Source organism: Nostoc sp. CMAA1605 (assembly GCF_021596505.1).
In the GTDB taxonomy this organism is placed as follows: Bacteria; Cyanobacteriota; Cyanobacteriia; order Cyanobacteriales; family Nostocaceae; genus Trichormus.
The window spans coordinates 1-57,230 of sequence record NZ_PJIZ01000046.1 but is presented as its reverse complement, the minus strand read 5'-3'; the positions used below and the strand labels follow the sequence as shown (position 1 = coordinate 57,230).

48 protein-coding genes and 1 tRNA gene are annotated in these 57,230 nt (G+C 40.5%); 24 read left to right on the top strand and 25 right to left on the bottom strand.

The features are described 5' to 3' along the window. The first annotated feature begins 690 nt into the window (after nucleotides 1-690). From CV014_RS16625 to CV014_RS16615, 3 genes are all read left to right on the top strand, one after another. A complete protein-coding gene (locus CV014_RS16625; RefSeq protein WP_236143040.1) occupies nucleotides 691-1,512 on the top strand; it encodes a class I SAM-dependent methyltransferase in 822 nt (273 codons plus the stop codon). A 201-nt stretch (nucleotides 1,513-1,713) separates the two neighbouring features. Next, a complete protein-coding gene (locus CV014_RS16620) occupies nucleotides 1,714-2,754 on the top strand; it encodes an aliphatic sulfonate ABC transporter substrate-binding protein (RefSeq protein WP_236143039.1) in 1,041 nt (346 codons plus the stop codon). A gap of 163 nt (nucleotides 2,755-2,917) precedes the next feature. Continuing rightward, on the top strand, nucleotides 2,918-4,741 hold the full coding sequence (locus CV014_RS16615; RefSeq protein WP_236143038.1) for an ABC transporter ATP-binding protein: 1,824 nt from the start codon (nucleotides 2,918-2,920) through the stop codon (nucleotides 4,739-4,741). Between the two features lie 226 nt (nucleotides 4,742-4,967). On the opposite strand, the gene CV014_RS16610 is transcribed toward CV014_RS16615, so the two are convergent. Both CV014_RS16610 and CV014_RS16605 read right to left on the bottom strand, forming a co-directional pair. Then, nucleotides 4,968-5,306 carry a hypothetical protein gene (locus tag CV014_RS16610; RefSeq protein ID WP_236143037.1) on the bottom strand — a complete coding sequence of 113 codons (339 nt, stop codon included), beginning with the start codon at nucleotides 5,304-5,306 and terminating at the stop codon, nucleotides 4,968-4,970. A gap of 36 nt (nucleotides 5,307-5,342) precedes the next feature. Beyond that, entirely contained in the window at nucleotides 5,343-7,871 is a 2,529-nt protein-coding gene (locus CV014_RS16605; protein ID WP_236143036.1) for a sigma 54-interacting transcriptional regulator, read from the bottom strand. Between the two features lie 12 nt (nucleotides 7,872-7,883). Here CV014_RS16605 and CV014_RS30120 point away from each other — a divergent pair, with 12 nt between their 5' ends. The 3 genes from CV014_RS30120 (at nucleotide 7,884) to CV014_RS16595 (ending at nucleotide 8,683) form a co-directional block, all read left to right on the top strand. After that, nucleotides 7,884-8,018, top strand: coding sequence for a hypothetical protein (locus tag CV014_RS30120; protein ID WP_268964740.1), 135 nt, complete (start codon nucleotides 7,884-7,886; stop codon nucleotides 8,016-8,018). Nucleotides 8,019-8,067: 49 nt separating this feature from the next. Continuing rightward, nucleotides 8,068-8,280: an esterase-like activity of phytase family protein gene (locus tag CV014_RS16600; protein WP_236143035.1), complete on the top strand. Its 213-nt coding sequence runs from the start codon at nucleotides 8,068-8,070 to the stop codon at nucleotides 8,278-8,280. 172 nt (nucleotides 8,281-8,452) lie between these two features. Beyond that, nucleotides 8,453-8,683 (top strand): hypothetical protein, encoded by a 231-nt coding sequence (locus CV014_RS16595; RefSeq protein ID WP_236143034.1) that lies wholly within the window; start codon nucleotides 8,453-8,455, stop codon nucleotides 8,681-8,683. A gap of 176 nt (nucleotides 8,684-8,859) precedes the next feature. On the opposite strand, the gene CV014_RS16590 is transcribed toward CV014_RS16595, so the two are convergent. Further along, nucleotides 8,860-9,090 (bottom strand): hypothetical protein, encoded by a 231-nt coding sequence (locus tag CV014_RS16590; protein ID WP_236143033.1) that lies wholly within the window; start codon nucleotides 9,088-9,090, stop codon nucleotides 8,860-8,862. A 300-nt stretch (nucleotides 9,091-9,390) separates the two neighbouring features. After that, complete coding sequence (locus CV014_RS16585; protein WP_236143032.1) at nucleotides 9,391-9,540, bottom strand: hypothetical protein; 150 nt, start codon at nucleotides 9,538-9,540, stop codon at nucleotides 9,391-9,393. A gap of 30 nt (nucleotides 9,541-9,570) precedes the next feature. On the opposite strand from CV014_RS16585, the gene CV014_RS16580 reads away from it, so the two are divergent. Further along, a complete protein-coding gene (locus CV014_RS16580; RefSeq protein ID WP_236143031.1) occupies nucleotides 9,571-10,377 on the top strand; it encodes an alpha/beta fold hydrolase in 807 nt (268 codons plus the stop codon). Between the two features lie 339 nt (nucleotides 10,378-10,716). On the opposite strand, the gene CV014_RS16575 is transcribed toward CV014_RS16580, so the two are convergent. From CV014_RS16575 to CV014_RS16545, 7 genes are all read right to left on the bottom strand, one after another. Continuing rightward, nucleotides 10,717-12,018, bottom strand: a complete 1,302-nt coding sequence (locus CV014_RS16575) for a hybrid sensor histidine kinase/response regulator (RefSeq protein ID WP_442946918.1) — start codon at nucleotides 12,016-12,018, stop codon at nucleotides 10,717-10,719. Then, complete coding sequence (locus tag CV014_RS16570) at nucleotides 12,018-14,801, bottom strand: CHASE2 domain-containing protein (RefSeq protein ID WP_236143029.1); 2,784 nt, start codon at nucleotides 14,799-14,801, stop codon at nucleotides 12,018-12,020. The genes CV014_RS16575 and CV014_RS16570 overlap by 1 nt, the downstream gene beginning before the upstream one ends. A gap of 86 nt (nucleotides 14,802-14,887) precedes the next feature. Then, nucleotides 14,888-15,940, bottom strand: a complete 1,053-nt coding sequence (locus CV014_RS16565) for a DUF928 domain-containing protein (protein WP_236143028.1) — start codon at nucleotides 15,938-15,940, stop codon at nucleotides 14,888-14,890. A gap of 186 nt (nucleotides 15,941-16,126) precedes the next feature. Next, nucleotides 16,127-18,592: a CHAT domain-containing protein gene (locus CV014_RS16560; protein WP_442946917.1), complete on the bottom strand. Its 2,466-nt coding sequence runs from the start codon at nucleotides 18,590-18,592 to the stop codon at nucleotides 16,127-16,129. 496 nt (nucleotides 18,593-19,088) lie between these two features. Further along, entirely contained in the window at nucleotides 19,089-19,472 is a 384-nt protein-coding gene (locus CV014_RS16555) for a DUF423 domain-containing protein (RefSeq protein ID WP_236143044.1), read from the bottom strand. A gap of 104 nt (nucleotides 19,473-19,576) precedes the next feature. Then, complete coding sequence (locus CV014_RS16550) at nucleotides 19,577-20,065, bottom strand: hypothetical protein (protein WP_236143027.1); 489 nt, start codon at nucleotides 20,063-20,065, stop codon at nucleotides 19,577-19,579. 272 nt (nucleotides 20,066-20,337) lie between these two features. Further along, nucleotides 20,338-21,555, bottom strand: coding sequence for an FG-GAP repeat domain-containing protein (locus CV014_RS16545; protein ID WP_236143026.1), 1,218 nt, complete (start codon nucleotides 21,553-21,555; stop codon nucleotides 20,338-20,340). A gap of 640 nt (nucleotides 21,556-22,195) precedes the next feature. Here CV014_RS16545 and CV014_RS16540 point away from each other — a divergent pair. Continuing rightward, entirely contained in the window at nucleotides 22,196-23,512 is a 1,317-nt protein-coding gene (locus CV014_RS16540; RefSeq protein WP_236143025.1) for an aminopeptidase P N-terminal domain-containing protein, read from the top strand. 80 nt (nucleotides 23,513-23,592) lie between these two features. On the opposite strand, the gene CV014_RS16535 is transcribed toward CV014_RS16540, so the two are convergent. After that, complete coding sequence (locus CV014_RS16535) at nucleotides 23,593-25,788, bottom strand: tetratricopeptide repeat protein (RefSeq protein ID WP_236143024.1); 2,196 nt, start codon at nucleotides 25,786-25,788, stop codon at nucleotides 23,593-23,595. A gap of 199 nt (nucleotides 25,789-25,987) precedes the next feature. After that, the gene (locus CV014_RS16530) at nucleotides 25,988-26,737 is read right to left on the bottom strand and encodes an alpha/beta hydrolase (RefSeq protein ID WP_236143023.1); all 750 of its coding nucleotides are present in this window, start codon (nucleotides 26,735-26,737) and stop codon (nucleotides 25,988-25,990) included. Nucleotides 26,738-27,041: 304 nt separating this feature from the next. Here CV014_RS16530 and CV014_RS16525 point away from each other — a divergent pair, with 304 nt between their 5' ends. Further along, complete coding sequence (locus CV014_RS16525) at nucleotides 27,042-29,075, top strand: FAD-dependent oxidoreductase (protein WP_236143043.1); 2,034 nt, start codon at nucleotides 27,042-27,044, stop codon at nucleotides 29,073-29,075. A gap of 159 nt (nucleotides 29,076-29,234) precedes the next feature. On the opposite strand, the gene CV014_RS16520 is transcribed toward CV014_RS16525, so the two are convergent. Together CV014_RS16520 and CV014_RS16515 are read right to left on the bottom strand one after the other, a co-directional pair. Then, nucleotides 29,235-29,531 carry a hypothetical protein gene (locus CV014_RS16520; protein ID WP_236143022.1) on the bottom strand — a complete coding sequence of 99 codons (297 nt, stop codon included), beginning with the start codon at nucleotides 29,529-29,531 and terminating at the stop codon, nucleotides 29,235-29,237. A 75-nt stretch (nucleotides 29,532-29,606) separates the two neighbouring features. After that, nucleotides 29,607-30,158: a TetR/AcrR family transcriptional regulator gene (locus CV014_RS16515; RefSeq protein ID WP_236143021.1), complete on the bottom strand. Its 552-nt coding sequence runs from the start codon at nucleotides 30,156-30,158 to the stop codon at nucleotides 29,607-29,609. Nucleotides 30,159-30,255: 97 nt separating this feature from the next. Here CV014_RS16515 and CV014_RS16510 point away from each other — a divergent pair, with 97 nt between their 5' ends. The 4 genes from CV014_RS16510 to CV014_RS16495 all read left to right on the top strand — a co-directional run bounded on the left by CV014_RS16510 (nucleotide 30,256) and on the right by CV014_RS16495 (nucleotide 32,128). Then, nucleotides 30,256-30,864 carry a pyridoxamine 5'-phosphate oxidase family protein gene (locus CV014_RS16510; protein WP_236143020.1) on the top strand — a complete coding sequence of 203 codons (609 nt, stop codon included), beginning with the start codon at nucleotides 30,256-30,258 and terminating at the stop codon, nucleotides 30,862-30,864. A gap of 47 nt (nucleotides 30,865-30,911) precedes the next feature. Next, nucleotides 30,912-31,331 carry a nuclear transport factor 2 family protein gene (locus tag CV014_RS16505; protein ID WP_236143019.1) on the top strand — a complete coding sequence of 140 codons (420 nt, stop codon included), beginning with the start codon at nucleotides 30,912-30,914 and terminating at the stop codon, nucleotides 31,329-31,331. A gap of 141 nt (nucleotides 31,332-31,472) precedes the next feature. Next, a complete protein-coding gene (clpS, locus tag CV014_RS16500) occupies nucleotides 31,473-31,799 on the top strand; it encodes an ATP-dependent Clp protease adapter ClpS (RefSeq protein WP_103138015.1) in 327 nt (108 codons plus the stop codon). Nucleotides 31,800-31,804: 5 nt separating this feature from the next. Next, nucleotides 31,805-32,128, top strand: coding sequence for a DUF2103 domain-containing protein (locus CV014_RS16495; protein WP_236143018.1), 324 nt, complete (start codon nucleotides 31,805-31,807; stop codon nucleotides 32,126-32,128). A 23-nt stretch (nucleotides 32,129-32,151) separates the two neighbouring features. Here the strand turns inward: CV014_RS16495 and CV014_RS16490 are convergent, their stop codons facing one another. Together CV014_RS16490 and CV014_RS16485 are read right to left on the bottom strand one after the other, a co-directional pair. Beyond that, entirely contained in the window at nucleotides 32,152-32,475 is a 324-nt protein-coding gene (locus tag CV014_RS16490; RefSeq protein WP_236143017.1) for a hypothetical protein, read from the bottom strand. Nucleotides 32,476-32,712: 237 nt separating this feature from the next. Next, nucleotides 32,713-34,023 (bottom strand): PAS domain-containing sensor histidine kinase, encoded by a 1,311-nt coding sequence (locus tag CV014_RS16485; protein ID WP_236143016.1) that lies wholly within the window; start codon nucleotides 34,021-34,023, stop codon nucleotides 32,713-32,715. A 623-nt stretch (nucleotides 34,024-34,646) separates the two neighbouring features. Here CV014_RS16485 and cax point away from each other — a divergent pair. Then, nucleotides 34,647-35,735, top strand: coding sequence for a calcium/proton exchanger (gene cax, locus CV014_RS16480; RefSeq protein WP_236143015.1), 1,089 nt, complete (start codon nucleotides 34,647-34,649; stop codon nucleotides 35,733-35,735). Nucleotides 35,736-35,916: 181 nt separating this feature from the next. Here cax and CV014_RS16475 read toward each other — a convergent pair. Further along, a tRNA-His gene (locus CV014_RS16475) sits at nucleotides 35,917-35,989 on the bottom strand. A gap of 132 nt (nucleotides 35,990-36,121) precedes the next feature. On the opposite strand from CV014_RS16475, the gene CV014_RS16470 reads away from it, so the two are divergent. Both CV014_RS16470 and CV014_RS16465 read left to right on the top strand, forming a co-directional pair. After that, nucleotides 36,122-36,505 (top strand): DUF4359 domain-containing protein, encoded by a 384-nt coding sequence (locus CV014_RS16470; RefSeq protein WP_236143014.1) that lies wholly within the window; start codon nucleotides 36,122-36,124, stop codon nucleotides 36,503-36,505. A gap of 84 nt (nucleotides 36,506-36,589) precedes the next feature. Continuing rightward, nucleotides 36,590-37,966 (top strand): serine/threonine-protein kinase, encoded by a 1,377-nt coding sequence (locus tag CV014_RS16465; RefSeq protein ID WP_236143013.1) that lies wholly within the window; start codon nucleotides 36,590-36,592, stop codon nucleotides 37,964-37,966. Here CV014_RS16465 and CV014_RS16460 read toward each other — a convergent pair. Further along, a complete protein-coding gene (locus CV014_RS16460) occupies nucleotides 37,958-38,185 on the bottom strand; it encodes a hypothetical protein (RefSeq protein ID WP_236143012.1) in 228 nt (75 codons plus the stop codon). The genes CV014_RS16465 and CV014_RS16460 overlap by 9 nt on opposite strands. Before the next feature lie 460 nt (nucleotides 38,186-38,645). Here CV014_RS16460 and CV014_RS16455 point away from each other — a divergent pair, with 460 nt between their 5' ends. Next, nucleotides 38,646-38,918 (top strand): ferredoxin-thioredoxin reductase variable chain, encoded by a 273-nt coding sequence (locus CV014_RS16455; protein WP_236143011.1) that lies wholly within the window; start codon nucleotides 38,646-38,648, stop codon nucleotides 38,916-38,918. 5 nt (nucleotides 38,919-38,923) lie between these two features. Here the strand turns inward: CV014_RS16455 and CV014_RS16450 are convergent, their stop codons facing one another. Together CV014_RS16450 and devC are read right to left on the bottom strand one after the other, a co-directional pair. Continuing rightward, nucleotides 38,924-39,145 carry a hypothetical protein gene (locus tag CV014_RS16450; protein ID WP_236143010.1) on the bottom strand — a complete coding sequence of 74 codons (222 nt, stop codon included), beginning with the start codon at nucleotides 39,143-39,145 and terminating at the stop codon, nucleotides 38,924-38,926. A gap of 450 nt (nucleotides 39,146-39,595) precedes the next feature. Next, nucleotides 39,596-40,756, bottom strand: a complete 1,161-nt coding sequence (gene devC / locus CV014_RS16445) for an ABC transporter permease DevC (protein WP_236143009.1) — start codon at nucleotides 40,754-40,756, stop codon at nucleotides 39,596-39,598. Nucleotides 40,757-40,771: 15 nt separating this feature from the next. Here devC and CV014_RS16440 point away from each other — a divergent pair, with 15 nt between their 5' ends. Next, the gene (locus CV014_RS16440) at nucleotides 40,772-40,930 is read left to right on the top strand and encodes a hypothetical protein (protein WP_236143008.1); all 159 of its coding nucleotides are present in this window, start codon (nucleotides 40,772-40,774) and stop codon (nucleotides 40,928-40,930) included. Here CV014_RS16440 and CV014_RS16435 read toward each other — a convergent pair. Both CV014_RS16435 and CV014_RS16430 read right to left on the bottom strand, forming a co-directional pair. After that, nucleotides 40,896-42,188: an ABC exporter membrane fusion protein gene (locus tag CV014_RS16435; RefSeq protein WP_236143042.1), complete on the bottom strand. Its 1,293-nt coding sequence runs from the start codon at nucleotides 42,186-42,188 to the stop codon at nucleotides 40,896-40,898. The two genes, CV014_RS16440 and CV014_RS16435, sit on opposite strands and share 35 nt — an antisense overlap. 77 nt (nucleotides 42,189-42,265) lie before the next feature. Beyond that, the gene (locus tag CV014_RS16430) at nucleotides 42,266-42,838 is read right to left on the bottom strand and encodes a TetR/AcrR family transcriptional regulator (RefSeq protein ID WP_236143007.1); all 573 of its coding nucleotides are present in this window, start codon (nucleotides 42,836-42,838) and stop codon (nucleotides 42,266-42,268) included. Between the two features lie 1,288 nt (nucleotides 42,839-44,126). On the opposite strand from CV014_RS16430, the gene fabF reads away from it, so the two are divergent. Beyond that, nucleotides 44,127-45,383: a beta-ketoacyl-ACP synthase II gene (gene fabF, locus CV014_RS16425; RefSeq protein WP_236143006.1), complete on the top strand. Its 1,257-nt coding sequence runs from the start codon at nucleotides 44,127-44,129 to the stop codon at nucleotides 45,381-45,383. Nucleotides 45,384-45,594: 211 nt separating this feature from the next. Continuing rightward, nucleotides 45,595-46,275 (top strand): TMEM175 family protein, encoded by a 681-nt coding sequence (locus CV014_RS16420; RefSeq protein ID WP_236143005.1) that lies wholly within the window; start codon nucleotides 45,595-45,597, stop codon nucleotides 46,273-46,275. 63 nt (nucleotides 46,276-46,338) lie between these two features. Here CV014_RS16420 and CV014_RS16415 read toward each other — a convergent pair whose 3' ends face one another. Next, the gene (locus CV014_RS16415; protein ID WP_236143004.1) at nucleotides 46,339-46,971 is read right to left on the bottom strand and encodes a TetR/AcrR family transcriptional regulator; all 633 of its coding nucleotides are present in this window, start codon (nucleotides 46,969-46,971) and stop codon (nucleotides 46,339-46,341) included. A gap of 1,072 nt (nucleotides 46,972-48,043) precedes the next feature. Here CV014_RS16415 and CV014_RS16410 point away from each other — a divergent pair. The 4 genes from CV014_RS16410 (at nucleotide 48,044) to CV014_RS30115 (ending at nucleotide 55,879) form a co-directional block, all read left to right on the top strand. Beyond that, a complete protein-coding gene (locus tag CV014_RS16410) occupies nucleotides 48,044-51,358 on the top strand; it encodes an AMP-binding protein (protein ID WP_236143003.1) in 3,315 nt (1,104 codons plus the stop codon). A 187-nt stretch (nucleotides 51,359-51,545) separates the two neighbouring features. Beyond that, nucleotides 51,546-52,436, top strand: coding sequence for a fatty acid desaturase family protein (locus CV014_RS16405; RefSeq protein WP_236143002.1), 891 nt, complete (start codon nucleotides 51,546-51,548; stop codon nucleotides 52,434-52,436). 46 nt (nucleotides 52,437-52,482) lie between these two features. Next, nucleotides 52,483-53,610 (top strand): fatty acid desaturase family protein, encoded by a 1,128-nt coding sequence (locus CV014_RS16400; protein WP_236143001.1) that lies wholly within the window; start codon nucleotides 52,483-52,485, stop codon nucleotides 53,608-53,610. 334 nt (nucleotides 53,611-53,944) lie between these two features. Then, complete coding sequence (locus CV014_RS30115) at nucleotides 53,945-55,879, top strand: MFS transporter (protein ID WP_268964739.1); 1,935 nt, start codon at nucleotides 53,945-53,947, stop codon at nucleotides 55,877-55,879. Between the two features lie 174 nt (nucleotides 55,880-56,053). On the opposite strand, the gene CV014_RS16385 is transcribed toward CV014_RS30115, so the two are convergent. Next, nucleotides 56,054-57,136, bottom strand: coding sequence for a glycosyltransferase family 4 protein (locus tag CV014_RS16385; protein WP_236143000.1), 1,083 nt, complete (start codon nucleotides 57,134-57,136; stop codon nucleotides 56,054-56,056). Between the last annotated feature and the right edge of the window lie 94 nt (nucleotides 57,137-57,230).

Here is a 57,230-nt window from a genome sequence, read left to right as displayed (position 1 = left end):
GGAGACAAATCCAATGATTATATTTCCTCTGTCCAGAGAATTTATTTTCTGGAAGTTCCTAAATACCCACAACTTGTGAGCAATACTAATTTTGGATGAAAAGCCTAGATTCATAGCCTATTCTGGAAGCTCAAAACAATACCACCTAGCTAGTAAAGCTACGAAAGCAGCCACTAAATCCTACTTTTAGCTCGGTTGTGTTCTAGAGTGTTAAGGACTGCAAAATTTGTAAAAAATTATTAGCAAACTTATTTTTAGGCATACTTGCATTTTTCATAAAGATGTGGGATGCTCTGTTAAAGAATAAACTACGGTAAATCAATCGTTTTAAAGTAGATAATAAAAATACATCACAAGTATCCCATTGACTGACTATTTAGCCAAAGTCAAGAGAGATATGATTTGGGCTGATCAAAGACTTTTAAAGTCAAAAATATCGAATTAATTATCTTGTTAGCAAAGACATGAGATAAAGCACAGGAGTCAGAATTTGAGCTTTATCCTTGTTTTTCACGATGGGATGAATTAGTTTATGGAACTCCCCAGATGAAAAATTATGTAAACGTGTTTAGAAGATAAGAATATAGGACTTCAAAACATCACTCAACTGGGCTAAGGAAAATTTTGATCACGCCCAATAGTAAACAATCTTCAAGTCTAGATTGATGAACTGAACTCAACAATTAACTTATGACTCAACTGAAAACACTACCTAATTACGATCCAACATTATTTGAGGGTGCGGCTGAGGTCTACGCTCAATATAGAACTAAATACCCCCCTGCTGTATTTGATAAACTAACGGAAATATTTCATCTGAATGGTCAAGGAAGACTGTTAGATTTAGGGACTGGCCCTGGTTTAATTGCTATTCCCCTTAGTAGAAAATTTCAGGAAGTAGTAGCGATAGATCCTGATGGGGAAATGCTGCAAGAAGCGCAACAACAAGCAGCAAAAGCAGGAGCAAATAATATTACTTGGCTAGAACAAGGTGCAGAACTGATTAACTCTAGTTTAGGAGTATTTAATCTAGCTACCATTGGTAGAGCTTTTCACTGGATGGAACGGGAACTTGTACTAGAACGCCTGTATGAATTATTAACAGAAGATGGAGCGATCGCACTCCTCAATACTGGTGATAATCCTTGGGTAAGTTCTTTACCTTGGAAACAAGCTGCAATTGGAGTTGTGAAAAAATGGTTAGGCGAAGAAAGACGCACCGGACAGCGTGGACAAGGTATTCGTAAACCGGTTGATCCTCCCCACGAAGTTGTCATTGCTAATTCCCAATTTGCTCGCCAAGAAGTCTATGAAGTGCCATTTGAAAAGTCTTGGACAGTCTCTAGCTATATTGGCTATCTATACACTACAGCTTTCTCCTTGAAAATTTTCTATGGCGAGCAAACAGCAGCTTTTGAAGCAGATATCACAGAAGCATTACTAGCAGTTGAGCCTTCTGGAGAATTTAAAGAAGAATTGACAGCAACAATTCATGTTGTTTGGAAACATTAATTGCATATTTAGTAGCTTTTTAGAACTATCCAGGACTTACGCAAGTGTCACAATCAATGGTAGGTGCGTGACGCTATAAGTCTTATTACTACGTTCAAATCGTTTCGCAGCGTCACACACCCTACATAAAAAATATGCCAGTTGCGTAAGTCCTAATATCGTCAACCTCAACATTCAGTAGTTTTCATCAATCAATCGAATATGATTAACCGCCGTCGTTTTATCAATTTTGCCACATCTAGTGTAGGTGGTTTTTCCTTGGCTTATCTGTTGGGAAGTTGTAGCCAACAAAGCCAACAGAATGTGGCAAATAGTAGCAGTTCTCTGGAGATCAAAACTAAAGTTCTCCGTATGGGATATCAGAGTGCAGGGGATCTCGTCCGCAATCGGCAAGTTTTGGAGAAACGCCTAGATCCATTAGGAATCAAGGTGGAATGGTTACAATTTGCCCAAGGGCCTCAACTTATGGAAGGGATGGCTGCCCGTAGGGTTGATGTCGGCTCTGTGGGAGAAACACCGCCAATTTTTGCCCAAGTAGCTGGATCAGATATTGTTTACGTCGTTGGTACACGAAGAGATGCCACAACTGGCAGAAGTAGTGTGATTGCTGTCCCTCCAGAGTCACCACTACAAAAGCTTGAGGAGATTAAGGGACAAGAAGTATATTTTCAAAAAGGCTCGGCATCACATTATTTTATACTAAGAGCTTTGCAGTCAATTGGTTTGACCATCAAAGATATCAAAATCAAGAGTATTCCGAATGTTGAAGCTAGGGCTGCTTTTATCGAAGGGAAAATACCTGTTTGGGTGAGTGGAGATCCCCACTATGCGATCGCGGAAGAAATGGGTCGCATTCGTGTTCTTAGAGATGGTGTAGGGCTAGATACTCCTGGTGGTTACTATATCGCTGATAGGACATTTGCACAAGAAAATCCTGGAGTGCTAAAAATTGTGATTGAAGAACTTCATGCCCTTGATAAATGGGCGGAGGTAAATCGAGATGAAGTGAAGAAATTGATGATCACAGAACAAAAACTTAAACCAGATGTAGCTGACAAAGTCATGTCTCGTCGTACTTTTGCTGGACGCAGAGGATTAAGTCCGGCATTGATAGCAGAACAACAACGTGTAGCAGATTTATTCTTTGAAACAGGTGTTATCCCCAAAAAGATTGATATTAAGGAAGCTTTACTTCCATCTGATTTGTATGCTGCTATTACACCAGCAGAAATTATGGTTTAGATGAAAACTGTTGTATGTTCAGATGAAAGTATTGATCAGTAATTTTGCACAATTTCTCATCAGAATTATTTAACTAGATGGGGCGGCTAAATCAGCCGTCTATTTCCATTTTCTGTGAACAAGCTATTAATTGTGAATCGCTATAAATGCGAGATCAAATTGCATGACCAAGAAGGTAAGAATTTCTAAATCTTTTCAACGTGCTGCTAATGCACCGGATTTACCTGATACGCCATTTAGGTTTATTTGTTATTTTGTGAACCAGTTTCGCTGGTGGTATTTAGCAATGGTCATTTCGGAGATACTGCACGCCACCTGCGGAATTATGCTCCCCTATGCGATAGGTGAAATTATTCGTAGCGTGACGCGATCGCCAGGAAATAACCAGCAAATTTTTGCTGCTATTAACCAACCCCTGATGCTGTTCACAGCTTTAAGTGTGGGTGAAGTTGTCTTTGGACGCACAGCCGGACTATTGCAAACTATTCTCCATCCCATTCACCGACAACATATTGTCCGTTCTTTATATGCTTACTTGCAACATCATTCTCATCGTTACCTGAGCAGTAGTTTTGCTGGCGCATTAGCACATCGCATCGGTGAAACTTCTTTGGGTGTGACTCAGACAATGCAAATGCTGATTACGGAATTTATGTCTGTAATCATCGTGTATATTGTCTCAACGATTTTGTTGTATCGTGTATATCCTCCTCTGGCCGCATTCGTGGGTGTATGGGCAGTTTTGTTTATCAGTATTTCCTTTTGGCTGGCGACTCGTTGCCGAATTTACTCCCGCCGAGCCGCATCTGCTAGAAGTGAGACTACTGGTATAATCGTAGATGCGGTAACAAATCTCAGCAGTAGCCGATTATTTGCTCGTTTGGGTTTTGAAAGACTTTATTTAAATGAGCAATTAAGGCACGAACTCAAAGAGGTGAGAAAGTCTAATTGGTATTCGGAACGGATTCGTTGGTTTCAGTTCATCTCAGCCGCAATTTTGAAAATTGGGACTTTATATTACTCACTTTCGCTGTGGAGTCAAGGATTAATTGCGGCGGCTGACTTTGTTGTAGCGACTAGCTTATCATTACTCATTATTAGTGAAGCCCGAAATTTAAGCCGACGGTTTATTGAATTTTTTGAACACATCGGTAATGTTGCTAACGGTGTGCATACCATTGTTCAACCCCATGAGTTGATTGATCGCGAGCAAGCGATCGCTCACCCCATTACCCAAGGTAAAATCGAATTTCGCCAAGTCAATTTTAGCTACATAGATGGGAAGCAAGTATTTGAGAATCTTTCGATTACGATCAAACCAGGAGAAAGAGTTGGCTTAGTGGGTTTCTCCGGTTCTGGAAAATCCACCTTTGTGAATTTGATTTTACGTTTATTTGATCCACAATCGGGACAAATTCTGATTGATGGGGTCGATATTCTAGATATGACTCAGGATGCTCTCCACGCCCAAATTAGCCTGATTCCGCAAGACCCCTCCCTATTTCATCGCACATTGATAGAAAATATTCGTTACGGACGCATAGATGCAACTGATGAGGAAGTGATTGCAGCCGCACGCAAGGCTTATGCTCACGATTTTATTTGCCAAATCAAAGACGGTTATCATTCCTTAGTGGGTGAACGTGGTGTCAAACTATCTGGAGGACAAAGACAGCGAATTGCGATCGCGCGGGTAATTCTCAAAGACGCGCCTATTCTCATCTTAGATGAAGCCACTTCCAGCCTAGATTCCATTACCGAAAAAGCCATTCAAGATACTTTAGACTTGGTAATGAATGGCAAAACTGTAATTGTGGTGGCTCATCGACTTTCCACTATTGCCCATCTCGATAGAATTTTAGTGTTTGACCACGGCAGCATTGTTGAAGATGATACTCATACTAACTTACTGGCAAATCGCGGTGCTTACTATAGGTTGTGGAAAATGCAGGCTGGTGGATTTTTACCTGTAGGAGCGAATAAATAATACCAATTCGCAGTTCGCAATTCGCAATTCGCAACGATTCTCCCGCTCTGCTTCTCTACGGGACGCTACGGGAACGCTAACGCGTAGCTTGCTTCCCCTCCAGGTACGTCCCGCGACGCTAACTTTAATTTGAATATTAGCAGGGGGCAAGGTGGAAGGGGCAAGGGTGAAAATATTTCCCCTCTGCTCCCTGCTCCTTATCCTCTCCAAGAGGTGTAATTGTCAACTAAACTTCAATTAACTTAAAACCCCAAGGTTTGAGTGCAGCTAAAGCAATTTCTTTATCTATTCCTTCGTAGACTTCCCATTCTAGGGGATGGTCTTTCGGGTGTCCATCGCCGACATTTCCCGCAACCTTAATGATAGGACAATTGACCAGGCGATCGCGCTCCAATCTTTTAGGGATGGCTAACTGGACTTTGCGTCCGATAAATTTTACTGTACTATCTTTGGCGATAGACTCACGAATTAAACAGATATCACCAGCCGTTCCCCAAGTGGTTTCGTAGATGTGGAGAAACGATATATAGGTTTCTGGTTTGATGGTTCTTTTGAAAACTTTCATGGTCTGTCATCCTAAGATTGAGGAGCGAAAAAGTTGTTAAAACACGATAATCATCCACATACTAGCAGCCAGTCCCAGAACTGTGAAATGTTGCCAAAGCATATTTTTCCAAGGTTGTTTCGCAATCTTCTGGGTTAATACCATCGTTAACAACACCGAGAATATTAAAACGCTACCTTGTAAGAAAGCAATGACTGCGGGATGTGCTACCAAAACGGGTAATTGTTCGCCGTGTAAGCCAAAGGTAGCAAAGGTGACTGGCAAAATTTTCCCCCCTTCGCCCAAACCCAAACGCAGGTAATGGGCTAGGTTTCCGCCTAAGACTAGGGGTAAATAACCATAGGTGAGTTCGATAAATTTGCGGGGTTTGCGGCGAGGATTGAATAATTTCATGCAACCATAGGCGATAAATACTACTACCGCCGGTGTTAACAAGGCGAGAATAGATATAGCTAAATGTAGCCAAAATTGAGTTAAATCTAACTGTAAACCCAAGCCAGTTTGCAATTCCGGTAAACGATGGAGATATATTGCCCCCAGTAGTAATAATAATAATGCCACTTCATGATTGTAGGGTACATGAGTTGTCCAGAGTTCAATTCCTGGGGGACGCAAGTTAAATTCAACGGAACGATGGGGACAGGCTTTTAAACAAGTCATGCACAAAACGCAATCTCGGTTATCTTCTAACTGGGCGGGATGGGAATATAAAGGACAACCATCGGTTTCCATCCCTTCCCCCTTTTCCGCACCGCCTTTGTAACATTGATAGGTAGTGCAGGTGGCAGAACATATCCCCTGCTGCGCCCGTAGTTCCGTCATGGAAAGTTTAGCAAATAAACCATTCATGCCACCGATGGGACAAAGATAACGACACCAAAACCGCCTTTCAAACAGGGCGGAAAAAATCATCGCCCCAGAGGTAATTAATAGGAGTAGACAAGCACAAAGATAAGCGGTGTTTTCTAAATCCCACAGTTCTTCCCAGAGGAAAATTAACGTAAATAACCCAAATAAAAACCAACCACCCCATTTTTCTGCTTTTTCTCTAGGCCAGCGTTGCAATTGACGGGGGAATAACCACAAGGATAATTTTTGAGTGATTTCGCCGTAAATCATGAACGGACAAACAGCACACCACACCCGTCCTAAAAAGGGGAAGATTAATAACACCAGAGGCCACCACCAAGCCCAAAATAAATTTAAAGCAAAATTGCGATCGCGTGTTTGTGGCCCAACAAACAACACACCGACAACTAACGCAAATGCTGCTACAGTAAAACCATAGTTAATTCTATCCGGCCACCAATCACTCCGTAAAAACCGCCGTAACCCAGGATAGAGATTTAACAAATTGACGCGAAATTGCTTTTTCTTAGTTTCCGCCGACCAGAAAATTTCTTCTGTTAACTCGCTACCCTTCCCGACTTGCACAATTGCCCGTTCTACAATATTTTTCAACTCCTTGAGGTTGCCAGGAAAATCATAAGATTGCAGCCGACGCAAAGCTTCGGGGGTAATGTGGGGTTTAGCCAGACCACGCGATCGCACATACAAACTGGTGTAATATTCTACCTGGGCTTGAATATCCGCTTTCCGCAACCGTAGCGGCGGAACTTTAATCACATGACCTACACAGCGTTCAATTTGAGACTGGGCTTTTTCCGCAACTATTAAAATTCTAACTTTACTGGTGCGGGGTGCTGCTGTTGGTTCTCCTGGTCGAGTTACGGGGGTGTAGGTGTTAGTTTTGAGTAACTGCGCTACAGGTTGTAATAACTCTGGTGGTAATTCCTGAAGATTGTTTAAAATTAAACTTCCTTCCCCTAACCATTCTAATAATCCTGGTTTTCCTCCAGCCCGACCAAATAAGTCTGCGCCGCTAGTTTGTAAAATTCCACAGTTAACTTTAATTATCGGTTCACGGCGTTTTGGGGAACCAAAGTGAATCAACGCCGCAATATTATCTTTTTCTAAGCCTGGTTCGCCGAAAATTTCTACAGATTCCCTATCAGCTGAGGCTTCGCGAATTTGTTCTCTGAGTCTGAGGGCGTAGCGACTCGTACCCACAATTCCCCGTTGGGCTTTCGTCACCAAATATGGCCGTAACGCCACGGAACGTTCTTGTTCATAAGTTAACGCAGATGTCACCTGGGCTAATTCTTGCGCTAATTGACGAGACAAAGCCTGAGTAATTTCGGGATACTGATTAACTACATCACGGAACTCAGCCGCCGAGACAAACCAGAGATGAGATTCAGTGACAGCTTTAATAGTGTATGGGGTAAATTCATCTAAAAGTAATTCTTTGAGGTTAATAACTGCACCTGGAAGAAAACCGCAAGGAAATACAGGATGATTTTTATCATTAATTTCACTTTCTAGCTGACCATCTACCAGAATATAAAGTGCATTTGGGGGAGTATCTTCTAGGATGAGACTGCTTCCTTGGGATATGACTTGGGTTTGCATCAAGGGAGCGATCGCATTTAACACTGCGGATGAGAGAATCCCTAAAGTTGTGCGTTCCTGTAGCCAAATAACCGTCTCTGGAGATTGAAGCATGAGTTCCCCATTATGCGTGCTTGCTGTATAACAGGAATTATCCCTGAAAACTGTTGTGTGATGAGTGTATTGGATCTGCCTAATCTTTTGGTTCCTTTGGCGTTGTTGGGTTTAATTATACTAGCGGCGGTGTTTTTCAGTCGTTAATGGGGAATCCTCATATATATCGAGGCTACATTTACCCCTGCACTAAAATATGACAACGAATAATTCCACAATAGCTAAAACAGTTACGAATGTAACCTTAGAAGGAATTACCACATTTGTTTCTGGCTTTGTCCCTAGTGGCGCAGCTGGAACAGTCAATGCAGGTGACACCCAAATATCAGGTGTCCGTGATAACTTAGCATTTGAAAGCTTAACTATCTTCCCCAATCAACAAACTCTATACGCCCGCCGTAGACGATAGCATAATTGTCTTCAATTATGCAGTCACTATTCAACACACAGTTACTAGTTCCGACACTAACTATAATGGCATTAGCATTGATAGCATTACAGGTATATATATTTTCGATTTAAAGGGAAGTTTAACTGATTTTGATACTATTCGGGATTTTCAATTAGGTGAGACTGTACGCTTGTCTGGTGCTGAGTTTGGGTTAAGTCAAGCTGGTACTTTAGATGCAGGTTTATTCCGTTTGGGAACTGCGGCGCAAGCTCAAGGCGATCGCTTCATCTACAATCAAACTACAGGCACGCTTTTCTTTGACGCTGATGGTATTGGAGCTACTCCACAGGTGCAAATTGCTGTATTCTCCAATCGTGTGGCCTTAACTGCTGCTAGTTTTTTAGTCACTGATGTAATCTAGGTAGCAGACATTGAAGATAGGGGGTAGGGGTTGGTGAAAGTATGATGATCATTAGACTCAATAGTTATCATTGATAACTCGATTCCCAATCTTTCCCTGTACCCTACCCCACTACGAGGTAGAAAGTAGAAGATAAACCCCCTTTTGGCAACTAACTGTACTAATTTTTGTTGTTTCTAAACCATAGATAAGGCACTATCAACTAGTTTTTTGAGCTTCAGATAAGCTTCTGGTGCTGTCAAACAATCTGTAGAGGAATTATCATAGTTGGGAATACAAAATTCCCAACTGTCTGGATAGTAACGGATCACAAAAGCCGGAATCAGTTTTAACTTTACGGCTTGTTTACCCAGTTCTTGGGTTTTTTCGGCTAAAGTAACTTCGTCATGAAATAAATAGTGATTCATAAAAATAACACCAATATCTTGATTCAGTTTGATTAATATCAGGCGTTGATAGAGTTTTTACCTACTAATCATCACCCTCAAAGCTGTTATACACAGAAATTATGAGGAAGTTGTGAGGAATGAAAAGATAATTCAAGATTCTCTAGAATAATGCCTGTATTGACGCTGTAATAATCTTTTTTTGGGTTTGGTTAAAGAGACTAACGAGAAAAAATTATGCTTTATGTGGGTATTGTTGCTTAAACACAGACACTAACAGTTCTGTATCTATAGCCAGTAGTTTAGCAGTGTCTGTAGCAATTACCAAGAGAGTGCTGAGTAAAAAGTAAGATTAATTGCACCGACTAAACGCTGCGCTACCGCTAACAGCACTACTGAATGTAATTGGGTCTGTATGTAGAGACAAATTTCGTGTTTACTCAAGTATGGAGATAATTGACTTTTGACCATCGAATTTTGACTTTTCCCCAGGGATTGATTATGCCAAAAGTAAGTTTAAACGGGATCGAATTGTTTTACGACAGCAAAGGTACGGGCGAACCCTTGTTATTAATTTCTGGTTTTTTGTGTGATCATACTTACTGGTCAGTGACCATGCCTGATTTGACTGCTCGATATCAGATAATTCGTATAGATAATCGGGGTATAGGAAGGAGTTCTGCACCAGATAATCCTTATGGCTTACAACAATTAGCCCATGATGCAGCTGCGTTACTGGAACATTTAAACATTGATCAAGTACACGTTGCAGGTCATTCGATGGGGGGACAAATCGCCCAAGAACTAGCTTTACTATATCCACAAAAGGTTAAAAGTCTAATATTACTCTCATCTCTGGCTAAGGGAGATGAGCGATTTAATCAGATTATCAGCACCTGGGGGGAACTCTTGCAGCGCATAGATACGAAACTGTATCAACAAGTCGTATTACCCTGGATTTTCAGCGATAATTTTTACTCAGTGCCAGATATGATCGAACAGCTCATTGAATGGGCTGTTCATTACCCTTTCTCTCCGCCAGTTCACAGTATTTATCACCATAGTCGAGCTATTCTTGGTGCGGATACTATCAATCGTCTACAAAATATTCTTTGCCCCACTCTCATATTAGTGGGCAAACAAGATATTCTCACCCCCATAAAATTTTCTCAGCAATTAGCCACAGGGATTCCCCAGGCTAGGTTATCAGTTATTGAAGGTGGTGGGCATGGTTTTATTATTGAATCACCCAGAATTGTGGCCAAAGAAATGCTCGACTTTCTAGCACAACCTAATTCAAAGCGTTAATACATTTTACAGCAAAATATGCAATATTTTCATCAAGGTAATGCAGTTTATGCAACTAATAGGCTTCAGTAATACCTAATCAATGCGATGATAAATAAGTTCATAGTGTTGTTGTTTGTTTTTATCGGCGGATACTGCTGTCAATCCGCCTATTTATTTAAAAACTGGTAGAAACCCTGAAGTACCTAGTTGTATAATTATTAAAGTTTCACGATTTTACATATATATTTTGTTTTATAAAAACTTGCACCAATTTAAAAAGAGCATACAACAGATGGATTTATGAAAAGCTCACCATTCAACCAATCCAAAATCCAAAATCTAAAATTTAACGTGGTATTAGATTGGTAGAGTAATCATAAACTGCGTTCCCTTTCCAGGGGTGGACAAACAGTCGATTTTGCCGTTGTGTTTATCCACGATAATTTGGTAGCTGATAGCTAATCCTAAACCTGTTCCCTTACCTACAGGTTTAGTTGTAAAAGAAGGCTCAAAAATTCTCTCTTTCACCTCAACTGGCATACCCAAAGCATTATCACCAATGCAGACTGTCACTGTTTGTTCTTCATGCTCAAACGATGTGGTAATCGTAATTGTGTTAGTTGTCTCATGAGCTATATTCTGCTCTAAGCGATGTTGATGTAGTTCATCAAAGGCATCGATCGCATTGGCAATAATATTCATAAATACTTGGTTGAGTTGCCCAGGGTAACAACTGATGGGAGGTAAGTCACTATATGCTGTGACTACTTCAATTTTAGGGCGGCTTCCTTGGTCTTTGAGCCGATGTTTCAACAACATCAAAGTGCTATCTAGGCCTTCGTGGATTTGAAACTCGACTTTGGAGGATATATCAGAACGCGCAAAAGTTCTCAGAGAACAACTGATGTCTTTTAAGCGCATGATTCCTTGATCCATTGATGCTAGTAATTTCGGTAAATCCTCAACTATATACTCTAAATCTATTTCCTCAATTAACTCATCAATGTCGGCATCTGGATCAGGTAACTTTTGTTCATAGAGTTGTATTAGACGTAGCAAGTCTTGGACATACTGCTCAATATGAGTGCGATTACCCCCAAGAAAACCCACCGGATTATTAATCTCATGTCCAATACCCGCCACCAATTGTCCCAAAGTGGACATTTTCTCACTTTGAATCAGTTGTAATTGGGTTTGTTGTAACTGTTGTACAGATTGGCTTAACTCAGATGTACGCTCTTGTACTCGTTGTTCTAGGGTTTTAGTGAGATGAGAAATTTTCAGATGTAACTTTAAGCGTGCAATTACCTCTTCTTGTTGGAACGGTTTAGTAATATAGTCTACTGCTCCAATTTCCAGTCCTTTGACTTTATCTGTGGCATCAGATAAAGCAGTCATAAAAATAATGGGGATATTTTCAGTGATGGAATTAGCTTTGAGTCGTTGACAAGTTTCAAATCCATCAATACCAGGCATCATCACATCTAAGAGAATCAAGTCAGGATGAGCATATTCTGCTTGTGCGATCGCTGATTCCCCATCGGTGGCCATGAGTGCTTTCCAACCACATCCCTGAATCGCTTCTGACAGGACTTTGAGGTTATTAGGGTTGTCATCTACCAAAAGGATGTACATTGTCTGTGATAAATGATCAGTCATCATTGGCGTGACTCCGTAGTAACAAATGATTTAAGGAAATTACGTATTTTTGCGGTTTGGAAGTTGGCTGTCAGTTTTTTCAGCTCACTGACAAAAGTTTTCATCCGGCTATCTTGTTGGAGTAGTTCTTCTATGATTCCCTCAATTGCTGGTATATCTCCCATCATTGACAAATGATATAGTTGTTGCAACACATCCTCTGGTGGCAACACCATCTCAGTATCAGCTTGTTTTGGTGTGGGTGTAACTTGCACGAACTCTGCCTTCAATAGCGATCGCAAAGCGAGAAAGAGTTCATTCATTTGTAGAGGTTTGGGCAAAAATGCCGTTGCTCCGGCTTCTAAACTACGTTGGCGATGATCATCAAATACACTCGCACTAGCAACAATAATCGGAATCTTCTTAGTTTGGGGTTTCTCCTGTAAATGAACCATGAGTTCAAAGCCATCCATATTAGGCATAGCTAAATCCAGCAAAATTACATCTGGACAATGCTCATTCGCTAGGTGTAGTCCACGTTTACCGTCACTGGCTTCTAAGACACGACAACCAATATCTTGCAACAAGCTACCTAACATATAACGGTGATGTTCATCATCATCGACAATCAAAATTTGTGGTGCATTACCCTCAACACTGTTAAATTTCTGATTGCTGGGGGAAATGACCATAGGTTGCCAATCATGATCATCTGGTGCTGGTACGGTCAAATCCAACCAAAATAGGCTACCCTCACCCAAATTACTCTGCACTTGAATCTGACTGCCCATTAAGTTAGCAATTTTTTGACTAATTGCCAGTCCTAAACCAGTACCTTCAGACTTGCGCTTAATATCCCCCACTTGCTCAAAAGCCAAAAAGATTCTCTCTAATTGATCTGGTGCCATGCCGATTCCAGTATCTTCAATTTGGAAGCGGATTTTGATCGTGGGGGATTGGGGACGGGAAGTTGTATTTTGCTCTTTTGGCTCCGAGTCTCCAGTCTCTAGTAACTCTACCCTGAAGGTGACACTACCGTTATCTGTAAACTTGATGGCGTTGCCTAGTAAGTTGATTAATACTTGCCGTAGGCGTTTTTCGTCAGTTTGAATGGCAACGGGTAGGCGATCGCTAATCAAAACTTTAAAAGCAATTCCCTTTTGTTGGGCGCGGATGCTGCAAATTTCCGTAACACTATGTAAAAAGTTGGCTAAATGTACATTAGTCGCCTCTAAATCCAATCTCCGAGCTTCAATTTTAGACAGGTCGAGAATATCATTGATCAACATCAGTAAGTGTGTACCACATTGATAGATAATGTTGACACCTTCTCGGTTTTTCTCGGTCAAATTGGGCGATCGCTCTAGAACCTGGGCAAAACCCAAGATGCCATTGAGTGGTGTGCGTAACTCATGGCTCATATTCGACAAAAACTCACTTTTGGCCTGGTTAGCAGCATCAGCAGCTTGCTTGGCTTCTAAGAGTTCGCGAGTGCGTTCTTGCACTTTTAATTCTAGAGTTTTGGAATAATCTAAAAGTTGACTATTGGCAATTTCTAATTGCTGATTTGTCGCTTCCAATTGCTGCTGTTTATAGGCGTTGGTTGAGGCAATAACACTACTAATAAATACAAATAAAGTGGGTGTAATTGGTATTAACACACCATTTAAAAACATTCCATAGCTACCCCCTAAAACCGCCCCACTCATACATACAGTTGCCCAAAAGATTTTACCTCCAGGAATCCGTCGTTTAGTAGGCGCACTAGCTAACCACCAACTACCACCAGAACCAATTAAAGACCACAAAATAATCCAGGATGACGTAGCTATCCCAGAAATTCCCACTATATTGGCGTGTCCTGTTCTGGCACCGCGCACTAATTGCAGCGCAATATTGGCATGAATTACTACCCCAGGTGTAGGTTTTTGGGCTGAAATCAAAGAAGAACTAAAGGGAGTGCTAAAAAAGTCATTGGTACTGGAGGCCGATGAACCAATAAATACCATGCGATCGCGCATCAAATTGGGTGCAACTTTGCCCGCTAACACATCGCGCATGGTGACAGTGTGAAATGCCGCCTCTGAACCATGCCAGTTGAGGAGAATTTGATAGCCTCCTAAATCATCATCAGCATAACCTGCCACTTGATTTGCTAGTGGTTGATAAATTTGTTTACCGAGTCGGAATATCTGCCGTTTTGCGTCAACAGCTTCCAAGGAGATGTTTTCCTTTTCCAGATACTTAAGAGCCACTACAGTCGCTAGTCCTGGTTTAATTTTGTGATCGTCTTGGGCATCAACCGCCGTCAACAGGGCGCGACGCACAAAGCGATCGCCATCCAAAACTAAATCAGCTATTCCTACTTGGTTATTTTTTTTCAGTTCTGGCGGCGGATTGACACGTTCACCAGTAATTTTCTCTACACCAATCAAGTTGGGAGTTGTGCGGAAAACTTCCACAAGTTGTGCATGACCACTACCTTCTGGCAAATCCCGATATAAATCTAATCCGATGGCGCGGGGTTGTTGCGCTCGGATTTTGGAAATTAATTCTGCTAGAGAATGATCGGGAATCGGCCATTTACCAACTGATTGGATATCTTGTTCATCAATAGTGACAACTACAATTTCCTGGGCAATTTCACCAGATGATTGCTGACGCATCCACTGATCACGCATTTTCCATTCCAGGAAATTAAAAAATCCCCAGGATTGTCCAACAATCACAGCTAGAGCAACCGTGGGGGTAATAATCAAAACACTACGAGTCCGTCGAATGAAGTTATAGAATCTGTGCGACATATTTGCACTACACAGTTGTTATAGATATTGATAAATGTTGGTGGAGTCTGATTCCACCAACATTGAGGTCTAATTGCTGGAGCAATTTAGTTAGCAGCTACTAAAATAGGAGCTTTCACAATCTCTTGTAAGCTCACGGAAGAGAGCAGTTCTTCCCATTGCTTAGTCAGAGCCACATTGGTGTTTTGCTGGCTGTACAATCCGGCGAGTGTATTGACACAGTCATACCAAACACCATGTTTTCCAAATGCTGTTGCCCGTTTCAGAGGATCTTTTTCCTGCATCGCTGTAGCTAATTCAGCACTAGGTTGGATACGCTGTATCCAACCATCAACATAAGGTGTGCTGGGACTGAGTTGCCCATCAACTTTGACAGCCAAGAACCATTGGTAGTTTTTCCCAACAGCTAAAGTTGGTGCTTCTGCGGGTAATTTAATTCCCACTATTCCAGATTGTCCATCAATGGAAATAGTCGTTTGATACTGTGTATTACCTTGTTCATCTTTCAGGCTAAACACAGCTTCCTTAGCATCAGAAGCAGGGATATGAACCAGAATTGTGGGACGCTCTGATACTGTTGTACCGTAGAAGTTTTGGGGTAGGAGTGCAATTAAGGCGGCTGGGCCTGTTGAACTCACGGTTGAGGGATTTAAGTAGTAAGTACCAACGCGTGATGCTCCCCCACTTGCTTGTCTGGGTGTGCCTTTACCAGCTACAGGTGTAAATAGCTCACCTCTAGAAGCACCGCCTGTTGCTTGTCTGGGTGTGCCTTTACCAGCTACAGGTGTGAATAGATTGCCTCTGGAAGCACCGCCTGTTGTCTGTCTGGGTGTGCCTTTTCCGTCCACAGGTGTGAATAGATTACCTCTAGAAGCACCGCCTGTTGTTTGTCTGGGCGCACCTTTACTAGCTACAGGTGTGAATAGATTGCCTCTGGAAGCACCGCCTGTTGTTTGTTTGGGCGCGCCCTTCCCCGGTACAGGGTTAAAGAAGTTACCACGAGAAGCCCCCCCTGTAGATTGTCTGGGAGCATTATTAGTGCTAGGTGGTGTGAAGGTCACAGCATAGACACTGCTCCATGTACCACTAGCTAGCAAAGCGATGACGCTCAAGGCACTAGCTAAACCTCGAAATTTCATGATTATCAGCCTCTCTAGATGAAATGAGATATGGAAATTGATCTGATTGTGGGGAAGAAGCTTAAACAATCTATTGCGCCAACATTGAAAGCGATCAATGGCTACTAGCAATATAAACCACTTTGGCGGCAATGAAGTAAAATTTTCTGCAAGATATTCCCAATAGCCTAAGTGTAATTACACAAGTTAACTCCAATTACCGACTAGTACAAATGCTGACCAAAAGAAAGGCTCACGGAAGTCAGTTTGTCGAATCAAATTGATTTGAGCTTGTCGTAAGGCTTCGGCTTTGGTCAGTTGGGAATTATTCAGATAGTCATAAAAGCGTGTCATGAGCATTTCTGCGGCTTTGTCTTTGACTGGCCAAAGAGTGGCGATGGTTGAGCGCGCACCGGATTTGATGGCTAAACCTGCTAGTCCTAAAACGGCGCGCTCATCTCCAGTTGCAGTATCACAGGCACTCAATACCAGTAATTCGATCGCTTTTGATGAATTACCACTGCGATTTTTCAGGAGTTCAGATAATTCTTGCACACTCACTCTTCCATCCCAAGTGAGTAAGAAAGTATCTTCCAAACGAGAGCTAAATTGTCCGTGAGTCGCTAAGTGAACAACATTAGCCCCACTGGATTTGACACGATCAGCAAGGGCTTGATTGGTAAATTTTTGATTCAGTAAAGTTGCTGATGCCACAGTTTTGGAAATGTGTTTGACTTCTGATTCCACCGCAGGTAAAGCACTAAAACCATGACGTGATTGACTAATACCACCAACAATGGCATCAATATGAGATTGCTGGAGGGATTGGGCAGCCATAAGTTGCAATCCTGGTGATAGGGCGACAGCATATTTTTCGATCAGATATTGTTGACCGTCAAATAATGCAGCAATGGGGATGTTCCGCAACTTACCATCCAAAACAAACACTAATGTTTTAGTATCTTTCAGAGCCTGTGCTTGTTGTGCAGGGAGAATCAGCCAATCATATATTTGTTGGGATAAACGCTCTCTGTCTTGGGAGTTGGAAACTGGGTTGAGGGCGACTAAGAAATTGTCGAGTGTTTGCTCAATTTCCGCTTGAGATTTGCGAGTTGCATAGTAACGTAAAGGTTGCCCTGCCTGGGAGAGAATCACCGCTAGGCGATCCGGGAGGATAATGGGATAAACTACCGTGGCGGTGGGGTCAACTTGGTCAATTTGCTGGGCTTTATCTAAACAAGCTTCGCGGAAAAAGTTATCTAGTTCGGCGATTTGCAGTGATTCAATTAGTTCTCTGGCTTGTGTTAATTCTTTCTGGTTGGGTTGTTCATCTAGTAGTAAACCCACTAGTTCCCGATAGACTGGTTCGACACTTTCACGGAAAGAAAACTGCACATCGGGATTTACTGCTGCCATATCGCCGCGCAGTGCTTTTAATGACTTCACGGCTTCAGTATAAGCGGCAATTGCGGCTGGGCGATCGCCTTGTTGTTGATACAACTGTCCTACCTGCCATGCTGATTGAGCAATGATATCGTCGGCGGCGATTTGTCTGGCAATATGCAGGGATTGTTGAGCTAGGGTCTGAGCCTCTGACCATTGTTTGGTACGACTGTAGAGTTGTCCCCACTGATACAAGGCGTAAGCTTGTGCGGGAGCATCCTCTAGTTTTTGGGCAGATTTTACGGTCTCAGCCATGAGTTTAGCGGCATCTTGACGAGGTAAAACTTGGTCAGAGTTTTCTAGTCGATTTAAAGTGGCAACAAAATTAATTGCTGCATACAAGGAACTGTGACTAGGTGGTAATTCTGACAACTGTTGGTATAGTTGCGGAGCCACAGGGATGGCATAATCTAGTTTGTCGTAATCTACCAACAATTTGAACCGAGCTAAATTCGCTTGTAGAGCCTCATTCGGATTGGTAGCAGCAGCTTGTGCATCTTCAAAGTAATTGAGTGCAGATTCTGGGTCTTGGAAGTCTGAAGCGACTTTACCTAAACTGGAGAGGATGGAACTCAGTTCTGTTTTAGCCCCAGTTTTTTGAGCTGCGGCTAAACTCTGCTCTAAAACAATTTGACTTTTTTGATCACCAATGGCGTGTAGAGCTAAACCCAGCGATCGCAATCCACTGACTTTAATTTCTGAATCTGGCATGGCTGCTAGCTTTTGGGTTAAAGCCTCTAGTTGTTGTTGCGATCGGCGATAAAATCCCAAACTTTGTAAAGCTTGTGCCTGGTTGATTTGAGTACCTAAACTGCCTATTTGATCGCCAGCTTGTTCGTAATATTTTTGTGCTTGCTGCCAACTGGTTAAGGCTGTTTCTGCTTTGCCTGTGCGTAGTTGTAAATTGGCTTGAGTATTGAGAACTTGCGCCCAAACAATGGCATCAGCACGAATTGTCTGTAAAATTTTCAGGCTTTGCTGACTCGACTGTTGAGCCGCTTCCCACTGGTTGAGTTCTTGTTGGACTAATGAAAGGTAACTGAGACTCAAAGCTTCGTTGAGGCGATCGCCTTGACTATGATAATACTGTACAGATGCTTGCCAGGCTGTTGCTGCTTCTGTAAACCGTCCTGAACGGTAAAGGTTTCTTCCCTGTTCTAACCAATTACCATTCTCAGGTGTAATTGCTTTTGCGTTGTATGTAGAAGCATAAGTTGTGGCTGCTGGCATAGATGATCTAGCAGGTGCAACCACTAAAAATAGGCTCACAATACTCAAGCAAATATAAAAAAAAGCACGTTTTTTGAGGTAGAAAACCATAAAAGTTACTGATAAATTCAATATTTTTCTGACTTTCATAACGCCATAACTACAAGTATTAGCTTTGATGTTTGACATCGAGGCAATATAAAACTAAACCCCAAACCCTTGATTTTGTTGAGGTTGACACCCAACAACTAGGAATGGTATTGGATTTCTATATGTGCAGAAATCAATATATTTATATTGCCCAAGTATAGATTTGAAATAACGTCTGATATGAATTAAGTTTTGAAACTATTGTAAATTTGTGAATTAGTAGAAATGCGGAAGTATTTTTAGTTAAGAATACGGAAGAGAATTTGAGATTTGAGATGAAGCAATTAAATCCTCAAAAAAATTGAAAGGGTAATCATCAAAACCCTTTCAATAAAGTACGCTGCGCGCTAGCGTTGCTATATTTCATCTAGATAAAACGTAACTTCCAGGCGGCGATCGCTAAAGCACCCCAAGCTAAGATAAAAGCGACTCCGCCAAAGGGTGTAATTGCACCGAAGATTTTAATTCCAGTCAGGCTCAAAGCGTACAAGCTACCAGAAAAAATAACTGTACCAAGAATCAACAGCCAACCGCTAGCTATCAAAGTAGTTGGTGGTGATGATGTCCGACTGATTAGGACTGCTACTAGCAACAAAGCCAGAGCATGATACATTTGATAACGCGCACCCACATCAAAAATTTCTAGCGATCGCTCGCTAACTTTTTCTCTCAGCGCATGGGAAGCGAAAGCACCAGCCGCCACCGATAAACCCCCAAAAATGGCAGCTATACACACAAAAATCTGTGTCAAGTTGCTTTGAAAGGAATTAGTCATTAGTCAATATTCATTAGTCAATAGTCATTAGTCTCTATTACCTATTCCCTGTTCCCCATTCCCCATTCCCTATTTCTTATCTAGAGATCAAAATAATATGATACTGAGCCTTCTTCGCTGACTTTAAAATTCGCGTTGAATTCTTGAGCTTTTTCGTCTAAAAATTTTCTCGCTGTCGTTGCAGGGAGTTGTGACTGCATCGCGAAGCCTAAAACGGTGATGCGTCCATCATTTTGTTGAATCATGTTATAAAAAGTAGATTGTAGGCGATCGCTCACTTGTTGTTGAAGGACTTTTCTCTCGTTTCTACTTTCCTGATATAGTCCCCAAGCTAGCCATGAACCTAAAATCACGGTGGGTAAACCAAAAATTAAACCTTGTGTGGCAGTGGCGTTTAATAAAGATGCTCTTTCTCTATTGAAATATTCACGCACCAACTCCTCATTTTCGCCTGGGGAAATGGGTTTGAACATGGAATTCCTTTCCACTACCGCAGAGACAGAGGAGATTAAAAACGTGAATCCAAGTGTGATGAGCCAACCAGCAGCTAGCTTTTCAGCAGTCTTCATAATTCCACTGTAGATTTAAACCTTGTCTAGTGATTTTAACCTCACTGTCTGGAAAATGGGGAGAAGAAATAAGTTCACTAGGGGTGTAAGGGTGTAAGGGTTTAGGTGTTGGGCTGGGATTGAAAAAGATCCCAGCATGGTTGGGTTGTCCCAGGGAGTGGGGCTTTTAACTCAAGGGTTAGGTTGGCGGCTTTTTCTTCCCCCTACACCCTCCCAATGGGGATTAGTAAAAGGCAAAAGAATCTTTTACCTTTTACCCTTTGCCTTGTTTATCAGCCGGTGTACCATTCTGGTGTCAAGGGATTAGCGACGGGGGTTTCAGTGGCTCTAGTACCGTCCATAATCCAAATTGTGTCTGTACCGGTTGTTTGATCACGCCAGTAGAGGTCTGTCTTACCATCACCGTTGTAATCACCAAGGTATGGAGAAACGGCTGCACTATTGCTGGGGAGGAAGGCTTCACTGCTAACGGCTGTACCATCCATTAACCAAGCTGTGTTTTCGCCTGTGGTCTGATTGTGCCAGAAGATGTCTGTCTTGCCATCACCGTTGAAGTCGCCAATGTTGGCTGTCCAGGATGAGTCGAGGGTGTTGACAGTTCCTTCAGTGACGAAGATACCGTTCATTGTCCAAATCTTGTTCTCGCCGGTGGCGGTGTTGCGCCAGAGGATATCAGTTCTAAAGTCACCGTTGAAGTCTCCCAAGGTGTAACCCCAAGATGAATCTTGGGCTTGGAGATCATATTTGGTGGATTGAGAACCATCCATGAACCAGACGCTATTTTCGCCTGTGGTATTGTTACGCCAGAAGAGATCACTCTTACCGTTACCGTCGAAGTCAACGATAGTAGGAGTTAAACCTACAGCTGTTGTGTCTAGAACATTAGCACTGGTAACTGTTGTGCCATCCATTGTCCAAATAGCGTTCTGGCCACTGGTGGCATTATGCCAGTAGATATCTGTTTTGCGATCGCCGTTGAAGTCGCCAATGCTAGCTGTCCAACCTGCATCAACTTTTTCTAGATAGACGAAGTTAGAGACTCTTGTCCCATCCATCAGTGCGATCGCATTTTCACCTGTGGAGTTATTACGCAACAAGAAGTCTGTTTTGTTATCGTTGTTGAAATCAGCAATCTCATAACTCCAGGTGGTCAAATCATATTGACCAAGAGACGCTTCTTGTAAGGTTGTCGCACCATCCATGAGACGGACTAAAATCTCACCTGTTTGAGTATTTACCCAAACTCTATCGGCTTTACCGTCACCGTTAAAGTCAGGAGTAATTGCAGCACTAGTTAGGTAAGGATTGGGATTTGGATTAGCACTGTTAGTGGGGGATATAATGCTTCCTAAATCTGACTCGATAGATGAAGAACTAGCATAGCTGCTGGGTAATGCAATATTAAAATCCGACTGAGTTTGAGAAGAAGACAGGAGGCTTTGTGACTTTGCCAAAGATATATCAAACGCGCTATCTTGTTCGCTCGGCATAGTATGTTTTTATGACTGTTTGCTATTCAAGTTTTAACTCCTAAGCCAGAGACAATTCTGTTGCCAAATAACATTTTCTGAGAAAATTTTTAATTGTAAATAACATTTGTATTTTATAAAAATCATCGTTTAAAGACATAGCTATTAATACATAACTTTTCTATTTGATGAATGGTTTTATTTGAACAGAAATGATGCTAAATCCCCTTTGATGTCATGCTTTGCCAATAAAATAAATGAATTATGTATATTCTTATAACAGAAAAGATATTGAAAATGTATCGGGTTACTAATTATCAAATAATGATGTTAGGAATGCTTGATAAAATCAACACAATATTGATAAATGTTTGTTCATTACTCTATCTTTTAAAATAAAATGTTTATGACAAACAGAAAATCTTTATTTGATAAATTGCTCAAAAAGTGATAGTTGATATTGTTAAAAATCCCAACTGCTTCAAGAATTCGAGAAATAAATTATTTTGAAAGTGGGAGTATGAGTAAAATGTCTACCTGAGTTTTGACAAAGGCACTGAAGGTAAAGTCAAGATTAGTTAGAATAACTTCAACTAGCAACTATTAACCGTAGTTGTTAAAAGTGTAATAATATACTATAAATCGCAAATAGATTTCACCTATGCAATTAGAATATCGGCAGCGTCGTGAGCAGTTAATGAGCAAAATTGGTAATGGTACAGCTATTTTCCGTAGTGCGCCAATGGCAGTTATGCACAACGATGTCGAATACAATTACCGTCAAGATAGTGATTTTTTTTACTTAACTGGGTTTAATGAACCAGAGGCGGTAGCAGTGTTAGCACCTCATCATCAAGAACATCGTTTTGTGTTGTTTGTGCAACCCAAGGAGAGAGAAAAAGAGGTTTGGACTGGTTATCGTTGTGGTGTGGAAGCAGCCAAAGAACTATATGGTGCGGATGAAGCTTACCCCATCACCGAACTAGATGAGAAATTAACCCAATATTTAGAAAAAGCCGATCGCATTTATTATCATTTGGGACGCGATCGCCACTTTAACGATAAAATCCTCAATCATTACCAAAATTTGCTGCGGACTTATCCGCGACGGGGAACAGGGCCAACTGCTATTGAAGACACTGGTACAATTCTGCATAGCATGAGATTAATCAAAAGCGAAGCAGAATTAGAGATGATGCGTCAAGCAGCAGCCATCGCTATTGAAGCACATAATCAAGCAATGGCGATCGCTAAACCTGGGCGTTATGAATATGAAATTCAAGCAGAGATAGAACGCATATTTCGCCTGCGGGGTGGGATGGGGCCTGCTTATCCTTCCATTGTGGCTTCTGGTGTTAATGCCTGTGTCTTACATTACATTGAAAATAATCGTCAGATGCAAGAAAATGACCTGTTACTGATTGATGCAGGTTGTGCTTATGGTTATTACAACTCTGATATCACCAGAACATTTCCAGTAGGTGGTAAATTTACACCAGAGCAGAAGGCATTATATGAGATAGTTTTAGCAGCCCAAAAACAAGCGATCGCCCAAGTCCAACCAGGTAATACTTTTAGCTCAGTTCATGATGCTGCCGTCCGTGTTTTAACGGAAGGATTGGTGGAACTAGGTATTCTCAAGGGTGAAGTGGATAAACTCATTGAGGAAGAGAAATACAAACCATACTATATGCACCGTACCAGCCACTGGCTTGGTTTAGATGTGCATGATGTGGGTGTTTACCAACATGGTGAAGACAAACCGCAGATTTTGCAACCTGGGCAAGTTTTGACAGTAGAACCAGGGATTTATATAGTACCAGACACAAAACTCGCCGAAGACCAACCACAAACAGATCCACGATGGGTAGGTATTGGAATTCGCATTGAAGATGATGTGTTAGTCACACCCACAGGACATGAAGTTTTAACAGAAGGTGTTCCTAAAGCAGTAGAAGACGTGGAAAGGATTAAATAATTCAAGGGAATTGGGCATGGGGCATGGGGCATAGGGCATTGAAGAAAAATCTCCCTTGTCTACCTTGTCTACCTTGTCTCTCATTCCCGATTCTCAGTTACTCTAATCAGTTTTTGAAACTCTTCATTATCTGCAATATCATCAAAATCGATATCATTGGCAGCGTCTTCTTGATATCTGGGATTGAGATTAATTGCTTGTTGTAGATTTTCTATAGCTAAATTTGCTTGTCTTTGTAGTGCATAACAGGCAGCTTTATTATAGAAAGCACTGGCATAATCTGGTTTAATTGCTAGTGCCTTATCAAAAGAATTGATTGCTTCTTCATCCTTACCTAATCTGACAAGAGTGTAACCGCGTTTATCCCAAATTTTGGGAGATTCTGGTTGAAGTTTTAAAGCTTCTTCAAAGGATTTGATTGCGTCTTCATATTGTTCTAACTCGATTAATGCTAAACCGCGATTTAGCCAAGCTGTAGCATCTTCTGGTTTAATTTGCGTGGCTTGATCAAATGATTTAAAGGCTTCTTGATGTCGCTGTAAATAACCAAAAGCTACACCACGATCGCACATTGCTTGATGGTAATCTGGTTGAATTTTAATGGCGCGGTTGTAGGAAGCGATCGCTTGTTTATAGCGTCGTAATCTAGCGAAGGTCAGCCCACATTTAAACCAGAGTATAGCATCATCAGGGTTGAGTTTTACCGCTTGCTCGTAAGCTGCGATCGCCTCTTCATATTGTTTTTGTGCAAATAAGTTATCTCCCTGCGCTATATGATCATCAAATGTCAATTTTGGTTTATTATTTTCCCGTGGCGGTTGAGGTTCTGGTGATGGTTCTTGTATGTTAATGACTGCGGGTTTAGCTTCAGCTAATTCTTGTAAAATTATATTCTTACGCTGTTGAGCATCTAATTGTAACTCAGATAATTGTGCTACAAATTCTGTCTCCAGTTTTTCTAGTTTTTCTAAAATTAATAATTTCTGTTGTTGAGCATTAAATTGCAACTCAGAAAACTGTGAAACAAATTCTGAACCTGATTTTTCTAAGTCTTCGATAATCTGTCCTTGGCGGTTTTGAGCATCTGTTTGCAGTTCAGCTAACTTAGATGCAAACTCTGATTGTAGCTTTCTTAATTCCTGATGAATTTGTGACTGTGATGCTGATATTTGTTCTTTTAATAAATTCTCTAACTCTTGAATATTTTGTAAAACTTTCTCTTTTCTACCATTAACTGCTGACTGAGAATTAGCTAACTGCTGTGTAAACTCTGCTTGTATATTATTTAAATTCTCCCAAAAACTATCTTTGTGTCTTTGGGTATCTGTTGTTAATCCTAATACTTGAGTTTGAAATTCACTAACTATTGTTTGGAGATTTTCTATTTTGATATCTTTGTGTTGCTGTACATCTGCTTGTAATGCAGATAGCTGCACACCAAATTCTGACTGTAAAGTATTTAAAATCGTAATGATATTAGTTTGCTGTGCCTGAGTATCAGTATATAAATTGCCTAGTTGAGCATTAAATTCTAACTTTGATGTTTCTAAATCTGTTAAAATCTGGTTTTGCTGACTAGCTGTATTTTGTTTTAACTCAGTCAGGTGATTAACAAACTCTGTTTCATTATTTTCTATATTTACTAGCGTTATATCTTTCTTTTGTTGGGCTTCTAATTCTAAGTGAGTTAATTGACTTACAGACTCAGACAATAAATGCTCAATTTTTTCTTGAAAAGTTGCGACTTCTGTGGCAATTTTAGCTAAGTTATCAACCTTAGCTTGTAAGATTTCTGATGTTACAAAAGATAAATTATCTTGCTCTGTTTTAATTTTTTGCTGTAGGTTCTCAGCTTCCCTTTCTAAAGCGCGGGTAATTCCTTTAGCTTCTTGGATGAGATTTTCTGCATCTTGCTTGACTAAAGTTAATTGTCCTTCCAGTTTTTCTACACCTTCTAAATGCGACATAGCTCTATCCACAATTTCACGGATAGCCACCCGTCGCAGTAGCCAAAATAAAGCAATAATTACTACTGGAAATAAACTCAAAATCACTAAACAAATATTCAGCAAGATAGTTGTCCGACTCAGTTCAGACTCTAACACCCGCTTTTGTGTTGGGACTTGGGCTAATGTTTGATTTTGGGTGAGACTCTGCTGAGAATAGATGGATGGTGTAGGTTGTCCATTGCTGATTTCAGCCGACAACAGCAAGGGAGAAAAGACTAGGACGCTTTTCACAAATAAGGATAATATCAATTGGTTCTGGCTCTTCATCACAACCATCCTGATGTGTTGTCAGTATTTTGCGGCGTGCTTATCTCCTAATCTATAACAGAAATGAGTTATTCACGTTGGTGGGGTGATGTTCTATAGTCGGGTGGACTGCTAGGATTGATAGCGATCGCAGTTTTAGTTTAAGACTATGCAACTTATGGGTGTAACAGCTTAACATTGTCTTTCTGTTTCCTGTTCCCTAGTTCCTTTCTCCAGTTAATATTGAAGCCAAAAGCTCAGGACAAGATAAATGTGGGCAATGTCCAGAATCTAGCTCAATAGCGTCAATCCCTAAACGCTGGCGTGCAGCGTAGCGCGACCATACCGGAGATAATATTCTATCTTTGGTACAAACAATATATTTACGCTCAACTAAAGGCAAAGCTTTGAGAGGATTCGTTTCATAAATATAAGCCATAGATTGTTGCGAACGACTTTTAGAGATAGCCCACTGTGCTACATCCGGTTGACAATCATGGAAGAACAAATCCATTAATACTGCTTCGTCAGTAAAATCTCTACCTAGCGACGCAGGTTCATACATATTCGGTTCAGAATGAAATTTTTCTAGTTGACTAGGGTTTTTTGGCTGGTAATTTAATGATTTGAGCGTATCAGCATCAAAATTATGAGCAAATTGGTCGAATGTACTGACACCAGGAGACGGAATCAGCGTAGCCACAAACACTAGTTGACGCACTTGCACCGCTTCTGCAACCAAAGGAATTATAGTCCCAGCCATTGAGTGACCAACTAGGACAATATCATCATCAGTTTTTGGCAGTGCTTGAATTACTGTATCTGCAAATTGGGACAAAGTAGCAGAGGCATTTTCAATTGGTAAATCCATTGCTACTGTTTTGTGACCCTGTGCTTCTAAGTGGGGAATTAGTAAATCCCAACACCAACTACCTTGGAATGCACCGTGAACTAAACAAAAAAGACTCATAACAAGGGAATGGGGAATGGGGAATAGGGCATGGGGAATAGGGAATGGGGTAGAATAAGCCGCTTATTTTCAGGTAAGTTTAAAAATATAATCTATCAAAAATAATTTAAGTCAATCTGTTCTCATCAATTTTTCTCGTCACAAACCTCAGAAAAGGCAAAAGCATCTTTTCCTATCTTTTTACTTTTACCTCTTACCTTTTACCTTTTGCCTTTACCAGTCCCCAATCCTTGCCATGAACATTCTCGGAATGGTAACGTCTACAAGTTGGCTGACTAGTAGAAATAGTAATAGTTCTCAAACCATGAAGCGTAGACAAAAAGTAGCCTCAATGATGAGTCTGACCTTAATCTCTGGCTACCTCTTACCGCATTCCGCTATCATCGCCGCCCCACCGAGAAACCCAGATAAGACTATTAATTGTGAGATTTTAGTAGTAGGTGGTGGACTTTCTGGTGTAGCTACAGCTTATGAGGGTTTGTTAGCCGGGAAAAGGGTTTGCTTAACGGAAATCACTGACTGGTTAGGAGGACAAATTTCTTCACAGGGAACATCTGCATTAGATGAACGACCTACTCAACGCAGTCGTCAGTTCTATTCTCGTGGTTATTTAGAATTACGCAACCGCATCCAAAAAAAATACGGTAAACTCAACCCTGGAGACTGTTGGGTGAGTGATTCCTGTTTTCTCCCCCGTGATGCACATACCATTCTGGTGCAAATGCTCAAGGATGCGGAAAAACGGGGTAAAGGGAAGTTGGAATGGTTTCCCAATACAGTAATTAAAGAACTGACAATCTCTAAGAATAATACTAATACAGGTGGACAGTTAATTACTGGCGCGATCGCTATTCAACATCAGCCAGCTACAGGCGCGCCACCCCTCAACACTTTTCCCCTATCACAAACCATAGAAGACGCGTATCGCTATAACAATTCGTCTCGCTTTACTAAAACTATTATTCGCTTCGTTCCTAAACAAAGTAAAAGCAAAATTCCCTGGTATGTGGTAGACACTAGCGAAACCGGAGAAATTATTGCTTTGGCGGATGTCCCCTACAGACTTGGTATAGATGGACGTTCCTTCCTAGAACCTTCATCTTCTAGCACCAGTAATGACCCCTACTGCACCCAAGGCTTTACCTACACCTTTGCAATGGAGGCGACAAAGGAACCTCAACCGCAAAAAATGCCGCCTTTTTATCTGCAATACTCTCCTTACTTTAGCTATGAGTTGGAACGGTTAGCTAGTTTTGACCTAGTATTTACCTATCGTCGCATCTGGAGTCCCAACCAAGGACAACCAACCAGTTTTAGAGGCGTTAACTTTACTGCTCCCACCCCAGGAGATATATCCATGCAAAACTGGACTTGGGGTAATGACTACCGCCCTGGAACGGCTAAGGATAACTTAGTCTACACTCGTCAACAGTTACAAGCCACAGGACAGTTAAAACCCGGCGGTTGGATGGGTGGACTCAGAACAGAGACTTTCCGCAAAGCCGAAGAACACGCTTTATCTTACTATTATTGGCTAGTCGCCGGCACAACCGATTCCCAATTAGGCAAGGGTGTGAAAAAGCAACAAACCAATAACCGCTTTTTATCTGGTTTAGATTCGCCGATGGGGACAGTACATGGTTTATCGAAATATCCTTATATGCGGGAAGGAAGACGCATTATCGGCCGTCCCAGTTGGGGACAACCAGGAGGTTTTACAATTTGGGAGATTGATATTTCTCGCCGCAACTACAACGATGAATATTACCGCAAAACCCTGCCAGCGAGTATGTATCGCCAACTCAAAGCCGCTTTGGCTGGTTTGGAGGCAACATCAGTAATTTCTGGTCAAATTAAGCCAGATCAAGTTGTGCGGCGGACTCGTTCTACTATTTTCCCTGATGCGGTGGGTATTGGTCACTACGCCATTGACTTTCATCCTTGCATGACAAAAAGCCCCCCAGAAGCCGCAGGTAACACAGAACGCGCTGGAGAAAGACGCGGTGGCGGACAGGCTTATCCCTTCCAAATTGCGCTGAGAGCGATGATTCCTCAAAAAGTGGACAATTTAATTGTCGGTGGTAAAAGTATTGCTACTAGTCACATTGCGGCGGCGGCTTATCGGGTGCATTCCTTTGAATGGTCTGCTGGTGCGGCGGCGGGAACTGTCACCGCTTTCGCCCTCAAAAATAACGTCGCACCTTACGAATTAGTAGATGATTTACCAAAACCAGAACCGCAACTGCAAGCCCTCAAACGTCTATTAGAAAAGAATGGCAACCCTACTGCTTTCCCTGATACTTCCATTTTTAATCAAAATTGGGAAGATTGGCGGTAGCTGTGACAATTTTGGATTTTGGATTTTGGATTTTGGATTAAAAGTCTAGATTTTTTGGCTGTTCCAGAATCTTGAAACAAGATTACAGGCACGAACAGGAAATATTCCGCAAAAAATCACCGAATTTTTCGATAATTCGGTGATTTCTATTTCACTGGTTCAAGAACATTCCGGTAAATCTCTTTGAGCGTAATTGCAATCAAAATAAATTAATGCGTCTCTACTTGAGGAAAATTGACTAGTAGTTGTGTATGATATACTACCTGATGACGCATCTTGTAACCAAATTTTTAAATAATAAGTATTATTATCACTCTGCCATAGTTCATAACGATATTTACCTCCCATCCCTTCACTACTTAAATAGTCTGCTAAGGCTGTATTGATTGTAGACACAAAGCTAAATGCTGTTAAAACAGTAATGGCTGCTAATCTGAATAAATGATTCAATTTCATAGGAACACACCATTCATAGACAATAAATTATCTATTTTCAGATTATTTTACTAGTATATATTTTTACATCAGCAATTATTGCGAATTGTGACAAATGCTCCTGGGTAGTTGTTGGATTACACGCTGAAAAGGTGATGGATTGTGCAATCCTTGGGAGAGAATTAGTGAACCTTGAATGGCGATCGCCACATCTTCCCCCCGATGTTTAGCCTGTTCTTCGTCCATCCCGTCTGCTATTAATACGCTAGCGATCGCATCTATCCAAGTGCGAAATAATCTTTCTACTTTGGTGTGAAAAACATCACGGGCTGAACCTAGCAGCAAAATCGCAAATAAGCAAGGTTGTTCTCCCTGTTGATAGAGTTCACTGAGGCGATCGCACATCCGCCGCAATCTTGTTTCCGCATCACCATCAGAACGCAACGCTGGCAAAATATTTTCCCCTAACCATTGTTCCAAATAATCCAACACCGTCTCGACCATCTCATCCTTACCACCAGGAAAGTGATGATACAGGCTAGCCTTACCTAACCCAGTCGCTTCGGAAATTTTAGACAACGTTGCACCGTCGTAGCCATACTGCCGAAACAGTTGCAAGAGATAGGGAATATAAGTCTGTTTGGGCATTTGTTGACAATTGAAACATTATTGCTTGTATCTGTTGACATTGTACCGAACGTTCGATACAGTATCAATATACCGAACGAACGGTACAAAAAAATCTATGCCACGCAAATTTGGAGAAATTGCCTTTACTCCTGAAGTTCAGGCTGCACAATCAGAACGGGGTTCACGGCAAACCTATGAACGCTATATTGCTAATGGCCCTGCCGGCGACACTATTACGCCACAAATTGCTGAATTTATCGCTCGTTTAGATGGATTTTATTTGGGAACAGTCAGTTCTAATGGCTATCCTTATATCCAGTTTCGCGGCGGTACACCAGGTTTTCTCAAGGTACTGGATGAAAAAACTCTAGGATTTGCTGACTTTTCGGGAAATGTGCAGTACATTACCGTCGGTAATCTTTCGGGAGAAGCCAAAGCATTTATGTTTTTGATGGATTATCGTCACCGCCAACGAATCAAAGTGTGGGGAAAAGCTGAATATATCGAAGGAGATTCAGCTTTAATTGAGCAGGTTCGTGTCCCTAATTACAAAGCAGAAATTGAACGTGTGATTCTCTTTCACATTGAAGCAGTGAGTGAGAACTGTCCACAGCATATTCCTATCCGCTACGGCGTTGCAGAAGTAGAAGCCATGATCGCACCTCTTCAGGCTCGGATTCAAGATTTGGAACAGCAATTAGGTAAAGCATTGAGCGATGGCTGAGAGCATTCTGCCCAGGATAACGGATCACACCGAAGGAAATACCAATCATGTCTAATATTCTCAGACCTCCTTTACCTCCCTTTACCAAAGAAACTGCTGTGGCTAAAGTCCAGGCGGCGGAAGACGCTTGGAACACACGCAACCCTGAACAAGTCGCCTTAGCATACACAGAAGATTCGGTTTGGCGAAATCGGTCAGAATTCTTCACCGGAAGAGACAAAATCCGAGAGTTCCTCACGCGCAAATGGAATACTGAATTAGACTACCGACTTAAAAAAGAACTTTGGAGTTTCACCGACAACCGAATTTCCGTCAAATTTGAGTACGAATATCATACCGATTCTGGTCAATGGTATCGTGCCTATGGTAATGAACAGTGGGAGTTTGCAGAAAACGGACTGATGCGACGACGGGAAGCTAGTATTAACGATGTTCCTATCCCAGAATCAGAACGTAAGTTTCATTAGAGGATACCTCAGCTAATCCTTGTTAATCCTCTTGTGACCGGAATTACAATTCTTTGGGCTGTTGACTATTGAGAGTGGACTATAGATTAAACTAGTTAGTTGTAGTGTAGTTTTGTAGAATTCTGTTGGTTAACTGCTCTTATGGTTACAACACGTTCAGCAGTTGTTTTTGCTATGGGTACAGCACCAACTGTCACTCCCGAAAAGACTAGTCAGACTGTCCGCAAGACTTACCCTAATTATAAGGTAATTGTCTTAAATGATGACTTTAATACTTTTCAACACGTAGCTGAGTGTTTGATAAAGTATATTCCAGGTATGACCAGCGATTTGGCTTGGGATTTAACCAATCAAGTGCATTATGAAGGACAAGCGATTGTTTGGGTAGGCCCTCAAGAGCCAGCAGAATTGTATCATCAACAGCTGCGTCGGGCTGGTTTAACAATGGCCCCACTAGAGGCGGCTTAGAGATCATGGCTAAATCCAGTGCAGACACATCAAAAGCTAATACTCGTAAAGATGCCAGATTAGTCTGGAATCATTCTACGCATCTTCCTGGTTTGATCCCGATTTTAGAAAGGCTTTGTCAAGAAGATGGGATTCAAACCATTACACCAGGGGTAATTGGTAGAGTCAAAGGTCATGCACCCAAAATGCAATTGCGTGTGTCTGTACCTATTCGGGGTGGTTACAAAATTATTGCTAGACATGGTAAGACCGTGCAGGAGGTGTTTATCCTGACGACGCTCGCACAGGATAAACTCGAAGCAATAATTGCGATCGCCATGAAACAATGAAAAAATCCAGATTGACTCTCTTCCTATTCTTCAACTCGATGTACTGCAAATTTATGTAGCGGCAAACTCAAAATACACGAAAAAGTTAAAAAATATGACAACGCTGTTGTTATTTTCAAAGTCATGATCAAAGGCTCATAATTGTGAAAAACCATTTTTTCTAGTCCAAATGCTACACAATAAACAAGCCAATATGTAAAGCTCATTCTAAATAGAATTATTTCGGTTTCTTGCTGGTCATCATTGTTCGTGTCTGGGCAGTTCCACAGTAAACCCAAGCCAATGATACAAGCCACAAAAGATACAGCAACTACGAACTCGTGACACAATAAATTGCTTGCGTGCATTGATGTTTATTCCCATCTTCGGTCATTGGAATTCAGTCTAAAGGAATATTCCGTGCGATGGTCAAAAACAGTTACAAACTGCAATAAATCCCTGCAAACTGTGTTAACAAATGCAACAAGAAATATATTAGTTTTAAGTGGTTAGTCATTAGGGAACGGGGAATAGGGAATAGAATCTTTAATTTTGAATTTTGTAGGCGTAAGCCTACCCGTAAGGGTATTTTGAATTGATTTGCCCTATTCCCTACTATCTAATAGGGAAGTTAAGGGAATTTCGATGACAAATTCTGCACCTTTACCTAGTTCAGAATTACACCCAATTTTTCCGTGATGCTGTTCGACAATAATTTGGTAACTAATTGATAAACCTAATCCTGTACCTTTACCAACTGGTTTAGTGGTAAAAAATGGATCAAATAATTGGTGTTGAATATGCTCTGGTATACCCAGTCCATTATCTGCAATGCGGATAGTAATCCAGTCTGGGGTAGTAGATGCGGTAGAGATGGTGATTATACCCTGATATTTGCAATCTGGATTCAAAGAGCGATCGCTATAGTATCTACTACATTCTTCTACCGCATCAATCGCATTGCCCAGAATATTCATAAATACTTGATTAATTAGCCCAGCATAGCAGCATACTAATGGTAAATCCCCATATTCCTTAATTACTTCAATATTTGCTGCATCGCCATCAGTTGTTAAACGGTGTCCCAAAATGACTAACGTGCTATCAATACCTTCATGAATATTGACTTTCTTTAATTCCGCTTCATCTAGGCGAGAAAATGTCCGTAAGGATAAAACAATTTGTCTAATGCGTTCTGCACCTATTTCTAATGAAGAGACAGTTTTAGGTAAATCTTCAATAATAAAGTCTAAATCCACTTCTTGCATTTGTTGCAAAATATTGTTTGGAGTTTCGACTACATAATTTTGGTAGAGTTTTAAAACGTGCAGAATATCTTGAGTATATCTTTGAATATAACTCAAGTTGGCATAAATGAAATTTACCGGATTATTAATTTCGTGGGCAATTCCCGCCACAAGTTGTCCCAAACTAGACATTTTTTCAGTTTGCACTAACTGCACTTGAGCTTTTTTGAGCTTTTCATTAGCCGCTACTAATTCCGCCGTTTGTTCTTCGACTAATTCCCGTAATTGTTCCCGATGTCGCTGAAGTTCTACTTCTGCTGTTTGTCTAGCAGTCACATCTCGTATAACTAAAATTGCACTAGAATCAGTATTTTTAATCTGTACATAAGCCCAAGAGACTTCTAAAATTAAGTTTTTTTCTAATCTTTTAAATTCATAAATATCCGTAGCATTTAACTGATGTTTTAAGGCACGAAAAACTGGGTGTAGATGTTCGGGGACAACTTCACCATTTTTACTAAGTGGCAGCAAATCAATTACATTGGCACCAAAAACTTGTAATCGATGTTTATTAACTAGATGGTCAAAAGTAGCATTTGACCAATTGACTTTGCCATTTTCATCAGTCCAGATAATGGCATCAATAATAGTACCAAGTGCTACTTCCATTCTGCCTAACACAGATCGTAGCTTCTCAACCAGTGGAACTGAATCAGCTTTCACAAATTCTCCTGTGCCATTCAGCCAAATAGCTTTGATATTGTTTCATTTATTTCTATTTGTAAACATGAGTCATAAATCCACTTAAAAAGTAACAAGTATTTACCTGTTACCTTACCCTTTAGTCAAAAATAAATTTTCTAGCAGGCCTGATTTAAGTAGGTTGCAGCCTGCATTTTTTGTGTGTTTTCATTATGTCTTGATGTATAGGAGAGTGTTCCAGTTCCTATATTTCCCAAGATAAGAGGCTAATTATCTATCTCAACATTAAGTTTCCAGATTTATTGTGTTGGCGTTAGCTAATAGGATGCTTCAGTATGAATAATTCCTTGGTAGAGCTAGATTTGCTGAGACTGATGCACCATAAGTTGCTGATATTGTTTTGTCTGGAAGTCCCTGAAGTTGACACTTCTGAATCTATTTACCATCCAGGTAAAGATAAATCAGCATCTAAAACAACCTATTTGGCAAAAAACATAGCATGATTGATTTTTGCAGTGCGTGAGTCTGAAGATACTTCAGGGTATCCTGAAGGCTGACAGTTACTTGTATAGCTCAACTAAACGGAAACAATGTCAGGTAAAAACATTCTTTTTTTGTGTCTCCTACTGTTTATCCCCATTTCCTTGGCGGCACATTTCCTGGAATGGGGAGAATTAACAGTGTTTGTCACCGCAGGTTTGGCAATTCTACCTCTAGCTGCTTGGATGGGTGAAGCTACAGAAGAAATCGCTGTGGTTGTCGGGCCAAACCTGGGAGGACTATTAAACGCTACCTTTGGTAACGCTACCGAATTAATTATTGCCCTAGTGGCTTTGAATGCTGGCTTTGTCAATGTTGTCAAAGCTAGTATTACTGGTTCAATTATCAGTAATTTGCTGCTGGTAATGGGTTTTTCTATGCTTCTAGGGGGACTACGCCATAAAGAACAGACATTTCAACCCATCGTGGCGCGAGTTAATGCTTCCTCTATGAATTTAGCAGTGATTGCGATGTTGTTACCCACAGCGATGAATTACACCGCTAAGGGTATTGGCGAACCAGTATTACAACACCTATCTTTGGCTGTGGCTGTGGTGTTGATTTTGGTTTATGGCTTGACGCTGCTATTTTCGATGAAAACCCACGCCTATTTATATGATGTAGGTGTGGCAGAAACGGAAGAAGCAGAAAACCATTCTCAACCAAATCTGTTGTTGTGGTCTGGGGTGCTGTTAGTTTGTACTCTATTGGTGGCGTTAGAGTCAGAGTTATTGGTTGATTCTTTAGAGGTAGCTACTTCCCAACTGGGTTTAACAGCGTTGTTTACAGGGGTAATATTAGTTCCCATTGTTGGTAACGCTGCGGAACACGCTACAGCAGTTACTGTGGCAATGAAAGATAAAATGGATCTTTCTGTATCGGTGGCGGTTGGTTCTAGTATGCAAATTGCCTTATTTGTCGCCCCTGTATTAGTAATTGCTGGATGGATACTAGGCAAGCCAATGGACTTAGATTTTCAACCATTTGAATTGGTGGCTGTAGTTGTATCTGTGCTAATTGCTAATAGTATTAGTTCTGATGGCAAATCTAATTGGTTGGAAGGGACATTACTATTAGCTGCTTATACTGTACTGGGATTTGCCTTTTACTTCCACCCACCGATTAACGGTATTGGGTAGTAATGCTCAAAGTTAGTTGCATATAGAAATCTTGAGATCCCCGATTTTGATAGAAATTGGGGATCTTTTTTCGTGAATCAATAAATCATCTCTAATTCACTAAGCCTTTATAGTCTTTAGAGTGAGACTTAGATATATTTATTCTTAGTCAGATTTACTAGTAGTGATGAATTCTTATGAGGGCGAACGATGGGACTCGAACCCACGAGTGGTGGAACCACAATCCACTGCCTTAACCACTTGGCTACGCTCGCCATTGACGTTTCTGATTGTAACACTATTTTTATGAATTGATCCACCTTTTTCTATTTTTTCTCAGGAACGGACTGAATCTCTTAGCAGTCAGGGGAACTTAATCAATTTCTAGGGAGTTAAGGCCAGCGAATATGAAGCTATGGAATATTTTGGTATCTTTTGGTTCTATTGGACTTGCAGCTGTGTTGGGGTTAGTGATGGCTAATACTAATCCAAGTCAGTCGGCTTATGAAGATTATGCCGTAAAACAACTCACATCATACTTAAAAAAAGATGTCTGCAATCACACATCAAAGCTCATAGAGAAGTTAATCAATACTAACTGTGACAAATTCATAGATTCTGCTAACCCCCAGATGCGTCAACTCCTTTCACTCACCACTGAAAAGGAGGACTTAATTTTGTTTAGTATCTATCGCACGGAATTGAAAGTGAATAATTGGCTACCTGCTTATAGATTGGAGACGGTAGGTGCATTTAATAACTTCTATACTTATACAGCCGAGCAGCAATAGAGACTGGGTAATGGGAAAGTAGTTAGGTAACAGGTGAGCAAGATTTGGGAATCATAGGGGTTAAGCCCTGGAAAATTGCTTGTGATGAAACTCTGTCCTCATATTGGTTGTTTATATTCCCACAATCCTACTACAGCCGAAGTTTGTCTCCAATGCGGTAAGCAGCTTTTACTCAATCATCGTTATCATTTAATCCGACGCATTGGTCAGGGTGGCTTTGGTATCACATTTTTAGCAGTGGATGAACAACTCCCCGCCAAACCCTGGTGTGTCATTAAACAATTTCATTTCCCCTCCCAGTATGGTCGTAATTATCAGCAAGCTGTGAAATTATTTCGCCAGGAGGCTGTGCGGTTAGATGGGTTACAACATCGCCAAATTCCAAAGCTGTTGGGATACTTTGAACAGGAAAATCAACTATATCTAGTGGAAGAATGGATTCCTGGACAAACTCTCAAAGAGGAGTTGCAGCAAAATGGCGTTTTTAGAGAGCCACAAATTCAGCAACTCTTGAAAGATTTATTACCAGTGCTGCAATTTATCCATGACAAGCAAATTATTCATCGGGATATCAAGCCAGCCAATATCATCCGCCATGCAACTACAGGGGAGTTATTTTTAATTGATTTTGGCATTGCTAAACACATTACCGCTACAGCTTTACTCCAAACAGGTACTACCATCGGTTCTCCTGAATATATGTCCCCTGAACAAACCAGGGGGAAAGCATTACCAGCTAGTGATTTGTACAGTTTAGGTGTCACCTGTATTCACTTATTAACCGACATTTCCCCCTTTGATTTATTTGATGTAAGTTGCGATCGCTGGGTCTGGCGTGATTATCTTTTATCACGGAACACTATCAGCAAGCAACTAGGCGAAATTCTTGACCAAATGCTACAAAATGCTGTTTCGCAACGCTACAAATCGGCGGCTGACGTTTTACAAGTCTTGAATACCTGTCCTAGCACCTTTCAGCCGCAACAATCAGTTAACACTCTCTACTCTGAGGTAGGAGTTGACTACCATAAATTACGCGATTTATTAGCTTTCAAACAATGGTCGCTTGCAGACCAAGAAACTTGGGTGGTAATGTGTCAGGCCTTATCTAAGCCCACGGGTAGTTATTTTTTTATGAGTGATATCGCCAAATTACCCTGCGAAGACTTACAAATCATTGACCAATTGTGGCTCAAATACAGTCAAGGGCGGTTTGGTTTTAGTATCCAAAAGCAAATTTACGAGAGAGTCGAATGTGACTATGTCAGGTTTTGTGCGGCGGTAGGATGGCATTTATATAACTCGAATTCTCCTCCTAGTTGGCAATTTCCCCTTTATCAGTCGTTTCCAGAGGGGAATTTTCCCTCACGGGTGTGGGCTGGTGGGACTCAATGGTGGCGACATATAGAGGCGGTGGGGGCTAGGTTAGCAAATTGTAGATTGGCTGAATATTCACCATAGCTGGGAGTGGTGAGTAATGAGTGGTGAGTGCTGAGTAATGAGTAATGAGTAATGAGTAATGAGTAATGAGTAATGAGAATGAGTAATGAGAATGAGTAATGAGTAATGAGTAATGAGAATGAGTTGAGAAATAAATTCTACCTTGTCTACCTTGTCTACCTTTTCCCCAATCCCCAATCCCCAGTCCCCAATCCCCAGTCCCCAATCCCCAATCCCCAATCCCATACTAAGTTTTGAGTGCTGATTGTTGTAGAATTGAATTTATCGTTAAAGCGCAAATCAAGAGCAAAGTCGGTTTTTCCTGGACTGTTTGCTGTTCTATCCTCGAAAATCTACTTTTAAGGCTAGCTTAGAAGTAAATAAGTGTACTGAGGATAAAAAAGTGTTGTGGATTTTCTGCCCACAGAACTGCGGTTGAGCGATCGCTGCCGTATTTACGAGTAGCCGCAAAAGCCTGTATACAGTTCACGCTGCACTGCGATCAGCAACTAGGAAATACAGGGTTCTTCTACGTATACCTGTGAATAATATTATAAGTCTAATCAGAAATTCTGATTTTGCTGACTAATCGCCCCCAAAGCCTGCATAGGGCAGGCTTTGCTTGTATAACAGGTAAAGACGTGAAATAAAGCATCTTGTAGAGATTCGCGCCAGAGAGGTTACTGTAATTGAGTGAGGGTTGTTCGTGGAGACACTTGTGGAACAGCAAAAGCAAGGTGTAAAGGTTGATATGAAAGTAGGCGATCGCATTCGTGTTAAAGAGTCAGTGGTAGTGTACCATCATCCTGAACATCGCAGTAAAGCTTTTGATATCAAAGGCATAGAAGGCGAAATCGTGGATATTGTTACCCAATGGCAAGGTAGACCTGTAAGTGCTAACTTACCATTGTTAGTCCAAATTAGTAAAAAATTTAAAGTCCACTTACGTGAAAGTGAAGTGGAGCTAATCTAAATCCATTATGGGCGGCGAAACCACCTCAAAATATTCACTTCGCCGCGCATTTTTTCTAAATCTTGGCGATTTTGTGCCGCAGTCTTGGCATACCATTCACAATAATGCTGAAACTCTAAGCGTGTTTGCACTTCGTGATAAAACTGCTTAGTTGTTTGGTATGCAGCAAAACCTTCCTCAACTTGGGGCGGTAGTGCAGGTAAGACATGGGGGAGATTTTGGGACATGGTTTATTTACAGTGTGAGGGTCTACGGATTTAGGGAGGAACTAATAACTAGCGACATACTGCTATTATTACTCGTCTATTTTAGAGAATGTTTGAAAAGTCAAAAAGTATACTATAAACCCCTCTCCAAACCTCTCCCCGAAAGGTCGATAGGCTTTGAAACCCCCATTCCCTTGTAGGGAAGGGGAGGCTCAAGTGGTTAGGTTTTTAAGCTTTTGGTGTTAGGAATGATACTTTTTAAACATCCTCTTATACCAATTCAAAATTCAAAATTCAAAATTCAAAATTCAAAATTCAAAATTCAAAATTAAGAAAGTGAGACTCAGCTTACCTTTTAGCGTGTGTATCTGTATTAAGTTTTTTGTGAATTGGTATTAGAGAATGTTTGAAAAGTGTTTCGGTCAACATATTTTTTGGGTAACTATTGACTATTGACTGTTGACTATTGACTTAAAACACATCTGCTGGGTCAGCAGAACGTAATTTCCGCATAGCGATCGCACCCGAAACACTACACATGATAATGGTGAGAATAAATACATTAATTGCTCGATCCAATTTCATGGCAATGGGTAACATGGTTGCCGCAAAGGTGATTTGATATAGTCCAAAGGAAAGTAAATAGGCAGGAAGATATCCAAAGATAGCTAATAATAAAGCCTCTTGTAATAGGGCGAGGAGTAAATAGCCGTCAGTATAACCCATCGCTTTCAAGGTAGCGTATTCGGGTAAGTGGTCAGATACGTCTGAATAAAGAATCTGATACACAATCACAATCCCAACAATAAAACCTACTCCCACACCTAAGCCGAAAATAAAACCAATCCCTGTACCATTAGCCCAATATTCTTTTTCAATTTCAGCAAAGCCTTCTGGTGTCAGAACTTTGACATCATTGGGTAAACCTGCGGCTAATTGCGATCGCACTTTATCGGGATCTGCACCAGGTTTTAAAGTAATTAACCCTACTTCTATCCTGTCGGCTTTCCGTTCGGGAAATAGTCTTAAAAATGTAGAATCACTGGTGATAACATTACCATCAGCCGCGAAGGATGCACCATTACTAAATACACCTTTGACATCAACAGCGATATTATTCAATTCCGTGAGGAACTTGCCTTCTTTTTGAAAAATTTCGCCAACTGCGCCATATTCTGGACGACCTGCTTGGTCAAATAAAACCTGATTTAGCGGTTTGAGTAAAGTGATATTTTTTTTGACTTCGGGAAACTTAAACGTAGGTGTAGTTGGATCAATACCCCAAACTAAAATAGCCCTATCTTGTCGTGTTTCGGGATTCCGCCATTGTCCAGTATTAATATATAAAGGACTAACTGATTGTACGCCTTCATAACCTAGTGTTTGATATAGTCGTTCTCTAGAAAAACTTTTGACGGAAAATAATGTTTGAAATTGGGGATTAATTAACACCAAATCAGCCTGTAAATTCCGGTGGGGTTGTATAGCCGCATCAAACAGCGCGCTTTCAAATCCCAACTGAATAAACATCAGCATATCAGCAAAGGTAATACCCGCCACTGCGATCGCCAGGCGCGTTTTTTCCTTCATTAATTGCCGCCAAGCAAGCGGCGTTTTACGCAACATTTTCATATTGGGGATTGGGGATTGGGGATTGGGGAGGCAGGGGGAGCAGGGGGAGCAGGGGAAGCAGGGGGAGCAGGGGAAGAAAAACTTCACTCATTACTCATTACTTATTACTCAGCACTCAGCACTCAGCACTCAGCACTCTTTACAACTCAATTGCTGTTTGTACTTGTAAGTTAGTTAAACCTGCAACTTTTTTACTGTCTTCTGGAGTCAGACGAATTTTGACTTCTACAACTCGGCTGTCAAGGTTTTCTCCTGGTTGGTTGCTAAAGACATTTTGGCGGTTGACTTGTAAGCCAATGTGAGAGACTTCGCCGCGTAGTTCTCCGGTAAAGGCTTGTCCGGTAATAATTGCGGGTTGTCCTAGTTTGATTTTGCCAATATCAGATTGATAAACTTCTGCAACTGTAATCATTTGGGCGGTTTGGGCTAAGTCTGCAATGCCGTTATCGCCAATTTTTTCACCGACTCGGTTATGAATTTTGAGAATTTGACCAGCCATTGGGGCTGTAATATAAGCTGCTTCTAGTTCTGTGACGGCGCGTCTGAGTGCAGCGCGCGCATCTTCTACTTCTGCTTGTGCTGTTTGCACATCTACAGGGCGGACTTCGGCAATACTGGTTAATGTGGCTTTGGCTTCGCTGACTTCCTTCCTACTGGTGGCGTTAATTCGGTTGAGTGCAACTGTGGCTTCGGATAGTTGTTTGCTGGCGGTGGCGTTAATCCGATTCAGCACTGCTTTGGCTTCGTCTAGTTGCTGTTTGGCGGTTTCTAAACTCAAGCGTTTACTATCAATGGCTGAACTGGAAATTGCGCCTTCGGAATATAGCTGTTGATAACGCTGATATTCTGCGCTGGCGTTATTTAATTCTGCTTCGAGTTTTCTAATGGTGGCTACTTGGGCGATTCTATCTCCTTGCCATTGTGCCTCTATTCGAGCGATGCTTTCTCTTTGTTCTATGATGTTTCCGAGAGATTGGGCTTGTAGGCGTTCAACACTGGCTTTTTGTGCCAGAATATCACCGCTTTTTGCCCCAGCTTTGACTTGATTGAGTTTGGCTTGGGCGACTCTGACTTGTTTTTCTGCTTGTAATACTGCTGTTTTTAAACGTGCATGGGAATCTAATACGGCGATGGTTTGTCCTGCTTGGACTCTGTCTCCTTCTTCTACTCTGATTTCGGCAATGCGATCGCCATCTAATACTAAAGGTGCGGATAGTTTAATAACTTCTGTTTCTGGTTCTAGTCTGCCTAGTGCTGTAATTTTGGGTGTGCTTTGTTCTGTTGGGACTGTGCTATCTGTTGCTACTGTTTTTCCTATTTGTCCAAACTGAGACACTCCATAAACAATAATGCCTGTAGTTATAGCTGTCGCTGCTATTACTAACGTAGTCAATCCTTTATTGATTGTTTTTGATAATAATTTTTGACTCATATAACCTCTAGCAATACAACTGAATGTATCTATATCTTTAAGAGAATCAATCTCAAAATATTTTATCGATGCCAATTTTATTCCATCTGTCCCAAATAGACCGTGAGCATTTTGCCCAGTAAGGTACATTGCTCAACAAAATCAATTGTTTGGTTACACCATAGCCTTTCTAAAATTAAGCCGTTGACTAAGCTCAACACAAAAGAAGCTAAAGCCTTATCATGTATACCTAATAATTCCAATACTACCTGCTGGTAGTTTTGATGAACTCGGTTTAATGCACTATTACTTCCTAAGTCATCTATGTCTTGATACTGACAAAAATTTACCCAAATATATAGCCATTTGATAAAGTAGTCTTCGTTTCTGACTAAATATCTACCCAAAGATATCATTTTATTTTCCAATTTTTCTGAGTTATTTATTTCAGCTAATAATTTACCCATATCTTGTTGACTAATGTCTTCTACTAACTGCTCAAACAAAGCCTGCTTACTAGGAAAATAGTGATAAAGCGTGCCTGTAGACACCTGTAAACTTTGAGCAATTTCTCTGATTGTAATTGAACCATAGCCTTTCGTAGCAAATAAGTCAAAGCACTTACAAAGAAGTTCTTTACGGTACTCGTCATGATCAACAACTTTGGGCATATTTTTTTATATCGAACGGTCGTTATTTTTAATAATACATTTAGGTCTGTTTTTAAATGGTTCATAAAAACACTAGTTAAATTTGGATTTAGATTAAATCATTGCGTTAACTTTTACTACTATTGATAAAAGCCAACCCTGTCTAACTACAAGATGATTTTAATATCTGGTATGACTGAGTTTAGGAATGATCACAAATTGACAAAAATTTTCCTCCCGCCTACCCTGTAACCCTTGCTATCGCTACCTTCCTCATTGCAACCGTTAATTCAGTAACACCGAAAATCTTAGTGTGTAGCTACTTTGACAATGAGTGGCTGTTAAGTGTCATATTGAAAAATTAGGACATGAAAACAACGGTAATCTCATGATTTTAACTGTTGAGTAACGTTGTTTTAAAAACATCTATGGCTTTACTTTACTTGTAAAGATACATCAACCACCCTAATTGGTGGATTAAACCAACAATACAGTATTAAATCTCACACTAATAAATCCAGGGTATGAAACTAGTTCTATGTTTTTTACTCTCCCTAAATAAATTTAGTTGCCTGTGTGCTTGTTTTTTAGTTTTAGAAAGGTGTTCAACAAGAAACTTGAAGAATTTAATATTTTCTCAAGGTTTACGACTTTCAATATATGACGGACTATTGCACCTGTCAAGATAAATTTTTCGCTTGATAATGTAGAACGGCGTAAATATTTGTAGTTGGTATAAGGCAGGAAGCAGGGTTCAGAAGGGAAGAGGGTTTTAACCTAGTTTACCTTTTTTAGATATGGTTGCGTTTTTCCCACCGACTTACTGACTTAGTTAAATTTAAACTAAATTTAAAAAAAGAATAAATTTTTGCTTAACCAAATTGTGATAAGTTCATTTTCAGTGATTCTGACTAGGCAAAATTAGCGAAACATCAACAGCACTAACACCAAAGCTACTGAGTAGCTATCATGAACTGCGTACACCAGAAAACATGAAAAAGTCTTTCTTTTACACCCCTATACCCTTATACCCCTAAACCCCTTTTTCAAGTCAGAACGGTGTAGATAATTCAAGGTTTGTAGTGTACCCCTCTGGGGAAGCAAGCTACGCGCAAGCGTCTCGTAGAGAGGACGGAAGTCCTTACTAAGAACTAGATACCAATCTTTTTACATTACTTCACTATAGTTTGGTTTTTTCAAGTCGTTCTACTTAAACTCGCCAGTAAGGATTTAAGTTCAAGCTCCTAATTTAGTTATTGTCTGGCATGGTAGATGAAATTTACGATAGCGCATCAAAGAGATGATAATTATGACAAATTTGCATTTAAAACGTGTAGTAGTGACAGGTTTAGGAGCAATTACACCTGTAGGAAATAGCGTAGCAGAATATTGGCAGGGACTATTACAAGGTCGTAGCGGTGTTGGGCCGATTACAGCCTTTGATGCTTCAAAACATGACTGTCGAATTGCCGCAGAAGTCAAAGATTTTGACCCATGTGATTATTTAGACCGCAAGGATGCTAAACGTATGGATCGCTTTGCCCATTTTGCGGTCTGTGCCAGTTTACAAGCGATCGCAGATGCTAAATTTACAATCAGTGAGTTAAATGCTCCTTTAGTTGGCGTAGTTATTGGAAACGGTTGTGGAAGCATTCATGTTTTAGAAACGCAACAAGAAATTTATCTCACCAAGGGCCCAGACCGATGTAGTCCGTTTTTAATCCCAATGTTCATTGCCAATATGGCTGCTGGATTAACAGCGATTCATACAGGAGCAAAAGGGCCTAACTCTTGTACTGTTACAGCTTGTGCTGCGGGGGCGAATGCTGTAGGAGAGGCTTTTCGTTTAGTCCAGCAAGGTTATGCACAAGCAATGATTTGCGGTGGTACAGAAGCCCCCATTACACCTTTATTAGTAGCTGGGTTTTCTGCGGCCAAAGCTTTATCAACCCGTAATGCAGAACCTACTCGCGCGTCTCGTCCTTTTACCCCTGATCGTGATGGCTTCGTCATGGGAGAAGGTGCTGGCATTTTATTGCTAGAAGAACTAGAACACGCCAAAAGCCGTGGAGCTAAAATCTATGCAGAAATAGTTGGCTATGGAATGACTTGTGATGCTTACCATATGACATCACCTATTCCGGGGGGGATAGGAGCTGCTAGAGCTATGGAGCTAGCAATCAAAGATGCTGGTTTATTTACCGATCAAATCAACTACATCAATGCTCATGGTACTAGTACATCAGCTAATGATCTCAATGAAACCTTAGCCATCAAAAAAGCACTAGGAAAACACGCTTACAATGTCAGTATCAGTTCCACAAAATCTATGACTGGTCATCTTTTGGGCGGTTCTGGGGGTATTGAAGCTGTGGCCACAGTCTTGACAGTCGCTAACGATGAAATTCCTCCCACCATCAATTTAGACTCTCCCGATCCAGAGTGTGATTTAGATTATGTTCCCCACCATAGTCGAAAACAACAGGTAGACTTAGCCATTTCTAATTCTTTTGGTTTTGGTGGTCATAATGTGAGCCTAGCTTTTAAAAAATTTGTAGAATCTTAATTAAGGTACAAACAAACAAAAGTCCGTCAAGAAAAGAAAAGTAAGAGGATGTTTGAAAAGTCCTTAATGATGAATCAAATACTTTCAGATCCTCCTAAATTATTCTTTTGAATAAAAGTTAGGAGGGTTTACTATTGAAATTCCTGCTACTCTAAGAGAGTAGAAAGCCAGGACTATTTTGCTTTTGCTATAGATAATCAAAGAAACTTCTATGAATAACGCTCAAGACAAGAATTCCGATCAAAAAGAGGCTATTACTCATTTGGGCAGAGTAGCTGATATCATTTTCGCACTGGCTATGGCACAGTGTTTCTTAGCTCTTGATTTTCCCGCAAAGCTTCAGCGTCCCACAAATTCAGAAGTTATCGCATTTTTACTAGCACAGATTACACCACTCACCAGCTACGCGATCGCATTTGTGATTGTGGGTTTTTATTGGCTCGATCATATTAAACAATTCAAATATTATAAAAAATCAGACACTATTCATATCTCACTTTACCTACTCTATCTCATGGGGATGTTTCTCATTCCTTACTCTGATACTTTAGTAATTTATTTTCCTGACAACGCGATCGTTAAAATATGTTTTAGTATTAACACCACTTTCATCGGGTTAATGTCTTTTTTAAATTGGACTTATGCGACTCATAAACACCGACTGATTTTTGATGAAGTTAGTAGTAAAACTATCATTACAACACGCTGGAGAATCTTAATAGAGCCTATTTTCTCCTTATTGACGATAGGAGTTGCAATTTTAGATCAAAATTGGTGGGAATATGTTTGGTTCTTACTACCAATTCCTTACCTATGGGTTGAGCATATTTTTGGTAAGGGTTATATTGAAAGCTATGAACAAGAGAAAAATTATGCTGAAAAAGAAGTGTAGACTTCCTAAAACCACTCAGCAAATTCAGCTGATTTTCGCCATCAATAGTAATTCCTAAATCTATTAAATTTGGTAAGTTTTTAAATACGCTGTAATCAATGTTTTAGTCTCTGCTAAGACTTGTTCGCGGAACTCTTGATTACGGGTGAGAGAAAGCCACAGTAGTTCGTTAACAATTTTCACAATTGTTGTGGCAATTAATTCACACTTTGCATCGTCTAAAGCTGGACTGCGCCGTTTCAAAAAATTAGCGAGTTCTTGAAGAATCTGTGCATCGTAATTATTTAAAGTGCTGATATCAGCAGCTATCATCAAATCAATCAATTGTTCTAGTACAGCTCGATAGCCAGGATGATCAGTAGCAAACTGGTCAAAAGCGCAAACCATACGATCAACATAAACTTCGATGGGAGCGTCAGCTAATTCAGCGTGAAGTTGTACAAACAGTTGGTATTCCTTTTCAAAGTAGCGATTTGCCCAAGCTTTTAAGATTGCTTCTTTATCAGGAAAGAACTGATAGAGAGACCCCACGGGAACCTCTGCGCGAGCCGCGATCGCTCTGGTTGTAGTTTGGTCATAGCCTAATTCAATAAATAACTCTTCTGCAACACCGAGAATGTTGTGGACACGCTCTTGGCTGCGTGCTTGTTTTGGCTGTCGTTGTTTTTTCGCAGACTTTTCCAGACGATTTGTCATGATTAAAAATAATCCTTGCAAAAAATGAATACTGTTCATATTATGGATATATGAACACTGTTCATATCTTATGCTAATTCCATATAATGGAGGTAATTTTATGGAGTTTATGAATCGGGCGATCGCGGAATTACGCCTTGTCCCTGATTTTTACTAAACCTTAACTAAAGGATCAATCTTTCTTAGTTGAATTTTTACGTAGAAACTTTATGATTTCTTCAAGTGTGCTTCAATAAACATTGATCAAGCAAAAACCCCTGTGTCAGTCAACTTTTAGATTTGCAAGAAAAACACTAGTATCTGGAGGGTGGTTGCTGTTGCTAAAGCCGAAGATTTTCCCAAGTCAAGATATCTAGTAGCACATAATGACCACTGCTTACACGAATAGTATTTCTGTCTCGCCTTGTTTAGAGATTTAAGGCTGCTGCTGCTGTTCAGTCTTTTACACAGTCAAATGTTCAAACCGTCTAGCTGCCAATAACTGCTCGTAAATACTATTTCTACTTTCTGCAATAATCATGATTGAGATTGTGTAAGAGAAATTACAACATTCTTCTTGGTCTTTGCATTCAAAAATAGACAATATAACTGCTGCTAGCGTCATTAAGTTTACACTGTGAGTTAGCAAACGAGATGTGCTGGAGTTACTTAAAAAGTAAAATTAAAAACCTGCTGTTCTTAGATAGGTGTGAACTCACATAGCCTTTCCAGAATTTGTTCTAAATTCCAGCAATGAGTGATGCTAGTTCATAGAGAGATGGCACAAACATAAGTCAAAACCGCAGTGAAGTTTTAGATGTGAATGTGATTGTGCAGTAGTGGTAGATAAGCCAATCCCTCAATTGGCTCATCTACATAGTCAGAATATCAGACACTTCCCAAAAAGGTGACAAAAATCCTGTGCATTCAGGATAGGTAACTCATGTCCGGATATGTTTACTGAATAGATATTTTCTTGACACCCATGCACTCGTTTGCCCTAATTCTTCAGTATTGGTGCTTGACAAGTGTGCTATTTCTTCACGAACTGACTTCTACAATATCCAACTACTGTGATTGAGGACTTTGTTAGATGATCCAGTCTCAAAACTTTCATAGCTTGACTGATGTCCTGACTCACTGGGCTAAGGTACAGCCAGAACGTAGGGCTTATACAATGCTTGATGCTAACGGTCAAGAAGATAGCTACATTACCTACGGGGATTTATATTCCAAAGCTATTAGCATAGCCCAAGAGTTGTTATCTTACCGACTGCAATCACGTAATGTCATTCTGCTTTATCCGCCTGGAATCGAATTTATCGTAGGATTCTTTGGTTGCCTGTATGCGGGTGTATCTCCTGCGCCTCTTCATGCGCCAAAGCGCAATCGTTCTAACAAAAAAATTGCAGATATCGTTCGTGTCACAGAGGCTTCAGCAATCTTACTTCCTATTACACATCAACAAGTTTATCAAGAAGCTTTGATGAAGGAAGAAAACTGGTCTAAGGACGTGATCTATATTCCGACGGATATAAATATTGAGCCATCGATTTCCACACACTTACCTTTACCAGAAATTGATGGATCAGCGATCGCCTTCTTGCAGTTTACCTCTGGCTCAACATCACTACCCAAAGGGGTGATGATTACACATTCAAATTGTCTCAATAACCTAGAGATGATTTTGACGATGAGTCAGGCCAACTCTGATTCTACTTCTGTATCTTGGTTGCCACATTATCACGACCTGGGTTTAGTTGCCCACATATTGCATAGCCTTTACAGTGGTGGTCACTGCGTACTACTTGCCCCAGCCACGTTTGCTTCTCAACCCATACAATGGCTACGTGCCATTACTCAATATCGCGCTGCATATACAGGCGCACCAAACTTTGCCTATCAACTTTGTGTTGATAAAATCCAGCCCAGCGACCAGCAGACCCTTGATTTATCCTCGCTGCGGATGGCAATTAACGCCGCCGAACCAATCAATCCGCAAACTATATGGGATTTTTGTGAAAAGTTTGCTGATCAAGGATTCAAACCACATATGTTGCTTCCTGCTTATGGTATGGCAGAGGCAACAGTTTACATTTCTTCTGGACACGTTGATGCCAACCCGGTCTTTAAGGCAGTTGACTGGACAATACTAGGTCAGGACAACATAGTTCAAGCACCAAAAGAGGGTGCTAAAGAAAAGATTTTTGTTGGCTGTGGTTTCCCTTGGTTAGATCAAAGGGCTTATATTGTTGACCCCGATAAAAACTGTATATTACCTGCAAATCATGTTGGAGAAATTTGGACAACAGGCTCTAACATCATGGCGGGTTACTACAACAATCCAGAAGCAACAGCTAAAACCCTTGTTTCCCTACCAAATGATGATCGGACTTTCCTACGTACCGGCGATCTAGGTTTCATTGACGAAACTGGCGAACTATACATTACAGGACGAATCAAAGACACCATTATCGTCAATGGTGTTAATTACTATCCACAAGACATTGAACTTTGTATTGAACAAGCACATCCTGATATTCGCTCTAACTGTGTTGCCGCCTTTAGCGTCCCAGGAGAATCTGGAGAAGAGCTAGTAATTTTTGCCGAATTGACAAAAGCTGGAATAATCAACCTGCGCCGCTCTGCATATTTAGAAGAATTAGCTGAAGCCATTTGTTTAGCTCTTGGAGATAACTTTGAAATTCAGTTACGTCAAATAGTGTTTTTAGGGCATTTGCAAATCCCCAAAACATCTAGTGGCAAAATTCGCAGACAGCAATGTAAACAGGACTTTCTTCAAGGTGGGCCTGATGCTATAGCCAGATGGCCTAAAGAAGAATCTACAACACAATCACAAGGAGAGATAAGTATGTTGAATATTGAAAAAACATTTGAACGTATTACATCTATGGGGCCAATGCACCTCAAGGTCTTTACTAGCCTCATACAGATTCTCACCAAAAAATATCAGGTGCGGATGGCTGATTTTGATGTAGAAAAGTCAATCTTTTTCTATGGGATTGATTCTTTGAAAATCATCGAAATTCATAGCATCCTGGAAGGAGAACTAGCTTGTCAAATTCCTACAGAAGCATTTTTCTACGCAAATACCTTCTTGGGAATGATTGATGATATTGCTCGTGCCATCTCTAGTGAAGATGGACTCAAAGTTCGGTTGACCCATAGCCGACCTTTAAATATTGAAATAGACAACGCCTTAGAATACCTACTCCGTCCTCGTAACAACCAAATCAGTGCTAGCCAGAGCCATCAAACTAACACTTGCTTACTTACTGGAGCATCGGGTTTTGTAGGGACTTATTTTCTTAAGGAATTACTCGATACAACCGATCTCAAAATAGCCTGTTTAGTTCGTGCAGCCAATGAGGAAGCAGGTCTTCAACGTATCAAGAAAACAGCTAAGAAGTTTGATGTTAAGCTCATACCAGGATGGGAGAACCGCGTACAAATCATTATCGGTGATATGTCTAAGAAGCGGTTTGGATTAGAAGATAGCCGCTATGAGGAATTAGCGCAAACCATTGACAGTGTATATCATGTAGCGGCTGTAGATAATTTCTATCTCCCATACGACATCATCAAGAACACCAATGTTGTTGGCACTATTGAAGTAGCTGACTTTGCTCTATCGGGAAAAGTCAAAGCTCTTTATAATGTGTCAAGTTGTGCCTCTTCCTTGTTAGAAGATTGCGCCGACAGTCCGATTCCTATCGGTCTAGTCAATGGTTATGCACAAACTAAATATGTCACAGAGCAGATCGTATTGCGTATAGCAGAACAGGGAAATCCTTGGGTTAACTATCGCCTGGGCTATCTATATACTCTTCGAGTGGCAAATGTCGATAAAAACACTCCTTTGAACAAACTCTTTGAATTGATTGAAAAGGCCTATAGCAATATAAGCGATGACTTTTTTATCGATGAAGATGCCTTTGAAAATTTCCTATGTGCTATTGCTCACATAGGTTGCATACCTGATATGGATGCTGATTTCGATTTGATGTCTGTTGAATATGCTGCTAAGGCAATCGTATCTACATCCTTACTGCCTGTTGATGCCAGAAAGAACAATTATACTTTCTACAATCCACTCCCCTTAAGTTGGTCTGATGTCATTGGCTACTTTAAACAACAGGATCAGAAAATCGAGGTTGTACCCATCAGAACTTTCGTTGAAAAGTATGAAGTATATGTCCGCAATACTAACAAGAAGGGCATGAAACTGTTGAAATCTGTGGTATCACCTGAGTTGGAATACCAATTTAATAGAATGTTCCGCAATATCAATACAGATGTTGCTGATGATTATTTACAGTGGTGTCCACCATGTGACCAACAGTTTACTCATCAATATGTAGATTTTGTTTTGAGTAGTGTGGAATAAATCCTTTTGTAACCTGTTGTAAATTTAGTTGGTTGCTAGCAAGGAATAGTAGTTTTCCAAACAATTGGCAGGTAAATAAAATAACAATTTTTACCACCATAACTTTTACCTTGCTGCAATCATCAATGAATGTGTTATTTTTTGAAAAAAATTAGATGCTTTGCATAAATTTTGCAAAGTTAAGATTATGATGCAGAACAAACCGATTGATTTTATTGAACGTAACAATATTAAATCACTGCTAGCATTGCTCAGGGACTGGATAGCAATTTTATTAATTATCGCATTTAGTATTTGGTCAGATAACATTGTGGTTTATTTAGTTTCTATATGGATAATTGGTTTATTTCAGTTTGCCCTCGGAGAAGCAATGCTACATGAAGCTGTTCATGACAATTTATTTACTGAAAAGTCGTGGCATGAGAAGCTAGAATTTATATATGGCTTACCTTTTCTCAGAACTATTCATTATTATCGTAAACACCACTTTGATCATCACAAATATTTATGGTCGGAAGGTGATTACGTACCTGAAGATTACGAAATATTGGGGTTAAATAAACAAAATAAGAATGTATTTTTTATTATGTTTATTAAGCCATTCTTCGGGCTATCTTTATATTATTTCTTGGTGGAGGTACTATACCCCTTTATACAAGATATCTGGACATTTAATTCTCTAAAGACCAGTTATAAACGGTATCTATTCTGGATAATAGTCATTCTCGGATTTTCTTGGTCAGGTCATTTAGATATTTTGTTTCTTTACTGGTTTGTCCCGTTATCATGGTGTTTTTCTTCTTATTCAATCTTTTCAGAAGTTCAACAACATTTTAATACTTATTCAGGTACTAGATCCCTAGTAAATCCTTTTTATGATTTTTTATTTCATAATGGAGGTTATCACTATGTCCATCACTTATGCCCTACAATTCCCTGGTATAAGTTAGCAGAAGCACATCAAGCTTTGTGTGCTGATAATCCCGATATTTCACATGGAATAATAGATACATACAGGCAATTACTACGTAAACCTCAAGATGGGATAGTAACTCAAATCATAGTCGAAAGAGGTTAGTGAAACTAAGTCTAATAGTAAGAGATTCATTAGCAAATTAAGAAAGATGATAAACAATCAACAGACAACACAACAAGTAATCGAAACTTCAGCAAAAGAGCCTATGAAAATGCTGAAGTTTGGTAAGAGTAGTGGGTTTCAAATGGAGTTAACACGACGAGTTAATGAATTGATTCAAACCACTGGTTTACGGGAAAGAGACTGTCCACAAATGTACATCAAGGCGGTTATTCTACTGCTAAGTTTTTTAATTGTGTATGTATCCTTGGTTTTTTTAGCAAAAACCTGGTGGGTGGTTTTATCCTTAAGTATTTTGCTGGGAATGGTGATGGCCGGAATTGGTTTCAACATTCAGCATGATGGTTCACATAGTGCTTACTCTAGTTATCCTTGGGTTAACAAGCTGATGGCTGCAACTCTAGAGTTAATAGGTTTTAGTTCCTATTATTGGTTGTGGGGACACACTGTACTTCATCATAAATATGTCAATATTACAGGTTATGATACTGACTTTGACTTTGGTATTTTGACACGAAAGACTCCCTTTCAATCATGGTTTGCACATCATCGCTGGCAACATTATTACACTTGGTTCTTGTATGGAATAGATCCAATCCATTGGCATTTTGTCAGTGATTTTGAAAGTTTTTTCACAGAAAAATTCTATGATCGCCATTATCCTAGACCCAAAGGTGTGAATCTAGTCATCTTTTTAGTTGGTAAGGGCATCTTTTTTACTCTTGCTTTCGGAATTCCTTTAATTTTTCATTCACTTTGGACTGTGCTTGCGTGTTATTTAATCACATCATTCACGTTAGGTATAGTTTTGAATGTAGTATTTCTATACGCACATGAAGTGGAAGAAGCTACATTTCCCATGCCTTTTGAAGATACTGGTATGATTGAAAATGACTGGGCAATCCATCAGATTGAAACTACCGTTAACTTCCCTTGCAATCCTGTACTCACCTGGTTCTTGGGTGGACTTAATTATCAAATCGAACATCATCTGTTTCCCAACATTTGTCATGTCAATTACCCTGCTATTTCCAAGGTAGTTGAAGAAACCTGCCAGGAATTTGGAGTAAAATACAATAAGCACCAATCCATCTGGGCTGGACTCAGATCACATTTTCGTTGGATGCGTCAAATGGGTATGGTGCATACAATGTAAATTTGTCACTTCATCTTTGCAGAATAATTTTAAGTGATGGAGCAAAATTAATTATACTTACTGAAGGAAAAGTTAGTAGGAAAATATTACATCTTTGTCTGTGGCAAGGAAATAAAAGCTACACATGAGAAGAAATAGTGGCTGATCCTGGAATTTTGTATAATTAACTAGCTGTGTCTAATTACTTAAATAGGTTTGTAAGATGGGCATCTTGCTGCTGATATTTGGGATTAGCAAGATGCCCACTCTAAAGTGATAAATTATAAAACGGCAATGGCATTGTCCGTGTTGCTGTACATGGCTGAATCCAAAGATTTACTGTGGTAAGGAGTGTATGCTGCGATCGCCGTTATATTACCCTAACTTTCGCTGGCTGTGGTTAGGACAAACTCTAATTTTGTGTGCTGCTCAATTTTGGTTTGTCTCGCTGACATGGCTGGTACTTCAAAAAACGGGTTCAGGATTGGCTGTTGGTACTGTATTAGTAGCTGCGGCAATTCCCCGTGCATTATTTATGTTAGTAGGAGGCGCAATCAGCGATCGCTGGTCAACACGAAATGTTGCTACCATCGCATCTGGAATTAATACTATTTTGATTGGATTGGCTACTGCTTTATTAGTATTTGATGCAGTCAAACTCATATATTTAATTGTGTTAGCGGTTTTGTTTGGATTGTTGGAAGCTATTTTATATCCAGCAATCCTCGCTTTATTACCTCGATTAATCAGAAAATCCCAATTGGCAGAAGCGAATGCTTGGATACAGGGAAGTGAACAGTTTACTGAAGTTATTGGCCCTGCTGGTGCAGGGTTCATCATTGGTGCATTTGGATTAAACATAGCCTTTGCCATCAATACACTCATATTTGCGTTTGGTAGTTTGTTTATCTATCTAGTACGGACTCGTCGTCGCTCACCTGTAGCAGTGAAACTAGAGGAACAAGCTTTAACAGGTGATATTGTTATAGGTTTAAAATATGCCTGGACACAGCCTGCAATCCGCATTAGTCTGTTACTTCTAGCAATGATTAATTTTGCGATGTTAGGGCCAATCATTATTGGTGTAGCAGCCTTAGTCAATGCAAGATTTGGAGGTGATGCCACAACATTTGGTTATCTGCAATCTGCCTACGGTATAGGTGCAGTCATTGGTGTTTTAGTTGCGAGTCAACTAAGTGCAATTAAGAGTCCCAAAACTCCCCTTGTTTTGCTATGTTATGGTCTGGGTGCAGGACTAATAGCACTGGCATTTGAGCAAGATATTTGGAGAGCATTCGGAATAATTGCCTTGATGGGGGTAGGAGGTGGGACTGTAACTGTAATGGGTATCACTTGGTTACAACAGAATACAGCTGCAAATATGCAGGGACGGATTATGGGTCTGACAATGTTTGCGGCTGTAGCTCTTGATCCCCTATCTGAAGGCGTTTCTGGGGCATTAATGGATGTGAGCTTACCTGGATTATTCATCTCGGCTGGAATTTTGATGTTGCTTACTGCCGTAGTTTCTTCGCTCAGTAAAACTCCTGAAGATGAACCAGCCATTACCTATTCCTCAGATTTGGATGCAAAACCAGTGATTGCCGTCAAGAACCTGAATCACTACTTTGGTTCAGGTGGACTACGCAAACAAGTATTATTTGATATCAATTTAGAGATTTACGCCGGTGAAATTGTGATTATGACAGGCCCTTCTGGCTCTGGTAAAACAACCCTTTTAACTTTAATGGGTGGCTTGCGTTCAGCTCAAGAAGGTAGTCTAAAAATTTTAGGTCAGGAAATTTGTGGTGCCAACAAAAAACAATTAACTCAATTGCGCCGCCAGATAGGTTATATTTTCCAGGCGCATAACCTCATGACATTTTTAACTGCTCAAGAAAACGTGCGAATGTCTTTAGAATTGCACGATCAGTATCTGGATACGGATCTCAACAGTAAAGCGATCGCTATGCTAGAGAGTGTTGGTTTAAAAGAACGTGTCAACTACTATGCGGAAAATCTTTCCGGTGGACAGAAACAACGTGTAGCGATCGCTCGTGCTTTAGTCAGTCATCCTAAAATTGTCTTAGCTGATGAACCTACTGCTGCACTCGATAAAAAATCTGGACGTGATGTTGTCGAATTAATGCAAAAGCTTGCCAAAGAACAAGGTTGTACCATTTTGCTTGTTACCCACGACAACCGTATTTTAGATATTGCTGACCGCATTATTTATATGGAAGATGGGCAACTTAAAAGTAATCAAGTTGATATGGCACATTACAGGTAACTAAGTTGACGTTGATTCTTTGCTACCGTCGTGCTAACGGGTTCGGGAGTTCGCAATCGACGGGAATTCCTCAGACTGCGACTTCCTCACCGACTCCACGATGAACTACGCAAAATCAAGGTTTTTCACCCTGTGAACAACCTTTGCTTAAATTTGCCGATTTTTGTCAGCATTTCAAAGTATCTTACTTAATTGATTTTGGATTCTCATCTCGCTATATACGGCTAAAGTTTCTTTATTGACTCGTCCTGCACTCAACCATTCTAAATTTTGTTGTGCTTGCTCTTTCCAATCAGACAATTCACGAGGATTACTTAGTAATTCTGCTAAAGCTGTGGCTAGAGATTGACTATCTTTGGGTGGGACTAAGATACCCGCTTTGCCATTGTCTAAAGCTTCAGGAATACCATCTACATTAGTAGCCACAATTGCACAACCTGCTTCTCTGGCTTCTGGAATCACCAATGGGGAGGGGTCGCGATGGGAGGCGAGAACAAAGATATCAGCTGCTAATAGATAACGTTGCGGTTCTGGCTGAAAACCTTCAAAATGAATGCGATCGCTAACAGCAGTTTTTTGGGCTTTTTGTGTAAAAGCTTCCCTATCTGGGCCATTTCCCACTAAGTAAAGATGTACTTGGGGAAATTCTGGAGCTATTTGTGCGAAAGCATCGATTAACTCACTAATGCCTTTGCGTTGATACATTCCTGCCACAGTGGCGATCGCTGGATGTTGTAATTTTACAGGTTGATACTCTTGAATATTACGAGTGCGAACACTGCCCAATGTCCCATTCGATATTACCCGCAATTTATGCCCAGGAATTCCCCGTCGCACCATTGATTGACAGACGGCTTTGCTCACAGCAATAACCCGATCTGCTAAACCCATGAGTATGGCACTGCGTTGAAATTCATTGTGGACTGTAGAAACTAAAGCATAGTCAGAATTAGCTTTAAGAAGTTTGCCTAACACCACCCCCGTCATCATATGAGCGTGAACGATATCTGGCTGAAAATCCTTGATAATGGCTCGATACCGTCTAACAGCCGGAATTAAATTCATCGGTGTTCTAGCTTGATCTAAAAGAAAATGCTTTACACCATAACTAGCTAATAATTTTTCATATTCTCCACCGACAGATGCAACAGCCACATCATGACCGTTTTTAGCTTGCAGACAAGCCAAGTCTACAGCTACATTGACGATGCCGTTACCAATTTCTCGGATATGATTCAAGATATGTAGTACACGCATTGACTTTTCAATATTGAGTTCAAATTTCAATCATTTTGAAAATTGGTCATGGGGAATGGGCATTGGGCATTGGGCATTGGGCATTGGGCATTGG

Coding starts and splice junctions, on each gene's coding strand:
- fabF (WP_236143006.1), top strand. CDS start 44,127: ATGACAAATTTGCATTTAAAACGTGTAGTAGTGACAGGTTTAGGAGCA.
- CV014_RS16525 (WP_236143043.1), top strand. CDS start 27,042: ATGAAGCGTAGACAAAAAGTAGCCTCAATGATGAGTCTGACCTTAATC.
- CV014_RS16625 (WP_236143040.1), top strand. CDS start 691: ATGACTCAACTGAAAACACTACCTAATTACGATCCAACATTATTTGAG.
- CV014_RS16580 (WP_236143031.1), top strand. CDS start 9,571: ATGCCAAAAGTAAGTTTAAACGGGATCGAATTGTTTTACGACAGCAAA.
- CV014_RS16430 (WP_236143007.1), bottom strand. CDS start 42,838: ATGCCCAAAGTTGTTGATCATGACGAGTACCGTAAAGAACTTCTTTGT.
- CV014_RS16415 (WP_236143004.1), bottom strand. CDS start 46,971: ATGACAAATCGTCTGGAAAAGTCTGCGAAAAAACAACGACAGCCAAAA.
- CV014_RS16530 (WP_236143023.1), bottom strand. CDS start 26,737: ATGAGTCTTTTTTGTTTAGTTCACGGTGCATTCCAAGGTAGTTGGTGT.
- CV014_RS16600 (WP_236143035.1), top strand. CDS start 8,068: ATGACAACGAATAATTCCACAATAGCTAAAACAGTTACGAATGTAACC.
- CV014_RS16605 (WP_236143036.1), bottom strand. CDS start 7,871: ATGCTTCAATCTCCAGAGACGGTTATTTGGCTACAGGAACGCACAACT.
- CV014_RS16585 (WP_236143032.1), bottom strand. CDS start 9,540: ATGGTCAAAAGTCAATTATCTCCATACTTGAGTAAACACGAAATTTGT.
- clpS (WP_103138015.1), top strand. CDS start 31,473: ATGGTTACAACACGTTCAGCAGTTGTTTTTGCTATGGGTACAGCACCA.
- CV014_RS16550 (WP_236143027.1), bottom strand. CDS start 20,065: ATGAAGACTGCTGAAAAGCTAGCTGCTGGTTGGCTCATCACACTTGGA.
- CV014_RS16400 (WP_236143001.1), top strand. CDS start 52,483: ATGATAAACAATCAACAGACAACACAACAAGTAATCGAAACTTCAGCA.
- CV014_RS16615 (WP_236143038.1), top strand. CDS start 2,918: ATGACCAAGAAGGTAAGAATTTCTAAATCTTTTCAACGTGCTGCTAAT.
- CV014_RS16470 (WP_236143014.1), top strand. CDS start 36,122: ATGAAGCTATGGAATATTTTGGTATCTTTTGGTTCTATTGGACTTGCA.
- CV014_RS16515 (WP_236143021.1), bottom strand. CDS start 30,158: ATGCCCAAACAGACTTATATTCCCTATCTCTTGCAACTGTTTCGGCAG.
- CV014_RS16450 (WP_236143010.1), bottom strand. CDS start 39,145: ATGTCCCAAAATCTCCCCCATGTCTTACCTGCACTACCGCCCCAAGTT.
- CV014_RS16510 (WP_236143020.1), top strand. CDS start 30,256: ATGCCACGCAAATTTGGAGAAATTGCCTTTACTCCTGAAGTTCAGGCT.
- CV014_RS16505 (WP_236143019.1), top strand. CDS start 30,912: ATGTCTAATATTCTCAGACCTCCTTTACCTCCCTTTACCAAAGAAACT.
- CV014_RS16535 (WP_236143024.1), bottom strand. CDS start 25,788: ATGAAGAGCCAGAACCAATTGATATTATCCTTATTTGTGAAAAGCGTC.
- CV014_RS16420 (WP_236143005.1), top strand. CDS start 45,595: ATGAATAACGCTCAAGACAAGAATTCCGATCAAAAAGAGGCTATTACT.
- CV014_RS16485 (WP_236143016.1), bottom strand. CDS start 34,023: ATGGAAGTAGCACTTGGTACTATTATTGATGCCATTATCTGGACTGAT.
- CV014_RS16385 (WP_236143000.1), bottom strand. CDS start 57,136: ATGCGTGTACTACATATCTTGAATCATATCCGAGAAATTGGTAACGGC.
- CV014_RS16405 (WP_236143002.1), top strand. CDS start 51,546: ATGATGCAGAACAAACCGATTGATTTTATTGAACGTAACAATATTAAA.
- cax (WP_236143015.1), top strand. CDS start 34,647: ATGTCAGGTAAAAACATTCTTTTTTTGTGTCTCCTACTGTTTATCCCC.
- CV014_RS30115 (WP_268964739.1), top strand. CDS start 53,945: ATGCTGCGATCGCCGTTATATTACCCTAACTTTCGCTGGCTGTGGTTA.
- CV014_RS16545 (WP_236143026.1), bottom strand. CDS start 21,555: ATGCCGAGCGAACAAGATAGCGCGTTTGATATATCTTTGGCAAAGTCA.
- CV014_RS16495 (WP_236143018.1), top strand. CDS start 31,805: ATGGCTAAATCCAGTGCAGACACATCAAAAGCTAATACTCGTAAAGAT.
- CV014_RS16565 (WP_236143028.1), bottom strand. CDS start 15,940: ATGAAATTTCGAGGTTTAGCTAGTGCCTTGAGCGTCATCGCTTTGCTA.
- CV014_RS16410 (WP_236143003.1), top strand. CDS start 48,044: ATGATCCAGTCTCAAAACTTTCATAGCTTGACTGATGTCCTGACTCAC.
- CV014_RS16560 (WP_442946917.1), bottom strand. CDS start 18,592: ATGCCAGCAGCCACAACTTATGCTTCTACATACAACGCAAAAGCAATT.
- CV014_RS16435 (WP_236143042.1), bottom strand. CDS start 42,188: ATGAGTCAAAAATTATTATCAAAAACAATCAATAAAGGATTGACTACG.
- CV014_RS16540 (WP_236143025.1), top strand. CDS start 22,196: ATGCAATTAGAATATCGGCAGCGTCGTGAGCAGTTAATGAGCAAAATT.
- CV014_RS16520 (WP_236143022.1), bottom strand. CDS start 29,531: ATGAAATTGAATCATTTATTCAGATTAGCAGCCATTACTGTTTTAACA.
- CV014_RS16620 (WP_236143039.1), top strand. CDS start 1,714: ATGATTAACCGCCGTCGTTTTATCAATTTTGCCACATCTAGTGTAGGT.
- CV014_RS16590 (WP_236143033.1), bottom strand. CDS start 9,090: ATGAATCACTATTTATTTCATGACGAAGTTACTTTAGCCGAAAAAACC.
- CV014_RS16575 (WP_442946918.1), bottom strand. CDS start 12,018: ATGACTGATCATTTATCACAGACAATGTACATCCTTTTGGTAGATGAC.
- CV014_RS30120 (WP_268964740.1), top strand. CDS start 7,884: ATGCGTGCTTGCTGTATAACAGGAATTATCCCTGAAAACTGTTGTGTG.
- CV014_RS16610 (WP_236143037.1), bottom strand. CDS start 5,306: ATGAAAGTTTTCAAAAGAACCATCAAACCAGAAACCTATATATCGTTT.
- devC (WP_236143009.1), bottom strand. CDS start 40,756: ATGAAAATGTTGCGTAAAACGCCGCTTGCTTGGCGGCAATTAATGAAG.
- CV014_RS16465 (WP_236143013.1), top strand. CDS start 36,590: ATGAAACTCTGTCCTCATATTGGTTGTTTATATTCCCACAATCCTACT.
- CV014_RS16490 (WP_236143017.1), bottom strand. CDS start 32,475: ATGCACGCAAGCAATTTATTGTGTCACGAGTTCGTAGTTGCTGTATCT.
- CV014_RS16570 (WP_236143029.1), bottom strand. CDS start 14,801: ATGTCGCACAGATTCTATAACTTCATTCGACGGACTCGTAGTGTTTTG.